Source organism: Pseudaminobacter soli (ex Zhang et al. 2022) (assembly GCF_014595955.1).
Classification (GTDB): domain Bacteria; phylum Pseudomonadota; class Alphaproteobacteria; order Rhizobiales; family Rhizobiaceae; genus Kumtagia; species Kumtagia pseudosoli.
On the sequence record NZ_JABVCF010000003.1, the window covers coordinates 167,078 to 223,105 of the forward strand.

At 63.9% G+C, this 56,028-nt stretch carries 57 protein-coding genes (1 of these 57 running past the window's edge); 15 read left to right on the forward strand and 42 right to left on the reverse strand.

What is annotated here, in order from left to right:
- Together der and HUI96_RS06710 are read right to left on the reverse strand one after the other, a co-directional pair.
- Positions 1–650, reverse strand: the 5' portion of a protein-coding gene (gene der / locus HUI96_RS06705; protein ID WP_188253876.1) for a ribosome biogenesis GTPase Der. It extends 778 nt beyond the left edge of the window; the window shows 650 of its 1,428 coding nt (coding positions 1–650); the start codon lies at positions 648–650; its stop codon lies beyond the left edge, outside the window.
- A 6-nt stretch (positions 651–656) separates the two neighbouring features.
- Complete coding sequence (locus HUI96_RS06710; protein ID WP_188253877.1) at positions 657–1,322, reverse strand: tetratricopeptide repeat protein; 666 nt, start codon at positions 1,320–1,322, stop codon at positions 657–659.
- Between the two features lie 217 nt (positions 1,323–1,539).
- Here HUI96_RS06710 and HUI96_RS06715 point away from each other — a divergent pair, with 217 nt between their 5' ends.
- Positions 1,540–2,535: a polysaccharide deacetylase gene (locus tag HUI96_RS06715; protein WP_188253878.1), complete on the forward strand. Its 996-nt coding sequence runs from the start codon at positions 1,540–1,542 to the stop codon at positions 2,533–2,535.
- 33 nt (positions 2,536–2,568) lie between these two features.
- Here the strand turns inward: HUI96_RS06715 and sbmA are convergent, their stop codons facing one another.
- From sbmA to HUI96_RS06730, 3 genes are all read right to left on the reverse strand, one after another.
- On the reverse strand, positions 2,569–3,831 hold the full coding sequence (gene sbmA, locus HUI96_RS06720) for a peptide antibiotic transporter SbmA (protein ID WP_188253879.1): 1,263 nt from the start codon (positions 3,829–3,831) through the stop codon (positions 2,569–2,571).
- A gap of 145 nt (positions 3,832–3,976) precedes the next feature.
- Positions 3,977–5,146 (reverse strand): YbfB/YjiJ family MFS transporter, encoded by a 1,170-nt coding sequence (locus HUI96_RS06725; protein ID WP_237683997.1) that lies wholly within the window; start codon positions 5,144–5,146, stop codon positions 3,977–3,979.
- A gap of 88 nt (positions 5,147–5,234) precedes the next feature.
- On the reverse strand, positions 5,235–5,435 hold the full coding sequence (locus HUI96_RS06730; protein WP_188253880.1) for a hypothetical protein: 201 nt from the start codon (positions 5,433–5,435) through the stop codon (positions 5,235–5,237).
- 101 nt (positions 5,436–5,536) lie between these two features.
- Here HUI96_RS06730 and HUI96_RS06735 point away from each other — a divergent pair, with 101 nt between their 5' ends.
- The 5 genes from HUI96_RS06735 to HUI96_RS06755 all read left to right on the forward strand — a co-directional run bounded on the left by HUI96_RS06735 (position 5,537) and on the right by HUI96_RS06755 (position 9,970).
- Complete coding sequence (locus HUI96_RS06735; protein WP_188253881.1) at positions 5,537–6,451, forward strand: LysR substrate-binding domain-containing protein; 915 nt, start codon at positions 5,537–5,539, stop codon at positions 6,449–6,451.
- Positions 6,452–6,520: 69 nt separating this feature from the next.
- A complete protein-coding gene (locus HUI96_RS06740; protein WP_188253882.1) occupies positions 6,521–7,783 on the forward strand; it encodes an aminopeptidase in 1,263 nt (420 codons plus the stop codon).
- A 69-nt stretch (positions 7,784–7,852) separates the two neighbouring features.
- Positions 7,853–8,203: an arsenate reductase gene (locus HUI96_RS06745; RefSeq protein ID WP_188253883.1), complete on the forward strand. Its 351-nt coding sequence runs from the start codon at positions 7,853–7,855 to the stop codon at positions 8,201–8,203.
- Between the two features lie 32 nt (positions 8,204–8,235).
- Positions 8,236–9,033, forward strand: a complete 798-nt coding sequence (pcaD, locus tag HUI96_RS06750; RefSeq protein WP_188253884.1) for a 3-oxoadipate enol-lactonase — start codon at positions 8,236–8,238, stop codon at positions 9,031–9,033.
- Between the two features lie 187 nt (positions 9,034–9,220).
- Complete coding sequence (locus HUI96_RS06755; RefSeq protein WP_188253885.1) at positions 9,221–9,970, forward strand: helix-turn-helix domain-containing protein; 750 nt, start codon at positions 9,221–9,223, stop codon at positions 9,968–9,970.
- 111 nt (positions 9,971–10,081) lie between these two features.
- Here HUI96_RS06755 and HUI96_RS06760 read toward each other — a convergent pair whose 3' ends face one another.
- From HUI96_RS06760 to HUI96_RS06810, 11 genes are all read right to left on the reverse strand, one after another.
- The gene (locus HUI96_RS06760) at positions 10,082–10,798 is read right to left on the reverse strand and encodes a glutamine amidotransferase-related protein (RefSeq protein ID WP_188253886.1); all 717 of its coding nucleotides are present in this window, start codon (positions 10,796–10,798) and stop codon (positions 10,082–10,084) included.
- Between the two features lie 79 nt (positions 10,799–10,877).
- Positions 10,878–11,504, reverse strand: coding sequence for a sarcosine oxidase subunit gamma family protein (locus HUI96_RS06765; protein ID WP_188253887.1), 627 nt, complete (start codon positions 11,502–11,504; stop codon positions 10,878–10,880).
- Complete coding sequence (locus tag HUI96_RS06770) at positions 11,497–14,541, reverse strand: sarcosine oxidase subunit alpha family protein (protein ID WP_188253888.1); 3,045 nt, start codon at positions 14,539–14,541, stop codon at positions 11,497–11,499. The genes HUI96_RS06765 and HUI96_RS06770 overlap by 8 nt, the downstream gene beginning before the upstream one ends.
- Positions 14,534–14,854, reverse strand: coding sequence for a sarcosine oxidase subunit delta (locus HUI96_RS06775; protein ID WP_188253889.1), 321 nt, complete (start codon positions 14,852–14,854; stop codon positions 14,534–14,536). Before HUI96_RS06775 ends, HUI96_RS06770 begins: the two co-directional genes overlap by 8 nt.
- Positions 14,855–14,864: 10 nt before the next feature.
- On the reverse strand, positions 14,865–16,118 hold the full coding sequence (locus tag HUI96_RS06780; RefSeq protein WP_188253890.1) for a sarcosine oxidase subunit beta family protein: 1,254 nt from the start codon (positions 16,116–16,118) through the stop codon (positions 14,865–14,867).
- Between the two features lie 106 nt (positions 16,119–16,224).
- The gene (gene glnT, locus HUI96_RS06785) at positions 16,225–17,568 is read right to left on the reverse strand and encodes a type III glutamate--ammonia ligase (protein ID WP_188253891.1); all 1,344 of its coding nucleotides are present in this window, start codon (positions 17,566–17,568) and stop codon (positions 16,225–16,227) included.
- 26 nt (positions 17,569–17,594) lie between these two features.
- Positions 17,595–18,923: an FMN-binding glutamate synthase family protein gene (locus HUI96_RS06790; RefSeq protein ID WP_188253892.1), complete on the reverse strand. Its 1,329-nt coding sequence runs from the start codon at positions 18,921–18,923 to the stop codon at positions 17,595–17,597.
- Between the two features lie 14 nt (positions 18,924–18,937).
- Complete coding sequence (locus HUI96_RS06795; protein ID WP_188253893.1) at positions 18,938–19,675, reverse strand: GXGXG domain-containing protein; 738 nt, start codon at positions 19,673–19,675, stop codon at positions 18,938–18,940.
- 4 nt (positions 19,676–19,679) lie between these two features.
- Entirely contained in the window at positions 19,680–20,576 is an 897-nt protein-coding gene (locus HUI96_RS06800) for a class II glutamine amidotransferase (protein ID WP_188253894.1), read from the reverse strand.
- A gap of 177 nt (positions 20,577–20,753) precedes the next feature.
- Positions 20,754–21,248 (reverse strand): universal stress protein, encoded by a 495-nt coding sequence (locus tag HUI96_RS06805; RefSeq protein WP_188253895.1) that lies wholly within the window; start codon positions 21,246–21,248, stop codon positions 20,754–20,756.
- A 15-nt stretch (positions 21,249–21,263) separates the two neighbouring features.
- Complete coding sequence (locus tag HUI96_RS06810; protein WP_188253896.1) at positions 21,264–22,775, reverse strand: APC family permease; 1,512 nt, start codon at positions 22,773–22,775, stop codon at positions 21,264–21,266.
- A gap of 761 nt (positions 22,776–23,536) precedes the next feature.
- Between HUI96_RS06810 and folP the strand changes: the two genes are divergently transcribed.
- On the forward strand, positions 23,537–24,379 hold the full coding sequence (gene folP / locus HUI96_RS06815; RefSeq protein ID WP_188253897.1) for a dihydropteroate synthase: 843 nt from the start codon (positions 23,537–23,539) through the stop codon (positions 24,377–24,379).
- A gap of 217 nt (positions 24,380–24,596) precedes the next feature.
- On the opposite strand, the gene HUI96_RS06820 is transcribed toward folP, so the two are convergent.
- The 8 genes from HUI96_RS06820 to HUI96_RS06855 all read right to left on the reverse strand — a co-directional run bounded on the left by HUI96_RS06820 (position 24,597) and on the right by HUI96_RS06855 (position 32,324).
- Positions 24,597–25,049, reverse strand: a complete 453-nt coding sequence (locus HUI96_RS06820) for a GNAT family N-acetyltransferase (RefSeq protein WP_188253898.1) — start codon at positions 25,047–25,049, stop codon at positions 24,597–24,599.
- A gap of 233 nt (positions 25,050–25,282) precedes the next feature.
- Positions 25,283–26,449 carry a pyrroloquinoline quinone biosynthesis protein PqqE gene (gene pqqE / locus HUI96_RS06825; RefSeq protein WP_188253899.1) on the reverse strand — a complete coding sequence of 389 codons (1,167 nt, stop codon included), beginning with the start codon at positions 26,447–26,449 and terminating at the stop codon, positions 25,283–25,285.
- Complete coding sequence (gene pqqD / locus HUI96_RS06830) at positions 26,446–26,742, reverse strand: pyrroloquinoline quinone biosynthesis peptide chaperone PqqD (RefSeq protein WP_188253900.1); 297 nt, start codon at positions 26,740–26,742, stop codon at positions 26,446–26,448. Before pqqD ends, pqqE begins: the two co-directional genes overlap by 4 nt.
- A complete protein-coding gene (gene pqqC, locus HUI96_RS06835; RefSeq protein WP_211892343.1) occupies positions 26,739–27,497 on the reverse strand; it encodes a pyrroloquinoline-quinone synthase PqqC in 759 nt (252 codons plus the stop codon). The genes pqqD and pqqC overlap by 4 nt, the downstream gene beginning before the upstream one ends.
- Positions 27,494–28,435 (reverse strand): pyrroloquinoline quinone biosynthesis protein PqqB, encoded by a 942-nt coding sequence (gene pqqB, locus HUI96_RS06840; RefSeq protein WP_188254166.1) that lies wholly within the window; start codon positions 28,433–28,435, stop codon positions 27,494–27,496. Before pqqB ends, pqqC begins: the two co-directional genes overlap by 4 nt.
- Positions 28,436–28,883: 448 nt before the next feature.
- Positions 28,884–29,747, reverse strand: coding sequence for a substrate-binding domain-containing protein (locus HUI96_RS06845; protein ID WP_237683998.1), 864 nt, complete (start codon positions 29,745–29,747; stop codon positions 28,884–28,886).
- A gap of 3 nt (positions 29,748–29,750) precedes the next feature.
- Positions 29,751–30,278 (reverse strand): c-type cytochrome, methanol metabolism-related, encoded by a 528-nt coding sequence (locus HUI96_RS06850; protein ID WP_188253902.1) that lies wholly within the window; start codon positions 30,276–30,278, stop codon positions 29,751–29,753.
- Between the two features lie 192 nt (positions 30,279–30,470).
- Entirely contained in the window at positions 30,471–32,324 is a 1,854-nt protein-coding gene (locus HUI96_RS06855; protein WP_210320084.1) for a methanol/ethanol family PQQ-dependent dehydrogenase, read from the reverse strand.
- A gap of 696 nt (positions 32,325–33,020) precedes the next feature.
- Here HUI96_RS06855 and HUI96_RS06860 point away from each other — a divergent pair.
- Positions 33,021–33,374 carry a hypothetical protein gene (locus tag HUI96_RS06860; protein ID WP_188253904.1) on the forward strand — a complete coding sequence of 118 codons (354 nt, stop codon included), beginning with the start codon at positions 33,021–33,023 and terminating at the stop codon, positions 33,372–33,374.
- 51 nt (positions 33,375–33,425) lie between these two features.
- Here HUI96_RS06860 and HUI96_RS06865 read toward each other — a convergent pair whose 3' ends face one another.
- The 5 genes from HUI96_RS06865 to HUI96_RS06885 all read right to left on the reverse strand — a co-directional run bounded on the left by HUI96_RS06865 (position 33,426) and on the right by HUI96_RS06885 (position 37,382).
- The gene (locus tag HUI96_RS06865) at positions 33,426–34,529 is read right to left on the reverse strand and encodes a hypothetical protein (protein WP_188253905.1); all 1,104 of its coding nucleotides are present in this window, start codon (positions 34,527–34,529) and stop codon (positions 33,426–33,428) included.
- A gap of 88 nt (positions 34,530–34,617) precedes the next feature.
- Positions 34,618–35,358 carry an ABC transporter ATP-binding protein gene (locus HUI96_RS06870; RefSeq protein ID WP_188253906.1) on the reverse strand — a complete coding sequence of 247 codons (741 nt, stop codon included), beginning with the start codon at positions 35,356–35,358 and terminating at the stop codon, positions 34,618–34,620.
- A complete protein-coding gene (locus HUI96_RS06875; protein ID WP_188253907.1) occupies positions 35,327–36,160 on the reverse strand; it encodes an ABC transporter permease in 834 nt (277 codons plus the stop codon). Before HUI96_RS06875 ends, HUI96_RS06870 begins: the two co-directional genes overlap by 32 nt.
- Positions 36,157–37,146: an ABC transporter substrate-binding protein gene (locus HUI96_RS06880; RefSeq protein WP_188253908.1), complete on the reverse strand. Its 990-nt coding sequence runs from the start codon at positions 37,144–37,146 to the stop codon at positions 36,157–36,159. The genes HUI96_RS06875 and HUI96_RS06880 overlap by 4 nt, the downstream gene beginning before the upstream one ends.
- Before the next feature lie 29 nt (positions 37,147–37,175).
- The gene (locus tag HUI96_RS06885; protein WP_188253909.1) at positions 37,176–37,382 is read right to left on the reverse strand and encodes a hypothetical protein; all 207 of its coding nucleotides are present in this window, start codon (positions 37,380–37,382) and stop codon (positions 37,176–37,178) included.
- A gap of 346 nt (positions 37,383–37,728) precedes the next feature.
- On the opposite strand from HUI96_RS06885, the gene HUI96_RS06890 reads away from it, so the two are divergent.
- Positions 37,729–38,106 carry a c-type cytochrome gene (locus HUI96_RS06890; RefSeq protein ID WP_188253910.1) on the forward strand — a complete coding sequence of 126 codons (378 nt, stop codon included), beginning with the start codon at positions 37,729–37,731 and terminating at the stop codon, positions 38,104–38,106.
- A gap of 37 nt (positions 38,107–38,143) precedes the next feature.
- Here HUI96_RS06890 and gph read toward each other — a convergent pair whose 3' ends face one another.
- From gph to HUI96_RS06920, 6 genes are all read right to left on the reverse strand, one after another.
- The gene (gene gph, locus HUI96_RS06895) at positions 38,144–38,833 is read right to left on the reverse strand and encodes a phosphoglycolate phosphatase (protein ID WP_188253911.1); all 690 of its coding nucleotides are present in this window, start codon (positions 38,831–38,833) and stop codon (positions 38,144–38,146) included.
- A gap of 9 nt (positions 38,834–38,842) precedes the next feature.
- Complete coding sequence (gene cbbX / locus HUI96_RS06900; RefSeq protein ID WP_188253912.1) at positions 38,843–39,778, reverse strand: CbbX protein; 936 nt, start codon at positions 39,776–39,778, stop codon at positions 38,843–38,845.
- Positions 39,779–39,876: 98 nt separating this feature from the next.
- Positions 39,877–40,296 carry a ribulose bisphosphate carboxylase small subunit gene (locus tag HUI96_RS06905; RefSeq protein ID WP_188253913.1) on the reverse strand — a complete coding sequence of 140 codons (420 nt, stop codon included), beginning with the start codon at positions 40,294–40,296 and terminating at the stop codon, positions 39,877–39,879.
- Positions 40,297–40,487: 191 nt separating this feature from the next.
- Positions 40,488–41,948: a form I ribulose bisphosphate carboxylase large subunit gene (locus tag HUI96_RS06910; protein WP_188253914.1), complete on the reverse strand. Its 1,461-nt coding sequence runs from the start codon at positions 41,946–41,948 to the stop codon at positions 40,488–40,490.
- Positions 41,949–41,999: 51 nt separating this feature from the next.
- On the reverse strand, positions 42,000–42,872 hold the full coding sequence (locus HUI96_RS06915) for a phosphoribulokinase (RefSeq protein WP_188253915.1): 873 nt from the start codon (positions 42,870–42,872) through the stop codon (positions 42,000–42,002).
- 13 nt (positions 42,873–42,885) lie between these two features.
- Complete coding sequence (locus HUI96_RS06920; RefSeq protein ID WP_188253916.1) at positions 42,886–43,932, reverse strand: class 1 fructose-bisphosphatase; 1,047 nt, start codon at positions 43,930–43,932, stop codon at positions 42,886–42,888.
- A 115-nt stretch (positions 43,933–44,047) separates the two neighbouring features.
- Between HUI96_RS06920 and HUI96_RS06925 the strand changes: the two genes are divergently transcribed.
- Positions 44,048–45,037, forward strand: coding sequence for a LysR family transcriptional regulator (locus HUI96_RS06925; protein ID WP_188253917.1), 990 nt, complete (start codon positions 44,048–44,050; stop codon positions 45,035–45,037).
- A 13-nt stretch (positions 45,038–45,050) separates the two neighbouring features.
- On the opposite strand, the gene HUI96_RS06930 is transcribed toward HUI96_RS06925, so the two are convergent.
- From HUI96_RS06930 to HUI96_RS06955, 6 genes are all read right to left on the reverse strand, one after another.
- Positions 45,051–45,581, reverse strand: coding sequence for a hypothetical protein (locus HUI96_RS06930; RefSeq protein WP_337918017.1), 531 nt, complete (start codon positions 45,579–45,581; stop codon positions 45,051–45,053).
- Between the two features lie 188 nt (positions 45,582–45,769).
- Complete coding sequence (locus tag HUI96_RS06935; protein ID WP_188253918.1) at positions 45,770–46,645, reverse strand: ABC transporter permease; 876 nt, start codon at positions 46,643–46,645, stop codon at positions 45,770–45,772.
- Positions 46,642–47,418: an ATP-binding cassette domain-containing protein gene (locus HUI96_RS06940; RefSeq protein ID WP_188253919.1), complete on the reverse strand. Its 777-nt coding sequence runs from the start codon at positions 47,416–47,418 to the stop codon at positions 46,642–46,644. Before HUI96_RS06940 ends, HUI96_RS06935 begins: the two co-directional genes overlap by 4 nt.
- Positions 47,419–47,466: 48 nt before the next feature.
- Positions 47,467–47,943 (reverse strand): hypothetical protein, encoded by a 477-nt coding sequence (locus HUI96_RS06945; RefSeq protein WP_188253920.1) that lies wholly within the window; start codon positions 47,941–47,943, stop codon positions 47,467–47,469.
- 35 nt (positions 47,944–47,978) lie between these two features.
- On the reverse strand, positions 47,979–48,953 hold the full coding sequence (locus HUI96_RS06950) for a YVTN family beta-propeller repeat protein (protein WP_188253921.1): 975 nt from the start codon (positions 48,951–48,953) through the stop codon (positions 47,979–47,981).
- 14 nt (positions 48,954–48,967) lie between these two features.
- Complete coding sequence (locus tag HUI96_RS06955; protein ID WP_188253922.1) at positions 48,968–50,224, reverse strand: ABC transporter substrate-binding protein; 1,257 nt, start codon at positions 50,222–50,224, stop codon at positions 48,968–48,970.
- 140 nt (positions 50,225–50,364) lie between these two features.
- Between HUI96_RS06955 and HUI96_RS06960 the strand changes: the two genes are divergently transcribed.
- The 5 genes from HUI96_RS06960 to HUI96_RS06980 all read left to right on the forward strand — a co-directional run bounded on the left by HUI96_RS06960 (position 50,365) and on the right by HUI96_RS06980 (position 54,747).
- Positions 50,365–50,829 carry a DUF3280 domain-containing protein gene (locus HUI96_RS06960; protein ID WP_188253923.1) on the forward strand — a complete coding sequence of 155 codons (465 nt, stop codon included), beginning with the start codon at positions 50,365–50,367 and terminating at the stop codon, positions 50,827–50,829.
- Complete coding sequence (locus tag HUI96_RS06965; protein WP_188253924.1) at positions 50,826–52,016, forward strand: (5-formylfuran-3-yl)methyl phosphate synthase; 1,191 nt, start codon at positions 50,826–50,828, stop codon at positions 52,014–52,016. Before HUI96_RS06960 ends, HUI96_RS06965 begins: the two co-directional genes overlap by 4 nt.
- Positions 52,013–52,651 (forward strand): dihydroneopterin aldolase, encoded by a 639-nt coding sequence (locus tag HUI96_RS06970; RefSeq protein ID WP_188253925.1) that lies wholly within the window; start codon positions 52,013–52,015, stop codon positions 52,649–52,651. Before HUI96_RS06965 ends, HUI96_RS06970 begins: the two co-directional genes overlap by 4 nt.
- Positions 52,652–52,770: 119 nt before the next feature.
- Entirely contained in the window at positions 52,771–54,165 is a 1,395-nt protein-coding gene (locus tag HUI96_RS06975) for a DUF6513 domain-containing protein (RefSeq protein WP_188253926.1), read from the forward strand.
- A 3-nt stretch (positions 54,166–54,168) separates the two neighbouring features.
- Positions 54,169–54,747, forward strand: a complete 579-nt coding sequence (locus HUI96_RS06980; protein WP_188253927.1) for a DUF447 domain-containing protein — start codon at positions 54,169–54,171, stop codon at positions 54,745–54,747.
- Between the two features lie 194 nt (positions 54,748–54,941).
- Here the strand turns inward: HUI96_RS06980 and HUI96_RS06985 are convergent, their stop codons facing one another.
- Positions 54,942–56,006: a hydantoinase/oxoprolinase family protein gene (locus HUI96_RS06985; RefSeq protein WP_188253928.1), complete on the reverse strand. Its 1,065-nt coding sequence runs from the start codon at positions 56,004–56,006 to the stop codon at positions 54,942–54,944.
- Positions 56,007–56,028 lie beyond the last annotated feature (22 nt).

Genomic DNA, 56,028 nt, shown 5'->3' on the forward strand with positions numbered 1-56,028 from the left:
GATTTCCCGGCATTCGGCCGCCCGACCACGGCGATCCTGAGCGGTTTTGCCTCGTCATAGGCAGGCTCGGCATCGACGTCGCCAATATCCTCGCCGATCAGCACGCCGCTCTCGGCCGCGAATTCCTCGTCCTCTTCTTCCGGAAAGCAGCGCTCCTCGCCTAGCGCTTCCACGATCGCGTCGCGCAGGTCCGGAATTCCCTGGCCGTGCTCGGCCGAGATCGGCACCGGCTCGCCCAAGCCGGCCTCCCAGGCCTCGAGCAGTCCAGCTTCCGAACCGCGCGATTCGGCCTTGTTGGCGGCGAGCACCACCGGCTTGCCCGATTTGCGTACGATGTCCGCGAATGCCTTGTCGTCGGGCAGCAGGCCGGCACGAGCGTCGACCAGGAAGATCACGAGGTCCGCCTCGTCGATCGCCTTCTCGGTCTGCTCACGCATGCGGCCCTGCAGGGTCTCCGGCGCGGCGGTCTCGAAGCCGGCCGTGTCGATGACCTCGAAGGCGAGATCGTAAAGCTTTGCGGGATGGATGCGGCGGTCGCGCGTCACGCCCGGCGTGTCGTCGACCAGCGCAAGCTTCTTGCCGGCCAGACGATTGAAAAGCGTCGACTTGCCGACGTTCGGCCGGCCGATGATGGCAACCTTGAAGCTCATCGCACCTTACGTCGCGTCGCCCGAGCCGCGGATGAGCTCCGCGACCATCACGGCGCGCTCGCGCAGGTCTCCCGGCGCGGTATCGTCCGAGGCGATCTGATCGAAGAGAGCCAGCGCATCGGTCGCCTTGCCTTCCTTCCAGGCAGACAGGCCCAGCGCCTCGCGCGCCGAATGCCGCAGCGGATTGGTCTCATCAGTGAGGGCCTCGACACGCTTGGCGACATCGTCATAGGAGCCGTGGTCGACCAGGAGATAGCCGGCGCGCAGTTGCGCCATGTCGCGGATCGCCTGCGGGATCGAGTTGTCGGCGGCGACCTTGTCGAATTCGGCGACCGCGCCGGAAAAATCGCCCTTGTCGGCGAGCACGGTCGCTGCACGCATCCTCGCCAACAGCGGGTAGGCGCCGTGGCCGTTCGTCTCAAGCGCCTTCAGGGCGGCGAGCGCCTCGTCGGACTTGCCCTCGTTCGCAAGCGTCAGCGCCTGGGAAAAGTCGTCACCGGAATTGTTGGCCTTCGACGAGATCCAGTAGTCGTAGCCGACCCAGGCGGCCGTACCGAGAACCACCGCCACGGCAACGGCTATCCCCACCGGGCCGTATCGATCCCAGATCTGCCGCGCCTGCTCGTGGCGCAGTTCCTGATTGACCTCGCGAATAAAGCTGTCGTCGGACATGATCCCAAACCATTTGAGCCCGCTTGTAGCGCAAAATCGTGCTCATGGAAGGGGTAGCGGAGCGAATCGGGGGCATCAGGGGAGAAATCCATGGTCAGTTGCCCTGAACCGAATCGTTGCAAGTCGGGCTTATGACTCAATCCGCGAAGGCACTTCCCACACCCGCCACATTCCGGCCATATCGATAGCCCGCCCCGTTGATTGCCCGTGAGTCTTGATGTCCGCGTATTTGCGTCGCGCGCTTGCCGCTCTCGCCTGCTCCGCTTTCCTTGCCCCCGCATCTGCCGAAGAGCCGCCGGCCCGCCCCAAACAGGCGGTGATCATCTCCTTCGACAGCGCCAACGACATCGCGCAATGGCAGCGCAGCCGCAGGCTTGCGGCGCTGACCGGCGCCCGCTTCACTTATTTTCTCTCCTGCGTGTTCCTCCTGTCGCCCGAGACGCGCGCCACCTACCAGGCGCCCGGAATAAGGCCCGGACGCTCGAACATCGGCTTCGCGCCCTCGAAGGAGGACATCGCGGCACGGCTGAATCAGATCTGGCTGGCGCGTTCGGAAGGGCACGAGATCGCCAGTCACGCATGCGGACACTACGACGGCGGTAAATGGTCCAAGGAGGACTGGCTGAAGGAGTTTTCGTCCTTCTCGACCGTGCTCGCGGATGCTTGGCGCACAAGCGGCTTGGCCGGAGAGCCTCGCGACTGGCGGCGCTTCGTGGAGGAGGAGATCTTCGGTTTCCGAGCACCCTATCTGTCGACCGGCAAAGGTCTCAGCGCCGCGCTTTCATCAGCGGGCTATCGCTACGATGCCAGCGGCGTGTCGCGGGGGCCGGTCACGCCGCAGGCGCGCAATGGCGTGACCGAGTTCGCGCTGCCGCAGATCGCGGAGGGCCCGAAGGGGCGCCGGGTCATCGCCATGGACTACAACCTGTTCGTCCGCCATTCCGGCGGTTTCGAGCAGGCTGACGCGAACGGCCAGTTCGAGGAGCGCACCCTGGTGGCCTTCCGCCGAGCCTTTGACGAGCAGTACAACGGCGAGCGCATCCCGCTGCAGCTCGGCTTCCACTTCACGCAGATGAACGGCGGGGCATATTGGCGGGCGCTGGAGCGCTTCGCCCATGAGGTCTGCGTGCGGGCTGATGTCGAATGCATCAGCTATGCCGACTACCTGTCGCGGAGCGAGCCGAGAAAGAGCGCGGACAAGGTCGGCGGCTAGGCGCCGCCGACCTTTTTTCGTCGCGCGAGGCGATCACACCTCGTCTACGACCAATCCCTTGCCGTCGAGGTAGGGCTTCTCGAGCTCGGAGAGCGGCTCGCCCTCGAGCGTCGCCTCGAATGCACGCAGACGCTTGTAGACGGACAGCAGTTCGACGATCGTCGACCACGAGTTCACCAGGAACTGGAACGAGCTCGTCACCTGGCTGAAAGCGTAGGAGATCTGGTTCAGCAGGCCCAGAGTAATGGTGCCCGCGATGATCGAGGGAACCAGCAGCACCAGCGAGAAGATGTTGTTGAGCTGCAGGTAGAGGTAGCGGAACACGTTGAAGTAGACGTAGTGGAAGTAGAGCCGGAAATAGTTACGGCGCACGTTGTCGAAAAGCTCGGCCACCGTAGGCGGCTGCGCGCGATCATCGTGGTCCTCGCCGTAGACGAGTTCCTTGCGGTAGGCCGCTTCGACCCGCTGGTTGCGGAACTGGAGGCCCGGCAGCTTGACGCCGACCAGCGCGAGCAGCGTCGTTCCAAAAGCCGCCCACAGCATCGCTGCAATGACCAGAGGATGCGCGACCGGACCAACCACCGGCAGTTCGGTAACATGGGTGGATAGGCGCAGCAGCACCGGGAAGAAGGCGATCAGGGTCATGATCGAGTCGATGAAGCTGACGCCCAGCCCCTCCATGATGGTGGAGAAGCGCATCGTGTCTTCCTGCACGCGTTGCGAGGCGCCTTCGATGTGCCGGAGACGTTGCCAATGTTCCATGTAGAATTCGTTCATGGCCGTCCGCCACCGGAAGATGTAGTGGCTGACAAAGAATGCGGTGAGCGCGCTCACCGTCACTGCGACCAGCGCAAGCCCTAGGAAGCTGCCGATCTGGGCATAGACCTCCCCGGTCGAGGACTGCACCTGCTTGGAGAGGATGTTCTGGATCAGGTCCCAGAAGGGTCCATACCAGTTGTTGACCGCGACGCTCACCTGCACCTGGAAATAGGTGACGAAGAGGATCACGCCCGAGCCGAGGATCGACCAGACCTGCCAGCGATGTGGGCTGTACCAGGACCAGAACGCATAGAAGAGGAACACGACGGCCCAGAAATAGATGTAGAACCACAGGAAGGGCGGCGACCAGAACACCGAGATGCCGATGATCGGCGGCGCGTCGGCGGGTGCGGGCGGCAGGCCGAAATAGGCGCCGAGGCCTTCTCCGACCGTGAACCAGAAGATGACGGCGACGATGCTCCACAGCAGAGCTGAAAGAAAAAAGAGCTTCGGTCGCGGAAAGAACGAGACGAACACGAGGCGATGTCCTTGCGGGGAGCGCGAGGCTGCGCGGGTTAGTGGGTAGCGTTCCCCTGCATATACGGGAACGGAGCGGCGCATAAATTCACAATCCCGTCGCAAATGGAATGCGGCGGGCAGCCATCTGGCAGGAAATGGACAATTATGGCGATTTTGCCGCGGCCCCGGCCCTTAGGGCAACAAGGGCCGCTGACAGCAGCACCAGCGCGGCGATTGTGGACGCGAGGATATAGTTTCCCGCCCAATCGGCGATGTATCCGGCCGCTATGGGACCAAGGATCTGGCCGAGCCCGAACGCCGCCGTCATAATGGCGAGCGCCCGCCTTGGCGACTGCGGCGCCATCTCACGCCCGGCCTGAAGCCCGAGCAGGGTGATCCCGACAAAGGTGCCGCCGAGCAGAACTCCGCCGAGAAGCGGGCCGACATAACCTCCGAGCGACACGCTGGCAGCGACGCCGACTGCCTCGACCAGACAGCCCACGGCATAGGCGCCCAGCAGGCCGATCCGCCGTGCCAACCAGCTCAAGACGAAGGGCGACGCGATGGCAGCCACGCCCGTGATGAGCCAGACCAGCGCCTCGAACAGCCTGCCCGCCTCGCCGGCCCTGACGATGGCGATCAGGAAGGTTGCGGTGATGACGTAACCGAAACCGAAGAGTCCATAGGAAAGCGTGGTGAGGAGCAGCCCGCGCGATTGCGGCAGTTCGGGCTCGCGTCGATCGCCGGAGCCGGCCGCGGTACCGTCGCGAACCACCACGGCTGCAACGATGAGACCGATCACGGAGAGCGCGGCCGAGCCCAGCCACCCCGCGCGCCAGTCGGCCTGGAACGCGATGAGCGCGGCCATCATCGCCGAGGACGCGGCGATGCCGAGCCCTACGCCGCCGAAATGGATCGCCTGGAGATCGTTGCGCGAGGCCGCGGCGAGATGGCTGAAGACGATGCTGGTGAGAAAGATCATGACGAAGGCGCTGGTCACGCCCGCCAGGAACCGGATGATCATGAATACCGTCAGGCTGGTGGTCACACCCATGGCGGCTGAGAGGACGACATTCGCCACCAGCCCCCAGAGCATGATCGACCGCTCGCGCCCATGCGCCCAGCCGCCTGCCGCTGCAATGGCGCCGACGAGATAGCCGAGGTAGTTGGCCGAGGCGATAAGGCCGGCATCCGCCGGCGAAAGGCCGAGCCCCTCCATCATGCCGGGCAGGATCAGCGTATAGACGAAGCGGCCGATGCCCATCACCGCCGCCATCGCGATCATGCCTGCGATCGCGAGGTAGAGGGGGCGAGTTGGGTTAAGCGCGAGCATTGCCCGCACCTAAGCGTCCTCGCTGCGCTGCACAATACACATGCCTTGGTCCAGCACCTGCGAGCGGATGACTCGGTGATGTGGGGGATCAGGCCGAGGCGGAGCAGACCTGTTCCAGGGTGTTCCGCCAGCGGCGCTCGAAGGGCAAGTCGCCAAGCTCACGCGCCGTCATCTCGGACAGAACGGGGTGGGCGAGAGGGTCCTGACACCAGATCTCACGATTGGCGGCTTCGGCCACCGGTTCGAAAAGCCTGGCCGCGATCGACGAGAGCGTTGAGGAAATCTTCATTTCCTTTTCCCCTGGAGCTATGTTCCTGCTTTCACATCGCGCTTCCTGCAGCCATTCTCAATCAAGAATGCCTGCGAGTTACCTTTAGGAAACCTAAAGCCATGAAGCTCAATGCGGTGCATCTGAACGGCCTACGCGCGGTTGAAGCCACGGCTCGACTCGGCTCGCTGCAGAAGGCGGCCGAAGAGCTCGGCGTCTCGGCCAGCGCCGTCAGCCAGCAGGTCGGCCGGACCGAAGCGCAGATCGGCCAGGCCGTGTTCGAGCGGACGACGTCGGGCTTGCGTCCGACGGTCTTCGGCAGCGAGTTCGTGGCGCGGCTCTCCGCAGGATTCCGCGATCTCGAGGCGGCAGTGGCGCTTGCGGAGCGGGCGAAGGCCTGCGTGCTCGCCGTGTCGGTGGCTCCGGCCTTCGCCTCGAAATGGCTGCTGCCGAGGCTTTCCAGGCATTTCTCGCGGTACCCGGACGTGATCCTGCGCATAGACGCGTCGACGAGGCTGGTCGATCTCGACCGCTCCGAGACCGACGTGGCGATCCGCATGGGCGACGGCAGATGGCCGGGCGTGCGCTCGGATCTGCTGATCGCCCAGGAGATCTTTCCGGTCTGCTCGCCTGAAGTTGCGGCGACGGTTCAGAAACCCGCCGACCTCGCCAGTGCGTCGGTGATCGTCGACGAATACTCGATGTTTTCCTGGGAGCAGTGGTTCCGCGCGGCCGGCGCGGAGCCAGTCGAGATGCGGCCCGGCGCCCGCTTCAGCGACCCGATGCTCTGTCTCGACTCCGCTATCGCGGGGCACGGCGTGACGCTCGCCTGGCAGTTGTTGGCCGCCGATGCGCTTGCCGACGGCCGGCTGGTCGCGCCATTCGGGGTGCGGGCGGTGAGCGGTCTCGGCTATTACATGGTCACGCGCGCCAACGGGCCGGAGCACCGCAAGGTGACGCAGTTCCGCAACTGGATCCACGAGGAGATCGCCGCCACCATCGAGCAGTTCGGACCGGCGATTTGTGCGGGTGGGTGATGTCCTTCCCGGTGGCGCGTTGCGCCGCTAGACCCTATCTTCCAGGCAAATCCATTTCCGGAGCTTCCCATGACCTCTCACCCCGGCACGCTTTCCGCCTCGATCGACCCCGTCAAACTCGACCGCCTGGCTGAGGTCGCCGTCAAAGTCGGCCTGCAGTTGCAGCCCGGGCAGGATCTCGTCCTGACGGCGCCGGTCGCCGCGCTGCCGCTGGTGCGCAGGATCGCCGAACACGCCTACCGGGCTGGCGCGGGGCTGGTGACGCCGTTCTTCGCCGACGAGGAGATCACGCTGTCGCGCTTCCGCGATGCGCGCGACGAGTCCTTCGACCGGGCGCCCGGATGGCTCTATGAGGGCATGGCGAAGGCCTATGAGAATAACGCCGCGCGGCTCGCCATCGTCGGCGAGGACCCGATGCTTCTGTCCGCCCAGGATCCGAACAAGGTGGCGCGCGCCAACAAGGCGAATTCCATTGCCTATCAGCCGGCACTGAAGAAGATCGCCGGCTTCGACATCAACTGGAACATCGTCTCCTATCCCACCTCCTCCTGGGCCAGGCTGGTCTTCCCGGGGGACAGCGAGGACGTGGCGGTCGCAAAGCTCGCGGAAGCGATCTTCGCCGCCTCGCACGCCGACGTAGACGATCCGATCGCCGCCTGGGGCGACCACAACGCGGCACTGCAGCGCCGTACCAGATGGCTGAACCAGCAGCGCTTCCCTGCGCTCCACTTCTCCGGCCCGGGCACCGACCTCACCGTTGGCCTCGCCGACGGGCACGAGTGGGAGGGCGGCGCCTCCATTGCGAAGAACGGCGTCACCTGCAACGCCAACATCCCCTCCGAGGAAGTCTTCACCACGCCCCATGCGATGCGCACCTCTGGTACGGTGGTCAGCACAAAACCGCTCTCCCACCAGGGTACCCTGATCGAGAACATCGCGGTCCGCTTCGAGGAAGGGCGGATCGTGGAAGCGAAGGCCACGCGCGGTGAGGAAGTGCTGAAGAAGGTGCTCGACACCGACGAAGGCGCTCGCAGGCTGGGCGAAGTGGCGCTGGTGCCGAACTCCTCGCCGATCTCGCAGAGCGGGCTGCTCTTCTACAACACCCTCTTCGACGAGAACGCCGCCAGCCACATCGCGCTCGGCCAATGCTATTCGAAATGCTTCATCGACGGAGACAAGCTCACGCCCGAGCAGATCGCGGCGCAGGGCGGCAACAAGAGTTTTATCCACATCGACTGGATGATCGGCTCGGACCAGATCGACGTCGACGGCATCGGTGCGGATGGCTCGAGGGTGCCGGTCATGCGCAAGGGCGAGTGGGTATCGGAGTGACCCTTTCCATGGCCGCCGGCCGGCGGCCTATCACCCTGCCCTTCAGCGATTGACATCGAGAGGAATGCAATGGCCGTTACGATCTACGGCATCAAGACGTGTGACACGATGAAGAAGGCGTTCGCCTGGCTCGATGGTGAGGGCCGGGGCTACCGCTTCCACGACTACCGGGCGGAAGGCATGGACGAGCCGACGCTGCGCGGCTGGGTCAGCCAGGTCGGCTGGGAGAATCTGCTCAACAAGGCGAGCACGACCTTCCGGGAATTGCCTACCTCAGAGAAGTCCGCCCTCGACGGCGAAACAGCCGTCCGGCTGATGCTCGCCAACCCGACCATGATCAAGCGCCCGGTGCTCGACGTCGCCGGACGGCTGACGGTGGGGTTCAAGCCGGAGAGTTACGCGCAGGCGCTGTCCGGATAAGAACCGGCGCGAACGGGCAGGAGGAAGAAGCCATGCAATTCAGACGCATCGGAAGCATTGCCCTGCACTTTCGCCACATACCGGCTCGGGGCGGCAAGCCGCTGATCGCCTTCATCAACTCGCTCGGAACAGATTTCCGCATCTGGGAGGCGGTGAGCGGCCAGTTCGCCGACCATCCCGTGCTGCTCTATGACAAGCGCGGGCATGGCCTGTCGGACATCGGGCACCCGCCGTACTTGATCGAGGACCATGTGGACGATCTCTGCGGGCTGGTTGACCATATCGGCGCGAGCGAGGTCGTGCTCTGCGGCGTTTCGGTCGGCGGCTTGATCGCGCAAGGTTTTGCCGCGAGGCGGCCGGAAGCGGTTCGCGCGCTCATCCTCTGCGACACGGCGCACAAGATCGGGACGGCGGAATTCTGGGACACCCGAATATCTGCGGTGCACGACCACGGCATCGAGGCGATTGCGGACAGCGTGCTGGAGCGCTGGTTCACGCCGCCGCTGCGGGCCGATGCGGCACGGCTCTCGGGCTACCGCAACATGCTGATCCGCCAGCCCGTCGAGGGCTACGCCGGAACCTGTGCGGCGGTCCGTGATGCGGACTACACGGAGGCTGCCCGCCGAATCACGGCGCCTGCGCTCTGCCTAGTCGGCGACCAGGACGGCTCGACCCCGCCCGACCTCGTCCGCTCACTCGCGGCACTGATCCCGAATTCCCGCTTCGAGATCATCGCCGGGGCCGGCCATATCCCGAGCATCGAACAGCCCGCGGCCTTGACCGAACTAATCCGGGAGTTCCTTGCCGGCATCGGGAAGGCAGGAGCGTGACGGAGGTGTGACGCCGGGAATTGTTGCCGAAACAGTGTCGCCCAGTCCGAAATCGATGACATCAAACCGAGAATGGTCACAGCGCGAAGCGAGGAGGCGCTCCTAGAACTGCAATTTCATTTCGCGTGCCTAAGCCTTGAGCAACGTCACGAAAAATGTTTACCTTTAGGAAACTGGAAAGCGCGACATGGCTGCAGAGGCTGCAGGGAAGGACGATCGCAGCGAGGCCGAGGCGCCGATAAAGGCCTCAGGTCCGGGAAGCAAGGCTGCCGTCGCGCTCCAATCCGCCGCCCCATTGGCGCGCGTGGCGCCGCTCAAGCAGGACCCGCACGCGACCCGGGACACCCGCGAAAAAGTGCTGGAGGTGGCCATCGGCCACGAGGTGCGGTTTTTCCGCAAGAAGCTCGGCATCACTGTCGCGGACCTGGCTGCGGCCACCAACCTGTCGGTCGGCATGCTGTCGAAGATCGAGAACGGCGTAACCTCCCCCTCGCTTACGACGCTACAGGCGCTTTCCCGAGCGCTTGGGGTGCCGCTCAGTGCCTTCTTCCGGCGCTTTGAGGAGGAGCGGAAGGCGGTCTTCGTGAAGGCCGGCGAGGGCGTCGACGTCGAACGGCGCGGCACGCGTGCCGGCCACCAGTACAATCTGCTCGGCTATATCGGTTCGAACACGGCCGGCGTGGTCGTGGAGCCTTACCTCATCTCGCTCAGCGGCGATTCCGACGTGTTTCCGACCTTCCAGCATGATGGCATGGAGTTCCTCTACATGCTGGAGGGCGAGGTTGTTTACCGCCACAGCGGCAATCACTACCGAATGCTGCCGGGCGACAGCCTGTTCTTCGACGCGGATGCCCCGCACGGCCCGGTCGAACTGACCAAGCTGCCAATCCGATATCTCTCGATCATCTCCTACCGCCAGGGCAACGGGAACGAGTAGCAGAGCTCGTGTCGTCGAAGCGCCGCGTGGCCGGAACGGCTTTGGCGAGGGGCGATTGACTATGAGGCGGCAAGTCCGTGTCGAACACTCGTTCCGGCCTTCAGGCCTTAGTCACAGCCGCCCGCCATCCTTTCCGAATAGCTTCGCGAGAAAGGCGTAGAACCACTCGGCCTGCGTGGCGTCGTGCACTATCATCAGTCGGTCCTGCTCTTCCCGGCTCTGGGCGCCTGGCTTGCCGTAGTAGCCCGACGACGCGCTCTGCCAGCGGCGAAACCCCTCGATCGTCACTTCGGCATGGAATTGGAGGCCATAGACTTTCTCGCCATATCGAAAGGCCTGATTGGGGAACAAATCGCTGGACGCAAGCCTCTGCGCGCCTTCGGGTATCCCAAACATGTGGAAGTGCGATTGCGTGACCACCAATGGGCTGAGCAGGAAGTCAGTCGCCCGCTCGTCTGGATAAATCGTGTAGTAGCCGAACTCGTGAGGTGTCCCCGGACCGGGACCAACCTTGGCACCGAGATGATAGGCGATCTGCTGGGCGCCTTGGCAGATGCCGAGTAGCGGCACGTCCGCTTTGAGACAGGCTTCGATCCAACGGTATTCCTCCAGCAGAAATGGATGGAGGTCGATGTCGAAGACGTTGTATTTCCCGCCATAGACGACGGTTCCGGCGAGGCTCTCGTCCGGCTCGCCGAGCAGGTCCCCCGCAAAAGGCTTGCGAATTACAGGCTCGAAGCCGCTCGACACGAGGAAGCTGTGGACACGGTCATCCGGCGGATCGTCGCCATGGCGAACCAAGACGACACGCCTGCTCTTCTTGTCCAATGGGATACCTCCTCCTGCCCCCCGTCCGAAAGCTCGCGGGGCACGACAAGAAATCAGCAAACTGGGAGAGAGTACAGACCTATGCCGCGTATCCGAGCTCGGCACCGTATTCGGCTGCCGATTCGGTAATCAGATGCCAGATGCTGTCCGCGAAGCTGGTGAAGACCAGCAGGTTGTAGAGCGGGCTTCCGCCGTCGGCGTTCGGGGCGCGCCACAGGGTTACGGCGCTGTGATCGACAGAGGTCGCGGCCGCCGCGCCAACCGGAAATACCGAATCGTGCAGGTCGAGCGAACAGAACTTCGCCAAGGTATCGCGCACGCGCGGCCCTGAGAGGCTGATCATGCAGCGGCCATCCGACTGATCGGTCATGGAGGCGATCCCAGCAAATGCCTGCTTCAGCGGCTCAACGGGATCTTGGACGCTACTTCCCTTCGAGAGCACGAAGAACTGATCGGGGCCGGAGCCAACCAGCGTGACATCCTGGCCGAACACGGCCTTGGGCCCACCCGGCGCATCGATGCCCCAGAGTTGCTGCGCAACCCGTGCGGTCTCCGCCCAGGTCCCTCGCCGCGCCATCACCTGGACGAGAGCAAAATCGCGGATCTCGGTAAGCGTCACACCAGCCGCTCCCGCCCGCGCACCGGCACGGCCGGGCTCGACGGCATGGGCCAGCGGCGAACGGCTTTTCCAGGCAAACTCAGCCACGCTGACGTACTCCCTCGGGATCGTAGAAGACCGGGCTGGTGATTTCGGCAAGGATGTCGCCGGCCCGCAGCGGGTCGTGAATGGTCACGATCTCGCCGTGCCGCTCGCGCCCACGCTCGACCAGGGCCAGACCGATCCACTGCTTCAGCATCGGTGAGTAGCAGACCGAGGTGACGTAGCCCTGGTCTGTCGTTGGACCCGGCACCGCGCCCTTCGGGATGATGTGAGCGCCGCCGCGCAGGCGCGCGGCAGTATCGACGGGCTTGAGGCCGACGACCACCTGCCGGTTCAGCGCGGTAAGCGCCTCGCGGCCGGCCATGACGCGGCCGATATAGTCCTTCTTCTTCGACATCATCTTGCCGAGGCCGAGGTCGGCCGCCGTCGTGGTGCCGTTGAGCTCGGGGCCTGCGACATGGCCCTTCTCGATGCGCATTACGCCTAGCGCCTCGGTGCCGTAGGGCGTCACGCCGAAGGGCTCGCCGGCAACCATCAGGTTCCGCGCAAGCGCGTCGCCGTAGCGCGCCGGCACGCCGATCTCGAAGGCGATCTCGCCGGAGAAGGAGATGCGGTAGAGCCGCGCCCGCATGCCGCCGCGCAGAGTGACATCACGCACCCCCATGAAGGGGAAGCCCTCGTTCGATAGGTCCTCAGAAGGATCCACGATGGCCTTGAGCAGATCGCGGGTCTTCGGCCCGGCGATCGAGAATTGCGACCACTGATCGGTGACCGAGGTGAGTTGCACATCGAGCTCCGGCCACAGCACCTGCCGGCAGAACTCGAGATGCTGCATCACCGGGCCGGCCTTGGCCGTCGTGGTGGTGAGGAGATAATGATCCTCCGCCAGCCGCGAGGTGGTGCCGTCGTCCATGACGATGCCGTCCTCGCGCAGCATCAGCCCGTAGCGGGCCTTGCCAATGCCGAGGTTGGAGAACGTGTTGATGTAGACGCGGTCGAGGAAGGTACCGGCGTCCTTGCCCTGCACATCGATTTTGCCGAGCGTGGAGACATCGCAGAAGCCGACGCCGTTGCGCACGGCCAGCACTTCGCGGGTGACCGACTGCAGCCAGTCCGTCTCGCCCGCGATCGGGTACCATTGAGCGCGCTTCCACAGCCCGGTGTCGACGAACACGGCGCCGCGCTCGGCCGCCCAATGATGCGACGGGGTCAGGCGAGCGGCATGGAAGTGCTCGTCGCGGTTCGGCCCGGCAAATGCGCCGATGGCGACCGGCGACGCCGGCGGACGATAAATGGTCGTTCCGGTGTCGGAGATGCTGCGGCCGGTTGCCTCCGCCATGATGGCAAGGCCGTTGACGTTGGAAAGCTTACCCTGGTCGGTCGCCATGCCGAGCGTGGTGTAGCGCTTCAGGTGCTCGACGGACTCAAAACCCTCACGCTGCGCGAGCAGCACGTCAGATGCCGAAACGTCGTGCTGGAAGTCGACGAAGGACTTCCCCTTGCCCTTCACATGCCAGAGCGGATGGATCGAGAATTTCTCGTCTGTCGCCGTGGCCGCCCGGCCGGCGCTGGCCGAAGCACCACAATCGGCAGCGGCACGGGTTCCCGCTTCATGGCCCGCCTCCAGGCATATCCCGAGCGAGAAGTCGCCATTGGCGGAGCCCACCAGCACCATGCCCGGCGGGCATTGTCCCGGCACGAAGGCGGCGATGTCGTCGCGCCAGACCGGGCGGCCGCGATGGTATGACGAAAGCCCGACCGAGGGGTTCCACCCGCCGGACATCGCGAGGCAATCGGCGGCGATCTCGCGCGTGCCGTCGCCCGCCACGGAGACCTGCACCCCGGACACGCCGTCGACGCCGCCCTTCACACCGGTGACGACGCCGCGCAGGACATTGGCTCCAGCGCCGCCGGCACGACCGCGGATGGCCGTCGGTTCGCGCGGATCGATCACGGCGACGACTTCGCCACCAGCGCGGCGGATGGCTTCCACGGTGCGCCAGCCATCGTCGTTGTTGGTGAAGACAGCGACGCGCCGCCCGGGAAGCGCGGCGAAGCGGTTGACATAGGTCCTGACCGCCGAGGCCATCATCACGCCCGGCCTGTCATTGCCCGGGAACACGAGCGGGCGCTCGTGCGCTCCGGCCGCAACGATGGCGCGCTTGGCGATGATGCGCCAAAGGCGCTGCCGCGGCTGGTGCTCGGGCGGAACTGGGACGTTGTCGTTGACCCGCTCCAGCGCGCCAAAGGTACCGCCGTCATAGACACCGAACGTCACCGTGCGCCGCATGATGCGGACGTCCGGCAGGCTCTCCAGTTCGGCGACCGCGCGGGCCAGCCAGTCGGACGCCGGGGCGCCATCGATCTCGCCGCCGTCGGCCAGCAGGCGGCCGCCAAGCGCACTGTCTTCCTCGCAGAGGATGACGCGCGCGCCGGCGCGACCGGCGGCCAGCGCCGCGGAGAGGCCCGCCGGGCCGCTGCCCACGACCAGCACGTCGCAATGCGTCCAAGCCCTTTCGTAGTGATCCGGATCCGGTGCGCCGCTCGCCTTTCCAAGCCCTGCAGCACGCCGGATCGCCGGCTCGTAGAGCTTCTCCCAAAGCTTCGCCGGCCACATGAAAGTCTTGTAGTAGAAGCCGGCGACGAAGATCGGCGAGGCCAGCGAGTTCACCGCCATGAAATCATGGCGCAATGACGGCCAGCGGTTCTGGCTGACCGCCTCCAGGCCGTCATAGAGTTCGGCCATTGTGGCGCGCGTGTTCGGCTCCCGCCGCGCGCCGCCGCGCAGTTCGACCAGCGCGTTCGGCTCCTCCGCGCCGGCGGTAAGAATGCCGCGCGGACGATGGTACTTGAACGAGCGGCCGACCAGCTTGACGCCGTTGGCGACCAGCGCCGAGGCCAGCGTGTCGCCGGCGAAGCCGGTCATCGCCTTGCCGTCGAAGGTGAAGGAAAGCGGCTTCGTGCGATCGATCAAGCCGCCGGAGGAAATGCGATGCGTCTGCGAAGCCGCGGCGCTCGCGGATGCGCCCGAAGCCGAAGCGTCGACGCGCTCGAGCCTGCCGGAATGGACGGCGTCAGCCATTGGCGCGCTCCTGATTTGGGTGTCCCGTCCGGGCCCCTGCCCCCGCAGCGATCTCCACCGATTTGATCTCGTGGCTCACTGTGTTGCGCCGCACCACCAGCCAGGAGCGGCAGCCGCCGCCATGGTACCAGTGCTCCGACATCTCGCCGGCCACGTTGTCGCGCAGATAGACGTAGTCATAGAAGACGTCCTCGGCGTCCGGGGCCACGCCGCCGTCCGCCGCGATCACCGCCGGCCGCTTCGGGGAGGCGTCGCCAAGGTAGGAAAATTCGCCAAGCTCGCGCTCGCCGCAATACGGGCAGGATATGCGCATCGCCGTACTCTCAGTGCAGGTTCGGTTGGGCGCCCTGGCCCTTTTCGTCGATCATGTAGCCGCGGCGGAACCGGTCGAGGCGGAACAGTTTTGCTTCCTCGTGCGGTTCGTCGCGGGCCAGTAGGTGGGCGAAGACGAGGCCGGATCCCGGGGTCGCCTTGAAGCCGCCGTAGCACCAGCCGGCATTGATGTAGAGGCCATCCACGGGCGTGCGGTCGATGATCGGCGTGCCGTCCATCGACATGTCCATGATGCCGCCCCACTGGCGCAGCAGGCGGACGCGGCCGATCATCGGCATGATCGCCATGCCGCCCTCGCAGACATCCTCCATGACCGGCATGTTGCCGCGCTGGGCATAGGAATTGTAGCCGTCAAGGTCGCCGCCGAAGACCAAGCCGCCCTTGTCGGACTGGCTGACGTAGAAGTGGCCGGCGCCGAAGGTGATCACGCCAGGGATAAGCGGCTTGATCGCCTCGGAGACGAAGGCCTGCAGCACATGGCTCTCGAGCGGTAGCCGCAAGCCGGCCATCGCGGCGACCCGGGAGCTGTTGCCGGCGACCGCCATGCCGACCTTGCCGGCGCCGATGGTGCCGCGCGAAGTCTCGACGCCAGTAACCCGGCCGTTCTCGTCGCGCGTGAAGCCGGTCACTTCGCAGTTCTGGATGATGTCGACGCCCATCGAATCGGCGGCGCGGGCGTAGCCCCAGACCACCGCGTCGTGGCGCGCCGTGCCGGCCCGCCGCTGCAGCAGCCCTCCCTGGATCGGGAAGCGTGCGTTGTCATAGTTGAGGAACGGCAGCACCTTGCGGATCTGCACGCTGTCCAGAAGCTCCGCGTCGATGCCGTTGATGCGCATCGTATTGCCGCGGCGGGCAAAGGCGTCGCGCTGCGCGTCGGAGTGGTAGAGGTTGATGATGCCGCGCTGGCTCACCATCGCGTTGTAGTTGAGATCCTGCTCCATGCGCTCCCACAGCTTCATGGAGAGCTCGTAGAAGCCGGTATTGCCGGGTAGGCCGTAATTGGAGCGGATGATGGTGGTGTTGCGGCCGGCATTGCCGGAGCCGATCCACCCCTTCTCGAGCACCGCGACGTTGCGGACGCGGTACTCCTTGGCGAGGAAGTAGGCAGTGGCGAGCCCGTGGCCGCCGCCGCCGATCACCACCACGTCGTAGTGCTTCTTGGGAGCCGGGTCCCGCCAGGCGCGGGTCCAGCCCCTGTGGCCAGAGAGTGCTTCTCTGGCGAGCGAGAAAATCGAGTAGTGCATCACATTTATGTTCCGCTGCGCGGCTCGCTATACCGATTTTCAAAGCGAGCGCAAACCAAACGCGGCGGGTTATTTCATTCGCCCTGCCGCGCCTTTCTGCCCGCTGTCAGCAATCCAGGGTGTGGTCCAGTTCCCACTGCGTCAGATGCGAGACATAGGAATTCCATTCCGCCGTCTTCATCTTGACGAAGCCGTTGACCAACTCCTCACCCAGGGCAGCCTTGAACTCCTTGTCCTCGTCGAGAAGCCGCAAGGCATCGAGCAGGTTCAACGGCAGCCGCGGGGCATCCTTGATGGTATGTCCTTCGGTATACATGTTGATGTCGCTGCGCGGACCGGGATCGAGCTTCTCCTTCAGACCTTTCAACCCCGCTGCCAGGATGACCGCCTGCATCAGGTAGGGATTGGCCGCGCCATCGGGCAGCCGCAACTCGAACCGGCCGGGACCGGGCACCCGCACCATGTGCGTGCGGTTGTTGCCGGTCCAGGTCACCGCATTCGGCGCCCAGGTGGCACCCGACAGCGTGCGCGGCGCATTGATGCGCTTGTAGGAATTGACCGTGGGGCAGATGATCGCCGTCATCGTGGCCGCGTACTTCATGATGCCGCCAAGGAAGTGCATGCCCTTCTGCGACAGGCCATCCGGCGAGTTGTCATCGGCGAAGACGTTCGTCTTGCCCGCAAGATCCCATGCGGAGATATGCGCATGGCAGCCGTTGCCGGTCAGGTTGGGGAACGGCTTGGGCATGAACGTCGCGCGGAAGCCGTACTTCTCGGCCAGCGACTTGATCATGAACTTGAAGAACGAGTACTTGTCCGCGGACACGAGCACGTCGTCATATTTCCAGTTCATCTCGAACTGGCCATTGGCGTCCTCGTGATCGTTTTGATACGGCTCCCAGCCGAGATTGAGCATGGCGTCGCTGGCCTCGCGAATGAGGTCGAAGCGGCGCATCAGCGCCTGCTGGTCGTAGCAGGGCTTCTTGGAGTTATCGTGCTCGTCCGACAGCGACTTGCCGTCGAAGGAGACGAAGGAGAACTCCGGCTCCACACCGGTCTTCACCCGGATGCCCAAGGCGGCGGCTTCGTCCACCAGCCGCTTGAGGGTATTGCGCGGTGCCTGGTCGACGCTCTTGCCGTCCATCACGCAGTAGGACGCTACCCACGCGACCTCCGGTTTCCACGGCAACTGGATGGCCGAAGACGGATCCGGCACGGCCAGCATGTCGGAATGCGCCGGGGTCATGTCCATGCCCCCGGCAAATCCGGCAAAACCAGCGCCGTCCTTTTGCATGTCCGCTATCGCCTGGGCGGGAACCAGCTTCGCGCGCTGGCTTCCGAGCAGGTCGGTGTAGGAGATCATGAAGTACTTGACGTTCCTCTCCCTGGCGAATTCGGCGAGGTCAGTCGGTTTTGAATGATCGAGTTTTGTATCGAAAGCCGTTCCCATTTAATTCTCCTCCCGGCAATTCTCGTTCAGAAAGTTTTCTTCCCTGGCACCCAATCGGTTCCCGCAAGCGGTACCCCTGCCATGGCAGCGGCCTCGATCGTCAGCGCGCAGAGATCCTCCGGCTCGAGATTGTGAACGTGATTCTTCCCGCAGGCCCGCGCGATGGTCTGCGCCTCCAGCGTCATGACTTTTAGATAATTGGCCAGGCGACGGCCGGCCGCGATGGGATCCACGCGCTTCATCAGTTCGGGGTCTTGCGTGGTGATGCCCGCCGGGTCCTTGCCCTCGTGCCAATCGTCGTACGCGCCGGCGATGGTGCCGAGCTTCTGATACTCGGCTTCCCAGCGCGGATCGTTGTCGCCGATGGCCACCAGCGCAGCGGTTCCAATCGCCACGGCGTCGGCTCCGAGCGCCAGAGCCTTGGCGACGTCGGCGCCATTGCGGATGCCGCCCGATACGATGAGCTGGACCTTGCGGTGCATGCCGAGGTCCTGCAGCGCCCTGACGGCAGGACGGATGCAGGCGAGCGTCGGCTGGCCGACGTTCTCGATGAAGACCTCCTGCGTCGCGGCGGTGCCGCCCTGCATGCCGTCGAGCACGACCACGTCTGCGCCGGCCTTCACCGCAAGCGCGGTGTCGTAGTAAGGGCGCGCCCCGCCGATCTTCACATAGATCGGCTTTTCCCAGTCGGTGATCTCGCGGATCTCGAGGATCTTGACCTCGAGATCGTCCGGACCGGTCCAGTCGGGATGACGGCAGGCCGAGCGCTGATCGATGCCCTTTGGCAGCGTCCGCATCTGGGCGACGCGGTCGGAAATCTTCTGACCGAGCAGCATACCGCCGCCGCCTGGCTTGGCGCCCTGGCCGACGACCATCTCGATCGCGTCGGCGCGGCGCAGGTCGCGCGGGTTCATGCCGTAGCGGGAGGGCAGAACCTGGTAGACCAGCGTCTGGGAGTGGCCGCGCTCCTCTTCGGTCATGCCGCCGTCGCCGGTCGTCGTCGAGGTGCCGGCGATCGTGGCGCCGCGGCCGAGCGATTCCTTCGCCGGACCTGACAGCGAGCCAAAGCTCATGCCGGCGACGGTGATCGGGATCTTCAGCTCGATCGGCTTCTTGGCGAAGCGCGATCCGAGGACGACGTTGGTGTCGCAACGCTCGCGGTAACCTTCGAGCGCATAGCGCGAGATCGAGGCGCCGAGGAACAGAAGGTCATCAAAGTGCGGGACCTTGCGCTTGGCGCCTGCGCCGCGGATGTCATAGATGCCAGTAGCGGCGGCGCGGCGGATTTCCGACAGCGTGTACTCGTCGAAAGTAGCCGAGCGGCGCGGCGTCGTCGGAGGATTGTGGTAGGTCATGCCGGGCCTTCCCCTCAGTATGCGTCGGCGTTGTCGATATTGAAGTTGTAGAGCGTGCGGGCGGAGCCGTAGCGGGTAAACTCCTCCGGCTTCACGTCGGTGATGCCGGCCCGCTCGAGAAGCCTGCGCAGCCGCTCGATGTGCTTGGGATGCATCTTCTTCTTGATGCAGTCTGCACCAAGACTTTTCACTGAGCCGCGCACGTAGAGCTTCGCTTCGTAGAGCGAGTCGCCGAGCGCGTCGCCAGCGTCACCAAGCACTACCAGCGAACCAGACTGGCCCATGAAGGCAGACATGTGTCCGACATTGCCGCGCACCACGATGTCGATGCCCTTCATCGAGATGCCGCAACGCGAGGAGGCGTCGCCCTCGATCACCAGCAGGCCGCCGCGGCCGGTCGCGCCGGCATACTGGCTGGCATTGCCCTTCACCACGACCGTGCCGGACATCATGTTCTCGGCCACACCCGGTCCGGCTGAGCCATGCACCGTGATCGTCGCGCCATCGTTCATGCCGGCGCAGTAATAGCCGACGCTGCCGCGCACATTGACGGCGACCGCCTTGTCCACGCCCACGGCAACCGCGTGGCTGCCTTTTGGATTGAGGACTTCCCAGGCCGGCTCGTCGCCGGCCTCGCCGACATTATGGAGCGCCTGGTTGAGTTCGCGCAGCGGTGTCTCGGAAAGGTCGAACACGCGCGGTGCATAGTTCACTTCGCGCGACTGTACAGCGACAGGCGTGGATAAGTTCATGATTTCAATGCTCCCAGACGTAAACGGTGGAGGGCTCCGGCTCCCAGACCTTCGCGTTCTCGATGCCAGGGAGATTGGCGAGCGCGCTGTATTCCGAACCGAAGGCCACGTACTGATCGGTCTCGGCCATCACCGCCGGCTTGCAGGCGATCGGATCGCGGACGACGGCAAAACCATCCTTGGTACCGACGACGAAGGTGTAGAAGCCGTCGAGATCCCGTAGCCCACTCTCCAGCGCCTCGCCCAGGCCCTGGCCCTGCGCGATCTTGGAGGAGAGATAGGCAGCCGCCACCTCGGTGTCGTTCTCTGTCTCGAACTTCATGCCCTCGCGCTTCAGTTCGCGGCGCAGATTGTTGTGGTTCGACAAAGAGCCGTTGTGGACGAGGCACTGATCCGGACCCGTCGAGAACGGGTGCGCCCCCAGCGTGGTGACGGCGGATTCGGTCGCCATGCGCGTATGGCCGATGCCATGCCTGCCGGACATCTTTTCGATGCCGAAGCGCTGCACGACATCCTTCGGCAGTCCGACTTCCTTGTAGATCTCGACCGACTCGCCCGCCCCCATGACGCGAGCGTCGGGACGCAGTTCAGGGATGGCCTCGCGCGCCTCCTGAGCCTTTGCTTCCGGAACGTCGATGACAGCGTGCGTCGACTTCACCGTGACAGTTACCAGCGCGCCGATCTTCTCACCCAGTTCGGACCCGAGCTTCGGGAAATCACGCGACGGCGATGGCGACTGGACGGTGATCTTCGCACGGCCCGGTTCGGCAGAGCCATAGATCGCTATGCCCGCGCTGTCGGGCCCACGCTCAGTCAGTTTCACCAACATCTGGGAGAGCAGGGCCCCCAGCTGAGGCTCCAGCGCTTTGTCCTTCAAAAACAGTCCCACAATGCCACACATGGCGGACCACCTCGCTCTGTCTTACCTGCTTCGAAGGCTAGCAGGTCCAATGATCGAATTCAACTGACATGAATGTTTTTTTCCTACGAGAAAACTTTGGTCCATGTCACTCGATTTTGCTGGCCAGTGCCGCGGCCAGTCGGCTGCCGCCCGAACAGTAGGCGGCAGCCGGTGTGTTCAATGAGGTCTGCCAGGGCAGACGAGATGAACCGGAACCGACGTCCGGCCACTTACCCGGTAAGGCTCCTGGCTCCACATCATGCTGCGAACGAGCCAGTTGCGGCGCGGGTCGGCACCCATGACGATGGCATCGCACTTCTTGCGCTTCGCCTCGTTCAATATGCTTCGGCAGGGATTGCGGGTGGTGACGATGTGGCCATCGGCCTGCACCCCTGCGTTTTCCAACTGAGTGATAGCCCAGAGGATGTTTTCTTCCTGCTCGGCCATCTCACGCCGACTAGGGCGCAAGCCCGGATTGGGGAGGCCGAAGCTTGTTCCCCAAAGCCGGGCCACGGTCAGGACCTGGGCGCGACCTCCCTGGCCGCGCACAAGGCGCACGGCCAGATCGATCACCTCCTGGCTGAACCGCCGCCCTTCGGACGCGACCAGAACATTGCTGACCTCGGGCGGATTGTCGGTCGGACGCGACCGCCCGAACAAAGACCAGATCATTTTCGGCCTGGCTCCTCAGGTCCCCGGAGCCGCTATCGCCGGTGCGAAACCGGCACGCCGGTCTTCCCACATGCGATACCAGTAAAGCGGCAGGTACATGAAGATTGTCGCAACGCCGAGGAAGTAGTATATCGCCTGACCTCCGATATATGAGTAGATCAATCCGCCGACCAGCCACACGAAGAAATACAGTGCAGCCAGGAAAAGCGCGACATACTTGAAATATTCCGGCAGCCGGAACGGACGATGCACGTTCGGCCGATCCTTACGCAACAGATAATAGGCGATCAGCACCGGCACGAACGAACCGAGATAGCCGACATTCGAGAAGGAATAGATCTCGATCGCACCACCCATGAATGCGATGAGCAGGCTCGCTCCCACATTGGTCATCATGGCGCGGTCCGGCACATGGTGCTTGTTGAGATGCTGGTAGAAGCGCGGAAACTGCCCGTCGAGCGACATCTGGTACAGCGAGCGCGAGCAGCCCATGAGCGAGTTCAACGCCGAAAGCACCAGCGCGATGATGAGCATGATGGCCATCAGCCATTCCATCACCGTTCCCGCGACACCTGGGAAGATGTTGCTGGCAAAGGTGACGAACATGGTCTTGGGATCGACCAGCGCCGGATCCGAAATCGCACTGGCGCCCAGCACCACGACGAACGAAATTGGCAGCATGGTGTAGACGAACACGCCGTAGCCGCCTTCGAGCGTCATCGCGATCTTGGCGTCGCGCCCGGGATGCTTGCACTCGCCGATGTAGCAGGCTGCCGCCTCGTAGGCGATCACCGTCCAAAGCAGCGGGAACGCATAAGCCACATACATCATCCACGCGGGATAACCGCCGACCGGATCGAAGAAGCTCGAGCCGTCGAGATGCCGGAAGCCGGCAAGTTCGCTCCAGTTCGCCGCGTCGAGATTGAAGATGAAACCGATCGACAGGAAAGTGAGCGGAATCATCGACAGCACGGCAAGCACGGTGGCCATGGACGTGCCGAAGCGGATGCCGAGATAGGCGGGAATGGAGAGAACGATCAGGCCGACCGCCGTGATCGCAAGCGTCCAGTACGGGATGAAGGTGCTGACCGGCGTGATGCCGTGCGTGGCATCAAGACCGAACAGGTGGGTGATGTAGAATGATGCCAGGATCATGTTGAGCGGCGCCACCGGCATCCAGCCCACCCAGTACATCCAGGCGGTGATGCCATTGACATGTGGCGCGAGGCGCGGCCAGCGCTCCTTGTAGGCGGGATAGGCGTAGGAGGGCGAACCGCCCGTGCGCCCCGGCATCATCGCCGAAAGTTCTGCCAGAAGCAGGCAGAGAGCAACGCCGGTGAGCGTGAAGAAGGTTATAAAGGGAATGTAGGAAGCGCCGAAAACCGTAAGGAAGGCGGGAGCGGCTCCGGTAACGAGAATGGTGCCCGCAAGACCGATTACAAAGGCTCCCCACCAATTGGTTCCGGTCTGAAGATTGCCGTGTTCATAGTCAAGAACGTCTAATGGCTTTGATCCAGTCTGGCTCATTCGATGGCCTCCGTCATGAGCGCCTGGCTTCCCGAGATGATCCCGGTGAAGCGGTCTATTCCTTCGGTCACGGAAGTGTGTGTTCGTTCAGCCATCGAATCTCCTCCATTCGAATGGATGCGCCATTAGTGGCCGCGATTGATGCACGACAGCAAGCAAGGCGGCCCCAATCTGTAGATTGAGGTTCGGCATTTCTCCTCCTTTCGAAGCGCCCTTAAAGCCTGGCGGGACGCCGTATTCCCCCGGTTATGATTATACTGCCAGGCAGATTAGTTACCTAAAGAGAAACACTCGCTTTTGACTGTGTCAAGCAGCCAAAGACGCTGCATCACCAAAAGTGAGGTTAGGAGCAGTTGCCAGTTCGACGTGCGCACTGGCGCTGGAAAGGCTCGGGTTGTGCTTTGCTCAAAAGGGCCGGGCACCGCGCAAACGGTCCGGATGGGGATTCCTGAACCGGCATCGAGGATCTTGCCGCCCTCGGGCAGGTGATTGGCCAGCGATCGGCCCACAGCACGCCGAAGCCCCTTCTCCTTCGCCACCTTCCCTAAAGAAATGGAACTGCAATCCCTTCTGATGTAAAGGCGAATTCCGCTTCGCTGCCGGCGCTGACATGCTCTCGGCGATTCCTAAGCGACGATGATCGGAGCAGGTCGCGAGCGAAGCGATCCGCGACCAAGCACCTATTTTGCCGGCCATCCACTGGCGTTATAGCAGGGCGACGGGCAGACGCCCGGAGCATGAAGCCGTCGATCGGGAGCAACATGACACGCTGGCAACTCGCGCATGGCCGTCACCTCGAACTGGGAGGCAAAGCCGTGCTCATGGGCATCCTCAACGTCACGCCGGACAGTTTCTCCGATGGCGGTGAGTTCGCCATGCTGGACGCCGCCATCGCACAGGCACGACGCATGCGCGAGGAGGGCGCGGCGATTATCGACGTCGGCGGGGAGTCGACGCGGCCCGGGGCCGAGCCAGTTACCCCGGAGGAGGAGCAGAGGCGGATCCTGCCGGTGATCGAGGCGCTCGCGAAGGAGGGCGACTTCGTCATCTCGGTCGATACCTATCGCGCGGAGACGGCGCGGCTGGCCGTCGCTGCAGGCGCACACATCGTCAACGACGTGCACGGGCTGCAGCGCGAGCCGGACATAGCGCAGGTGGCCGCCGAAACCGGCGCGGGCCTGGTCATCATGCATACCGGCCGCGACCGGGAAAAGCTGCCAGACGTGATCGCCGACCAGTTGCTCTTCCTCAACCGATCGCTGGAGATCGCCCGCGAGGCCGGCATCCCCGACGAGCGCATCGTGCTCGATCCCGGCTTCGGCTTTGCCAAGGACTGGGAGGAGAACCTGCAACTGATGGCGCGGTTCTCGGAACTGCGCCCGCTCGGTTTCCCGCTGCTGGTCGGGACCTCGCGCAAACGCATGATCCGCCATCTCGCGGGCGGCGACCGCAACGCGGCCGATGTCGCGACGGCCGCCAGCAGCGTCATCCTGCGCCTGAAGGGCGCGGCGATCTTCCGGGTGCACAATGTGGAGATGAACCGCACCTCGCTCGCCTTCGCCGATGCGATGGTGGAGCGGGAGCCGGGAGCGGCGGGGGGTTGAGTACGTGGGAGGTGCACTTCGACTTGCGGCGGTGGCCGGGGGGCAAGATTCGGAAAAGCATTCCGTTGGTGATTCCGGATATTCACATATTCACCGGCGGCTTTCGTCGAACCTATCCTTTGCGGTTTTGTAGCGAACGACTGGTTCCGATCCTTCTACGACGCTTGTCATCGGAACCACCGCTGGAAAGCAGTCGTCGCCTGAATCCGACGTGGCACTATGGACGCCATTCGTAGACAGCGTCGGGCTCGTTCTCCTCATTCTCCGAACCTTGGCGAAGCTCTACCAGCCGAAAGCCGTTCTTTTGGTAGAATTCCCGCGCTCTGGTATTTCGCTGGAAAACATACAGTCGCAATCCCTCCGGACTGTTCTTCATGGCATCGGCAAGAAGCGACGTGCCTACCCCACAACCTTGCGAACAAGGTTGGACGTAGAGATGGTCTAATTGGCCAGACCGGACTGCGGAGAACCCCATTGGGCCAGCGTCCGCCATGTGAGCGACGATCAGCCGACTGCCGGGAAGAACGATGTGCGTTAGCCAGTAGGTTACTTCCGCAGCGGTATAGAGCGACGGCAGGTAAGGCATTGCCATTCGCCGCGCTCGCAGGAAGACATCCGTTAGCGTGTCCACATCGTCAGCAGTTGCGAGTCGCAACTCAATCTTCTGCATCGGGGTCCGTACAAGTTCGGATATCCTTCGACACAATACTCTGTCGTGCCGACAGCTGGGAACGTCTTGTCTTTTTGAGGAACCGCTTCAAAGCGGATCGGCGGCAATCGACCCTCGTCGGGTACCTCTCTGCAGGCGTGGGATAGTTTCCGAAGCAACCAGTTAAGTGGTTCTGGAGTTGCTTGTCTGGCCGCAATCTCCCTTTCAAACGAGCTGGATCATAGATCTCTGACTCACTCCGCCAGCACGGCTGCACCCTGCCTGGTTTCATGCCCTTCCGCAGTGGGCGCGCCGCCGATGCGGCGCCAGATCAATGCTTCGGGGCTGCGCGCGTCGGAAGGCCCGGCGGTCGCGATTGCCTCCTCGACCAGCGCCGCCATGCGACCGTGCAGCGGGGATAGCACGCAGGCGGGATCGGTCGCGGAGGCGTTTCCGGCGATCGCCATGGCCTGGCAGCGACAGCCACCCCAATCGATCTCACGTCGGTCGCACGTCCGGCAGGGCTCCAGCATCCAGTCGGTGCCACGGAAGGCGTTGAAGGCCGGCGAGTCCACCCAGATCTCGGCGAGGCCCCTTTCGGGGAAGCGCTCGAAGGTGAGCGAGGGGATCGTCTGCGCGGCGTGGCACGGCAGCACCGTTCCGTCCGGCGTGACCATGAAGGCGTCACGCGCCCAGCCGCCCATGCAGGGCTTCGGGTAGGTAGCGAAGTAGTCGGGCGGCACGAAGTCAATGTTCATGATGCCGACAAGGCGCTCGCGCGCGGCCTCGACGATGTCCATCTGCCGCAAGACGGCGTCGCGGTCCGGCATCAGCGCGTTGCGGTTGGCAATCGCCCAGCCGGCATACTGCACATTGGCGATCTCCAGCCGCTCGGCACCAAGCCCCAGAGCCATGTCAATGAACTCCGGAACCTGCTCGATGTTGAGCCGGTGCACCGGGGCGTTGATGGTCAGCGGCAGGCCGGCCGCGCGAGCCCGGCGCGCCGTGTCCAGCTTCTTCTCGTGCGAGCCGCGCATGTTGCCGATCAGGTCGGTTGTCTCCGCCCGAGCCCCCTGGAAGCTCAGTTGCAGATGATCGAGCCCCGCGTCGGCCAGCGCCTCGATACGGCCTTCGGCGATGCCGATGCCGGCCGTGATCAGGTTGGTGTAGACGCCCCGCCCGGCGAGCGCCGCGATAAGCTGCTCGAGATCGCGCCTTAGCGTCGGCTCGCCGCCGGAGAGGTGAACTTGAAGGACACCGAGGTCAGCGGCCTCGTTGAACAGTTCGATCCACGTCGAGGTGTCGAGTTCGCGGTTCGCCTTGAGGAGCTCGAGCGGGTTGGAGCAATAGGGGCACTGCAGCGGGCAGCGATGCGTCAGTTCCGCCAGCATCCCGATCGGAGGAAGAAGCTGAACGCTCATGCCCTCACCAGCAGCTTGTCGGACCATTCCTGCAGGAACTCGATGACGTCGGCCGCGACATCATCCTCACCAGCATCGTATTCAACGGCGAGTTCCGCGACGATCGCGCTGACCGGGCGGGCGCCGTCGCATTTTCGCAGGATGTCGAGGCTGATCTCGTTCGGCCAAAACACCTTTTCGGGGGCAAGCACCGCGTGCGCCTGACGCAAAGGGTCGTACTGAATGCGCACGTGCGTCGGCAGCGACGGCACGGAGGCCATCGTCACCAGCGTTCGATGTGATAGCGCGGTCATCCGGCTTCCTCCGGACAGAATGCTCCGGGAGGCACATTGCCTGGCTCACCATAGGCATGCTGCAGCGCGTCGAGCATCGCCCAGAGCAGGTCGCACTTAAACACCAGCGCATCGATGACCGACTGCTGAAGTTCGGGCGTGACCGCGTGCTTCTTCGCATAGGCCAGCGCGAAATCGGAATCGCGCGAGGCCTGCTCCGGCCGCTTGCGGAAATAGGCGAGCGTGTCCTCCGTGATGTATGGGTATCTGGCCAGCATAGCGGGCACGCGCTCGCTGATGATGACCGGCGAAAAGAGCTCCGTCAGCGAGGACGCGACCGCCTGCAGCAGCGGGCGCTCCGCGCAGAAGGAATAATAGGCGCCGACAGCGAAGCGTGTCGCCGGAAGCGCCCAGCGCTCGCTCTTTACCGCATCGGCGTCGAGTCCGAGCGAGGTGGCGAGATGGAGCCATTTGGCGATGCCGCCGCTCCAACCGTCCTCGCCGTCATGGTCTTCGATGCGCAGTCGCCAGGCGGCGCGTAAGGCAGGATCCTCCGAGCGCGCCAGGATTATGGCGTCCTTGCGCGGAATCATGGCCTGGTAGCAGTAGCGGTTGAGCGCCCAGGCCTGCAGTTCGCCCCTCGTCAGGTCGCCATTGACCATCCGTTGGTGATAGGGGTGCCGGTTGTGGTAGCGCTCGGCGCCGACCTGGCGCAGCACCACCTCAAGTCCGGAAGGCGAAAGGCCGATTTTGGCAGCTTCCGAAAACTCGGTCACAGCTCGATCTCCATTCCGTCCTGGGCAATCTCCCATCCGGCCGCTCTCACCGCGGCGTGCTCGGCAGACTCCTCATCCAGGACCGGATTGGTGTTGTTGATGTGAACGAAGATCGCCCGCTCGATGTCCAGGCCAGAGAGCCGCGCGATCGAGCCATCGTCGCCCGACATGGCGATGTGTCCCATCCGCTGACCGGTCTTCTGTCCGACGCCGGCCGCGATCATCTCGTCGTCCGTGTAGAGCGTGCCGTCGAACAGCACGCTGGCCGCACCCAGCAGTCGTCGGCGCAAGACGTCGTCCACGCGTGCACAACCGGGAATGTAGAGCGCGGCGCGATCCTCGTCCGCACCAGACCATATGCGCACCCCCATGGTATCGCCACTGTCGGAACTGAAATCCGCGTCAGGACGGCTACGGTCCTCCAGGTAGAGCGGCACTTTGCCGGGGACGGCGAAGCTCTCGACCATCAAGCCGGTCGGCCGGCCCGTCGGGTCACGAATTTCAAGCTCGCCTTCGATCGGAAGGGCGCGGCGAGGCACGATCGTCGGGTCCAGCACATCGAAGATCGGGTTCGCCGCAAGGATCGCCAGGATCTGCGGTGCGGCATAGATCGCGAACGGCTCACGCTCACGCAGGCTGAGCAGTCCCGCGACATGATCCACGTCGCCGTTGGTCAATACGACAGCCTTGATGGGCGTCGAGCGCAGAGGCCCCTCAGCGCGCGGCTGCAGTTCAGGCGTTTGGGCGATCTGCTGGCGAATGTCCGGGGAGGCGTTGAAGAGGATCCAGTCGCGACCATCCGCCGACGCGGCCAGACTGGATTGCAGCCTTGGCCTGACGCTTGTGGATCCCGCGCGCGCTGCCCTGCTCAGCCGATAGTTACAATTCCACTGCGGGAACCCCCCACCTGCGGCCGAGCCGATTATCTTCAGACGCATCGTCATGGCCGCACTCAGCGGGCTTTCGCTCGAGGGCCGCACTCCACCCGCCACTCTTCGAGGAGCGCATCGAGGCTCATGCTGCCCCAAGAGGTCGGTGCGCGCCCCTCAGGGCACGCACCTCCATGTCTCACTTCTTCACTTCGGCAGGAAGATAGCGGGAAATCTCGAAACCCGCCGCAACCTGGCACATACTCGGCTTCTTCCAGCTCTTCTTCATAGATTCCTCCATCCTGGCACTGGCCTTTTGACCAGTTCTTCATCAGCAGCCGCCGCAAGGCACCTAATTCGCGGAGACCGGTCCATCAGTACTCAAAAATGGACAAACAAATTCATCAAAACTTGAAAAAACTACTCATCTAATAATTTAGGTCCTCATCGCCGCCGGTCAACCCCTGGCCGGGCCATGCGGCCCTCTGCTGTTCAAAAGTGAGTTAGCGTTCGCTCCCTAATGAGTGATCGGACGATCCTGCTCGTCGAGCAGCGGGACGCCGTAGTCGATCAGCAGCTTGTTGATCTCATTTTGGTTTTCCCTGATCACCCGGTTGAGCTCGCGCTTCCATTCCTGGTCCGAAGGGCGCACCCCCATGGTGATGCGATACGCCAGGCGGGGGCTGCTCTGCTCATGGATCAGCGGAACCATGACGAAGTCGGCCCCTGCCTTCTTGACGTAGTAGCCCGCCATCGGTCCCCACAGGACACCGGCGTCGATCGTGCCGGCATCCATGTCCTTCAGCATTGTCTCGGCCGCCGAGGGAGTAATGCGCGTGTCGATCATCAGCGGGTAGATCTTGGCTGTCTTCATCAGGCCTGACTTGACCAAATGCGTGCTGGGCGGCGTGTTCTGAACGACACCAAGCCGCTTCCCCGCAAGCCTCGGATCGGTAAGCGTCTCGACGCCGTCCAGTCCCCTGCCCTTCTTATAAACCAGCACATAAGCAGAGCGGTAATAGGCATTGGTATTCTGAACCAGAGGATCGCCCTGGGCAAAGCCCATGATGATGTCGCAGCGGTTCTCCCGAATGGTCCTACGCACAAAGCCGACGACCATGGGATACCACGTATAGGCAACCGACTTGCGTCCGGTCTTTTCCGCGACAAGATCTGCCAGCTTGTTCTCGAAGCCTTGTCCGTTCTGGTCGCTGAATGGCATGTTGGATGGGTCTGCGCACACCCGCAGGACGTCCCGGTCGACCAGTTCGCCCGCTGCGCCCAGGCCGGCTCCCTGAGACCACGCTTCCGAGGCGCCGAACGCCGCCAGCGTGGCTATCAGCAGAGATCGGACCGAGCGGGACATGCTCAACGTGCCCATGTCTCATCCTCCCATGCAGGACGCCTCGTGATCCTTAGCAGCCTGCGGCTTTTCGGCCTTCTTCGGAGGTCGGCCCCGCGGCGCCGCGCCGACGGCGCGGGCCCGAAGATAGATGTAGAGATCGTCCATGTAGCAGTAGACGTTCTTGTTATCGCCGAAGGCCGGCATCACGCTCTCCTTGCCGGCCTGGATGTTCTTGCGACCCTCCGCGACGATCGACAGGAACGTTCCGTAATCGATGTGCTTGAGGGACTCAGCCAGAGCCGGCGCATAGCTGGAGCCGACGCCGTCCGGCCCATGGCAGACGTGGCAGTCGGAATGGTAGCGGCGGTATCCGCTGAAGGTGAACCAGTCGACGGTGCCGTCAGGCTGGATGTTGAACGTCGGGTTGCCATCGGCGTCGAACCATTTGCCGTCCTCTTCCTTGACGGCCTTTGCCTTCTCCGCCGTGTCCTCGGCGATTGCAATCCCCGAGGCCGACATGGAAGCCAAGACAAGCACAACGACCGAGCCTAATTTTCTGAACTGCATTCCCATCTCTCTGCAGGTGTAGCCGGGGAAAAATGAGCTGCCGAAAAAACCCGCGCCGTCACTACGCGCCGGTAGCAATGCTCGGGATTTGCGGCGCGAAGTGAGAGCCCGGCCGGGTTGGCCCCGGGTCCCGGGCTCTCGTCTGTTCATGCCGAACGTCCGTTGCGGACGCTGCTCGGCCACGGTTCCGGATCAGTCCGGAAGACCGAAGACGGTGAGTTGGCCGCCAAGCGTGGTGTACTGGGCCAAGCCGGCATAGCCGCCGACAGCACCCAGTCCGGCAGTGCCGACCACTTGCTCTGCGGTACCCTGCGCGCGCCCTTGATCGACCGCGCCGTGCCAGGCAGCCGCATTCTCGGGCGAAAGCAATCCGCCCGCGAGACCGATGCCGGCCCAGCCGCCGACGCCCGAGAGCACGGCGATGTACTGCTTGCCGTTGTGCTCGTAGGTGTTGACGTTGCCGATGATGCCGGACGGCGTCTTGAACTTGTAGAGTTCCTTGCCGTCCTTATCGATCGCCTTCAGGTAACCCTCGAGCGTGCCGTAGAACACCACGTCGCCGTCGGTCGCAAGCGCCCCGGACCAGACCGAGAACAGTTCGGGCTTCGACCAGACGATCTCACCCTTCGCTGCGTCCCAGGCAATGAAGTTGCCCATGCCGCCATGGCTGTTCGGAGCCGGATACATCGACACCGTCGCGCCCACATAGGGTTGTCCGGCGGTGTAGCTCACGCGGTATGGCTCGTAGTCCATGCAGACGTGGTTGGTCGGCACGTAGAACAGCCCAGTCTTCGGCGAATAGGTCGCCGGCTGCTGGTCCTTGGTGCCGAGAGCGGCAGGGCAAACGCCGGTGGTGTTGGTGTCCTCGCCGTTGTGCTGCGTGGAGTACTTGGCCACCACCTGTGGGCGTCCAAACTGGTCGCTGCTCTTGTCCATGACGACCTCGGTCGCCCAGTTCACGGCCGGATCGAACTTCTTGGCGACCAGCAATTCGCCGGTGCCTCGATCCAACGTGTAGGCGAAGCCGTTGCGGTCGAAGTGGACGAGAACGTCATGCTTGGCGCCGCCCACGTCCATGCCGTCGACGAGGATCATTTCGTTGACGCCGTCGAAGTCCCATTCGTCGTGCGGGGTCATCTGGTAGACCCACTTCGCCATGCCGGTATCGGCATCGCGTGCGAAGATGGTCATCGAGTACTTGTTGTCGCCGGGACGCTGGACCGGGTTCCAGGTCGAGGGATTGCCCGTGCCGTAGTAGACGAGGTTCAGCGTCGGATCATAGGCATACCAGCCCCAGGTGGAGCCGCCGCCCTCCTTCCATTGTTCGCCTTCCCAGCTCTTCAGGCTGGAGTCCTTGCCGACCGGCTTGCCGAGGTTGGTCGTCTTCTCCGGATCGACCAGCATTTCGTTATCTGGGCCGGTCGAATAGCCCTTCCAGGCCAGCGAACCGTCCTTCAGGTTGTATGCCGCGACCCAGCCGCGCACGCCGAACTCGCCGCCGGAGATGCCGACGAGCACCTTGTCCTTGACGACGATCGGAGCATGCGTGCCGGACTGGCCCGTGCTGCCGTCGGTCGCATCGCCGTTCTTCACCGACCAGACGACCTTGCCGGTCTTGGCGTCGAGCGCCGTCACTGTGGTGTCGGCCTGGTTCAGGATGATCTTGCCATCGCCATAGGCAACGCCGCGGTTGACGGTGTCGCAGCACATGATCGGAATGACGTTCGGATCCTGCTTCGGCTCGTACTTCCAGATGATCTTGCCCTCGTTATTGAGGTCTAGCGCGTAGACGATGTTTGGGAACGGCGTCGTGATATACATCACATCGCCGATCACCAGCGGTCCGCCCTCATGGCCGCGCAGCACGCCAGTGGAGAAGGTCCACTTGACCTGCAGGTTCTTCACATTGTCCTTGTTGATCTGGTTGAGCTTCGAATAGCGGGTGTTGGCATAATCGCCCGTCGGCATCGCCCAGTTCTTCGGATTCTGTGAGAGCTGAATGAGCTCGTCATTCGCAAACGCCCCCACTGCCGAGGCGCTGGTCATCAATGCCGCGGCGAATGAAAGGCAGATCGTTTTGGTAACTACACTCATCAATATCCTCCCGCGTTTACATCCTATCAATTGGGTGCTCGGCCCCGACAAGGGCTTGCCCAAGCGATTAGCGGTGGGAAAAATTTCCGGCAGCGTGTCACGACCTGAGCCAGGTGAGCAGGGGCACCATTCTGCCCACCTCACTTGGCCTACGAAGACGACGCCGCTCCCGATGACGGCGGGTCCTTGAAGCCGGAAACTTAAAAAAGGCTATGTCATTTGTAGTAAGCAGGCAAGCCGAATGCCCCAAGTCATATTGCGCCGCAATATTCTACTTGTGCACCGCAAAATATCAATTATTCAATAATGTCACCTGTTCCACCTAGACGATATCCTGTCAATAATTGTGTATTTAGTATGTATATTTCCGGTGTGACTTTCGATTATGATTTGGGCTATCCGTATATTAACTTATAAACTCTTAAGGTATCAGAAGATGTTTATCGTATTTTCTTTCGCAAATAGGTTTTCCTCCGCCTAAATGCGCCGTATCTCGCGAAACACGGGCAGCGAGCCTGATCCAGGTGGCGCTCGCTCAAGGCTCGCATACTTCCTCCTTTGGTCTATATGCCGCTTGACGATCACATTTGCAGGTTGCCAAATTCCTGGGCGCTCGGCGGGCGAAGCCCGGGCATCCGGAGCATCGGCATGAAGACCTCCTTTCGATTCGCCACCTTATTCCTTGTGCTCGGCGTCACCCTCGCTGCGGCCGGCGCGGCGCGCGCCGCCGGCGATTACCCCACGGTCGCTGTAACCGATTACGTGTTCGGCTGCATGAAGGCGAACGGCGAGACGCAGGACATGCTCCAGCGATGCTCGTGCTCGATCGACGTGATCGCCTCGATCATCCCCTACGAGCGCTACGAGGCCGCAGAAACGTTCAGGCGGATGTCGCTGACGACCGGCGAGGCAAGCGGGCTCTTCCGCGAGAGCGCGCCGGCCAAGAGCGCCGCCGCGGATCTGAGAAGAGCGCAGGCCGAGGCCGACATCCGATGCTTCTGAATGGCGGGAGCGGATTGCTCCACGCCTCAGTCCCTGACTCCCGCCAAAGCCTCAGGGGCCAGTGAAGTAGTACAGCAGCCCCGACGTCGCTGCGCCACCCACAACGCAGGGCACGCCCAGATAGACCTGGCCGGTCGCCGCGGCAGTGACACATCCCAGCGAGATCACGCCCTGCCCGATCTTGCCCCACATGCTCATGTCGCGCTTGGAGCCGGGGCCTAGGCGCTTGAGTTCCTCTAGCCGGTCATACGCCGTTTTCCGCAAGGTCGAGATCTCGACGGTCTCGGCGGCTTCGATCGCCTCCGCAAGCTGTTTCGACGTCTTCTTGTCCGTCTGCTGCTTCTGCAGATCCTTCAAGAGCGCGAGCAGCTTGGGATCGCGCGACGCCTTCATCGCAATCGTGAATTTCGCCATGCTGCCCATTGTCAGCTTCTCGACGCTGTCGCGCTCCTCCGCCCACGGCAGCATCGTGACCATGCGCGCGACCGGCCTGGGGCTGCGCGACGCGAAATAATAGCCCCAGTACACGTCCAGCATTTCCGGACGCTCGTCGAGCGGTATCTCCTCCTCGTCCTTGTCCTTCTTGGCGAACCACTTGGTCGGATTGGCGCGGTCTTTCCACGACTTCCTCTTTTCAGGTGGGGGCGGGCTGTTGAGGGTCGGCAGCTTGCCCTCGAGATAGCGCTGCGCCATGACTGCGCGGCTTTTCGGTGCGGACCGCGTCATCAACCCGCGCCAGTCCGGGTGGCCGGAATAGGCGATGGCCCGTACGATCGCCCAATGATCGGTCTCGCGCATGACGGTAAGCTTCTTCACGATGCTGCCCGCGCTTTTCGGATTCGAGCCGATGACCCCGGCCATGAACCCGACATACATGCCCGCAGAATCCGGATCGCTCATCAGGCCGATATCGCTCGCGGCCTTCATAACCACCGGCACGTGGCGAAGATCGCGCTTGGGCTGATAATTGTTGATCCAGTTGAGCACGCCTTCCTTGGTGGGCTGGGCCGGTGCGGCCACGGCAATGCCCACGGTCAGAATGGTGATCAGCACAACAAAGAGAGTTCGCATGTCCCAGATCGCGCAATCGCTCGCGCGCCCCGCATTGTTCTTATTGTGAGGGTCGATGACCGCGCCCGAACTCAACAGGCGCATGGGGACGGTTTCGGGACGCGCTCGCGACCTTTTTGGGGCGGAAAGAGCCAGAAAAGGGGCAGTTTCCGGTCGCCCTTACGGGAGGCCGTCAATTCACGTCGGGGAAGCGAACATGGAAGGAGCGCAGCAAGTCGCTCATGATCTGCGGATTGCGGTACTGGCGCGGCAGCTTGATGTCGAAGATGCCGCGCACATGCGCGGGCCTCGGCGAGAGCACCACGATCCGGTCGGAGAGCATGATCGCCTCGCGCAGATTGTGCGTGACCATCAGCACGGTCGTCGGCCGGGATGACCAGACCGAAAGCAGCATGTATCTCAGCCGCTCGGCCGTGGCCTCGTCGAGCGAGACGAACGGCTCGTCGAGGAACAACATCGCCGGCTCGGTGGCGAAGGCGCGGGCGATCGCGACGCGACGGGCAAGCCCGACAGACAGTTCGCCAGGAAACAGGGTCCGCATCGATCCCAGGCCGAGGCTGGAGAACAGCCATTCCAGGTCGGCGTTCCTGCGCTCCTTCGGAAGGGCAAGGCGGATGTTCTGCTCGACGGTGCGCCAGGGCAGCAAAGTCGGCTCCTGGAACACTGCGGCGACGCGATCGGCGCCGCCCTCCGGCAGGCTGAAGGAGCCGGCGAAGTCGCGGTCGAGCCCGAGCAGGATGCGCAACGTCGTCGTCTTGCCGCAACCGGAGGGGCCGAGCAGGCAGGCGAATTCGCCTGGCCGGACCTCGAATGAGAGATTGCTTAAAGCGGCGATCGTGACGCCTTCGGCCGAGTTGAAGGTCTTTTCCTCGATGTCGACGCTAAGCGGCGCGCCGACGCCAACGGGTCGCATGTCGTTCAAAGGGCTGCACCAGGAAAAGTTCGATGAGGAGCATCAGCGCCACGAAGGAGAGCGCATAGGCGAGGATGGCGGCTACGTCGAAAAGTTGGAAATAGAGGTGGATCTGGAACCCGACGCCGTTCGAGCGGCCGAGAAACTCGACGATCAGCACGATCTTCCAGATGAGCGCTATGCCCGAGCGGGAGGCTGCCGCGAGATAGGGCTGCAGTTGCGGCAGGATGATGTGGCGCAGTCGGTCGAGCGGGCTCAGCCGATAGACGAAGGCCATCTCGGCATAGCGCGGATCGAGCGCGCGTGCCCCTTCCCGGATGGTGACGATTACGTTGGGGATCTTGTTGAGGGCTACAGCGCCGATCGCGGCGGTCTCGTTCAGGCCGAACCAGATGTAGGCCAGCACGATGATGACGAGCGCCGGGATGTTCAGGAAGAGCACCACCCAGGGATTGAAGAACTGGTCGGCGCGGCGGTTCACCCCAAGCAGGAAGCCGATCACGGAACCGATGACCATCGATAGCACGAAGGCCGCGGCAACCCGGCCGAGCGTCGCCGCAAGATGGAACGGAAGGTCGCCGCTGGCGGTCTCCCGGACCAGCATGTGCCATACCTCGACAGGCGGCGGCAGCGCCCTGCTCGGCCAGAGCGTCGCCGCAAGAGCCCATAGAGCCAGAAGAACAAGCAGCGACCCGGCCGACGCAAGGAAGGGAGCGGACTTGGCGGTTGCGCCTGGCCAGCGGAAGGTCCTCACCTTTGCAGACCTGTCCAATCCGAGCAGGCCGGTGTCGCGAGCCGTCATCGTTCGAGGCCCGACCAGTATGTGCCGGGCGCCATCTCGGCCGCGCTGCCGACCAGTTTCTCGCCGCCGATGTCAGCCAGCACGCTGTAAAGCTTGGCGGCATCGGCCTCTTCTTCGGCAACGGGGCGGCGAGGGATGCCCTCGCGGTAGCGGTCGCGCAGGATCTCCAGTTCCCGCCCTTCGGCCCGCACCAGCGGCGCCAGCCGCAGCCATTCCTCGTCGGATTTCGCCAGCAGGCCCTTGGCCTCTGCCGAGGCCTTCACCAGCCCGGTCGCCGCGTCGCGGTTCTCGTTCGCCCACTTCTCATGAAAGACGTAGCCGAGGGCGCTGACCGGCCCTGATGCGCCCAGCGCCATAGCGGCTTCGTTGGCGCCGATCACGCGGCGAAAACCGTTCGCCTCGAGCCGCGCGCAGTAGTGCCAGAAGTTCAGGACCGCATCGAGTTCGCCCTGCATGGCCTTTTCGGCGAGCAGCGGCGGCGCGCCGTAAACCACCTCGTTCTCCGCTGCCAGATCGAGATCATGCTCCCGCCTGGCCAGCGCCTGCAGGAGCAGCCAGCTCTTGTCCAGCGGTCCGCCGGCCACGCCGAGGCGTCTGCCCTTGATGTCGGCCAGCGTGGCGATGGGCGCGTCCTGGCGGACCATTATGCCCCCCACCGCTGCGGAATAGGGCGTAAGCGTCAGGTCGCCGCCCTCGGAGCGTTGCCGCGACACCCACAGCCAATCCGACACTATCACGTCGATGGCGCCAGCCAGCAGGGCGACGTTGGTGGCGTCCTCGCCTGCGAAATCGGTGATCTCCAGTTCGATGCCGTTGGCTGAATCCAAAGCGTGGTGCTTAACGGTGTCGAGTTCCCAACTGGCGGTACCGAACTTCAGCACCCCAACGCGCACCTTTGCGGCGGCCCGTGCGGGACGTGTCGCGAGAACGGCTGCTCCGATCGCGGCCATGTGGAGCGCTCTGCGCCGCGTGATCACCAAGGTCATTTCCTACACTCAGGCCCCGCCTTCACGCCTCAGATATGCCGGCCCCTTTGGGGCACCACGCATTTCCACCGCGTGACCCGGTACTTCGGATGGTCCAATGTCCATCTCGCGATCTCCGGCGGCCCCTGCAATGCGCATTGCACGAGGCCCGCGCGCTGGAAATAGAGATGCTCGTCGTGACAAGTGCTCGGATTGGAGAGCAGACAGACCGTAAGCACAAGGTCGATAAGACCCATGGACGCCTCCCGCGCGGCACGCGCTCGCCGCCATCCGGCATCGAGGCCGGGCGGCCGTTCTCCCGCTTCCTGGAGGCGCCCACGACAGAAAGCAGGGAAAGGCTACGCGCTCACCGCGTGAGCGTCAACAATGCCCACTTTCGCGGGATGCACCGGGGCCCGAAGACTGAACCTATGTACGGTTGACTTTGTAGATGCTCGGCCTAGCATTTTGCTGGCAAGCCCCGCAATTGAGCAGGGGCAGAGCGGGTCACACCGCTGCCCCGAAGGGAACGGTCCGACACCGGCGGTTCAGCCTCCTGTCGGCCTAGTCGTCGAGGGCACGTCGAGGTCTGGAGGAAATATCATGCGTTTCGCCGTAGCGTTCGTAGCCACGTCCACCCTTCTGCTTGTGACGGCGCATGCCCAGGCGCAGGACGCCGCGGCAGGTGAAAAGATCTTCGCTCGCTGCAAGGCGTGTCACGAGGCCGATGTCGACAAGAACAAGGTGGGCCCATCGCTGAAGGGCGTCGTGGGCCGGAAGGCCGGAACTCACGAAGGCTTCAAATATTCGACCGCGATGCAGGAAGCCGGCCAAAAGGGGATCGTCTGGGACGAAGCCAACATCACCTCCTACCTCAAGGATCCGAAAGCCTTTATACCCGGCAACAAGATGGCCTTCCCCGGTCTGAAGAAGGACGACGAGATCGCCAACGTGATCGCCTACCTGAAGCAGCACATGTAAGCCCCGCAAGGGTGGGATAGTCCCGGGGGGACGGCACTCAAGCGAGGTTGAGCGCGTTCAGGGCATGCGGCAGATCGTGAAGACTGTCGCAAACCAGGTCGGCGCCCAACTCCTCCAACGGAACGCGCGTGTAGCCGCCCCGCACCAGGACGACCGGCATCCCTGCGGCCCGGGCCGCGGTGACGTCGGTGCCGCTGTCGCCCACCATCACTGTGTCGATCGCTCGGTGGCCCAGCCGCTCGAGCGCCATGAACAAGCCGTCCGGCGCCGGCTTCTTGCGTGAGACGGCATCGCCCCCGACCACCGCGCCCATCCGCTCCACCAAGCCGAAGTGCGACAGGACTTCGCGCGCGGCGCGTTCCGGCTTGTTGGTCACGACCGCCATCGCGATGCCCTCCGCATGAAGTTCGGCGATCGCTTCGGAGGCGCCCGGCATCAGCCGGGTCCGCCCGGTGAGATGCCGGAGATAGATGGGCGCCATGACGCGCTCGGCCTTGTCCAGCGCAGCGCCGTCGAGGGCCATTCCGGATGCGGCAAAGGCCTCGTCGATCAGAACACGCACGCCCCGGCCGATCATCGCCGTCACTTGCGGCAGCGAAAGGGGCGGGAGCCCATAGATCGCCAGCAATTCGTTCACGGCCGCGGTTATGTCGGGGGCTGAATCGATCAGGGTCCCGTCGAGATCGAAAAGGATGGCTTTTGGCGGGCGGATTCCAGAGACGGTCACGAACGGTTCCTACTGCTCGGCGCGCGCCGCCTTTGCCGCAATCGAGAACACCCGGCTCGCCATGATGTCCTCGGCGCTGATGGTGGAAAGTGCGGTCGCGTCCAGCGGGCCTTTGGAGGTCTCGAACAGCCGGTTCGCCTGCCGCAGCCGCGCGCGGTCCAGCGCGTTGCGGATGGAGCGCGCATTGGCAAAATGCGGCTGCCCCCGACGCTTTGCGATGTAGTCGCGCATGACGGTCAGCGCCTCCTCGTCCAGAACATAGTGCTGGTGGGCGAGCATCGTCTCGGCGATCTTCAGCAGTTCCTCGTCCGTATAGTCCGGGAAGTCGATGTGGTGGGCGATGCGCGAGCGAAAACCCGGATTGCTCTGAAAGAAGCGGTCCATGCGCTCCGAATAGCCGGCCAGGATGACGACGAGGTCGTCGCGCTGGTTCTCCATCACCTGCAGCAGGATTTCGATCGCCTCCTGGCCGTAGTCGCGCTCGTTCTCCGGCCGGTAGAGATAGTAGGCCTCGTCGATGAAGAGCACGCCGCCCATCGCCCGCTTCAGCACCTCCTTGGTTTTTGGGGCGGTGTGGCCGATGTATTGGCCGACGAGGTCGTCGCGGGTGACGGAAACCAGATGGCCTTTTCGGATGTAGCCGAGGCGGTGCAGCAGGTCGGCCATCCTCAGCGCCACGGTGGTTTTTCCGGTGCCGGGATTGCCCGTAAAACTCATGTGCAGCGTCGGCGTCTCCTGGGCGAGTCCCATGCTTTTGCGGGCCCGCTCCACCAGAAGCAGGGCAGCCGTCTCGCGGATGCGCTTCTTCACTGGAGCCAGCCCGATCAGGTCGCGGTCGAGCTCGGCCAATACCTCCCTGACGCCGGAGGTTTCGAACTCTTCGCGCAGGTCGACGGCGGGGGGTGTACCGGCAGGTTTGACAATAGCCTCGGCGGTTGAAGACATGTTGAATTCTCCGATTCGGTTCCCCTCACCGGCTCGCTACGCTCGCCACCTCCCCAGCGGGGAGAGGTGGCCCGAAGGGTCGGTGAGGGGTTTCTCTGCTACCCGTATCTCTCCCCCGCCGGCCTGTCGGCGGCGTAAGACTTTGTCGTGTAGCGGATGCTGCGGCCGGCGATCTCCTGGCGCTCCAGGCGGAAGCCGGGCTCCTCCGCCGGACGGTTGACGATGAAGGATAGTTTCACCGACTCCCAGCCGTGCGATGAATCAAAGGCGACGACCCGGATGTGGCGGTCGCCGTAGATCTTGCGGCATTCCGCAAGATCCATCATCAGCGCCGCCGCGTCCGGATTGTCGAACATCGGATGGCCCCACATGTCCCAATAGGTGTTTCGCGGGTGCGGGTCGTCGGTGAACTCCAGGCTCACCGCCCAGCCATTGTCGATGCAGTATTGGACCTGGGCGCGAATCTGGTCGTCGGTGAGGTCGGGGAGGAAGGAAAAAGCTCCCTGGGTGATGCGCATGTTGTGCTCCTATCTGTTCCCTCCCCTTGAGGGGAGGGTCGGCGAACGAACGGAGCGAAGCGGAGTTCGAGAGCCGGTGAGGGGTCGGTTCGGCCGGCCGCAGCTCGTTATGATCGCAGAGCTCTGCCGCAAGGACCCCTCCCCGATCCGCTTCGCGGATCGACCCTCCCTCAAGGGGGAGGGTAAGCGCGCTACTCCGCCGCCGTCGGCAGCGGGACGAAGTCGGGCGAGTCGGTCGAGGCGTAGTTGAAGGTCACGTCCTTCCAGACCTCCAGAGCCTGTTTGAGCGGCAGGCAGTGCCTAGCCGCAGCCTCGAGTATCTCCGGCCCTTCGCGCACGTAATCGCGGCCCTCGTTGCGGGCGAGGATCATGGCCTCCAGCGCCACCCGGTTCGCCGTCGCGCCGGCTGCGATGCCCATCGGATGGCCGATGGTGCCGCCGCCGAACTGCAGCACGACGTCCTCGCCGAGCAGGTCGAGCAACTGGTGCATCTGGCCGGCGTGGATGCCGCCCGACGCCACCGGCATCAGCTTGTTGAGCGAGGCCCAGTGCTGGTCGAAGAAGATGCCGTTCTCCAGCCGCATCGGATTGAACTCCTCGCGGCACACGTCGTAGTAGCCCTTGGTCGTCGCCGGATCGCCCTCCAGCTTGCCGACTACCGTCCCGGCATGGATGTGATCGACGCCGGCGAGCCGCATCCATTTGGCGATAACCCGGAACGAGACGCCGTGGCTCTTTTGGCGCGTGTAGGTGGAATGGCCGGCGCGGTGCAGGTGCAGGATCATGTCGTTCCGGCGCGCCCACTTCGCCATCGACTGGATCGCCGTGTAGCCGATGACGAGGTCGATCATGACGATCACCGAGCCCAGATCCCGGGCGAACTCGGCGCGCTCGTACATGTCCTCCATGGTCGCGGCGGTGACGTTGAGATAGGTGCCCTTGATCTCGCCGGTCTCAGCCTGCGCCTTGTTGACTGCCTCCATGCAGTAGAGGAAGCGATCGCGCCAATGCATGAAGGGCTGCGAGTTGATGTTCTCGTCGTCCTTGGTGAAGTCGAGCCCGCCCTTCAGCGCCTCGTAGACGACGCGGCCGTAGTTGCGGCCGGAGAGGCCGAGCTTCGGCTTGACGGTCGCGCCGAGTAGCGGCCGGCCGAACTTGTCGAGCCGCTCGCGCTCGACGACGATGCCGGTGGCCGGCCCCTGGAATGTCTTCACATAGGCGACGGGGAAGCGCATGTCCTCGAGCCGAAGCGCCTTCAGCGGCTTGAAGCCGAACACGTTGCCGATGATCGAGGCCGAGAGGTTGGCGATCGAGCCCGGCTCGAACAGGTCGAGATCGTAAGCGATGTAAGCGAAGTGCTGGCCAGGCGCGTTCGGCACAGGGTCGACGCGGTAGGCCTTCGCGCGATATTTCTCGCAGGCGGTCAGCCGGTCGGTCCAGACCACGGTCCACGTCGCGGTGGAGGATTCGCCCGCCACCGCCGCCGCCGCTTCGACCGGGTCGACGCCATCCTGCGGCGTGATGCGGAACACGGCGATGACGTCCGTGTCCTTCGGCTCGTAGTCGGGCTCCCAGTAGCCCATCTTCTTGTACTGCATCACGCCCGCCCTGTAGCGCTCGGCTCCGGTGACGGTTTCGGACTTGGTTTCCATCGCTGGTCCTTTCGTCAGGTCAGTACAAATTCATGAACAGAATTCGCCCCCTCACATCGCCCGGTTCCGGCGCTCGATGAGTTGCAGGATCAGCGGCGTCAGGATGAGTTGCATGGCGAGGTCGAGCTTGTTGCCGGGCACGACGATCGAGTTCGCCCGCGACATGAAGGAGTCGTGGATCATCGACAGCAGGTAAGGGAAATCGATGCCGCGCGGATTGGCGAAGCGGATGACCAGCATCGACTCGTCCGGCGTGGGGATCCAGCGCGCGATGAAGGGGTTTGAGGTATCGACGATGGGCACCCGCTGAAAATTGATGTTGGTCAGCGAGAATTGCGGGACGATGTAGCGGACATAGTCCGGCATGCGCCGCAGGATCACGTCGACGACCGCCTCCGTCGAATAGCCTCGCGTTGCCCGATCGCGATGGATCTTCTGGATCCACTCCAGATTGATGACTGGCACGACGCCGATCTTCAGGTCTGCATGCTTGGCGAGGTTCACGTCGCCATGTACGGCGCAACCGTGCAGGCCCTCGTAGAAGAGCAGGTCGCTCGGGGCGAACTCGCGCCACGGCGTGAAGCTGCCGGCCGGCGTGCCATAGAGCTTCGCCTCCTCCTCGTCATGGACATAGGTGCGAGTCCTTCCCGTTCCGCGGCGGCCATACTCCTCGAACACGGATTCGAGGATGGGGAGTTCGTTGGCCTCCGCGTGGAAGTGGGTGAAGTTCGGATTGCCCCGCTGCTCCTCCTCCGCGACCTTCGCCTTCATGGCCAGGCGGTCGTAGCGGTGGAAGGCATCACCCTCTATGAACGCAGCCTCGATCTTCTCGCGCCGAAAGATCTGCTCGAAGATTTGCTTCACCGAGGTCGTGCCTGCGCCGGAGGAGCCGGTGATCGATATGATCGGATGCCTCACAGACATCGCGTCCTCCCTCTCACGCCCGGAACAGGCCGCGGGTGCCAAACAGCGGCGCGCGTTCGCCGATCGCGCTCGGCGCGGTATGGTAACGCGCGATGCGCGCCACCTCGCGGGCGGAGCCGAACACCACCGGCGTGCGCTGGTGCAGATGCTCGGGCTCGATCTCCAGGATCCGGTCGACGGCGTCGGTGGCCGAGCCGCCGGCCTGCTCCACCAGATAGGCGATCGGGTTCGCCTCGTAGACGAGCCGCAGCCGGCCCTGGTGATAGCCGCGGCGCGCATCGCCTGGATAGAGGAACACGCCACCGCGGATCAGGATGCGGTAGCAGTCGGCCGCAAGCGAAGCGATCCAGCGCATGTTGAAGTCTCTCTCGCGCGGACCTTCGCTACCCTTCAGGCAGTCGTCGATATAGAGCCTGACAGCCTCGTCCCAGTGCCGGTAGTTGGCGGCGTTGATCGCGAATTCCTGGGTGCGCGGCGGGATGATGCGGCTCTCATAAGCTTGGACGAAGGTTCCCAAGCGTGTCGAAAGCACGAAAATGTGCGTGCCGCTGCCGAGCGAGAGCACCAGCGCCAGCTGTGGGCCGTAGATGAAGAAGCCGGCGCCGAGTTGGTTGGCTCCCGGCTGGAAAAAGGAGGCGGCCGGATCTGCATCCGGCGCGCCAGTCAGCGGGAGGAAAGAGAAGATGGTGCCGAGCGAGACGTTGGTATCGATATTGGACGAGCCGTCCAGGGGGTCGATGGCGACGGCTATTCTGGCGGTCGGATCGAGCAGCACCGGCTGGTCGAGTTCTTCCGAGGCGTACAGCGCAACCGGCGCATGGCGCATCGCGTCGAGAAAAATGTCGTCGGCAAAGACGTCGAGATCCTTCTGGACGTCGCCATCGGCGTTGGTGCCGCGGGCGCGTGCGAAGGCGGTGCCGAGCGCGCCCTGGTTGATCGCGTGGCGGACCTTCACCGCCGCCTGAGCCAGTTGCCGGACAGCGGCAGCGATGTTCGTGCGCTGCTGGTCGTCGCCGACCGCGTATGAATTCAGAAACGCGTCCAGGGTGGCCGCAGGCATGTGCTCCTCCCTCGCCCCTTGAATGGCGCTGTTCGGCAGAAGGAGGCCATGGCTGGATCGATTAGTAAACTTGAATAGCTTTACGCCCCCGATAAAAATCTCTTATCGTTATATCATGCTCAATCTCACCCTGCGCCAGCTCCGAGCCGTCGAGACGATCGCCACCAGCGGCAAGATCGTGAATGCCGCCAAGCAGTTGAACCTCACCGGCCCGGCCGTCACCATCCAGCTCAAGCAGGCCGAGGAGACGCTCGGGTTGACGCTGTTCGACCGCACCGCAGACGGCATGCGTCCGACTGCCGCAGGTCTTGCCGTCCTAGACGCCGCGCAGGCGATCGAGCAGCGGCTGCGCATGCTTCGAGACCAGATCGACGCCATCAAAGGGGTGCGCAGCGGCAGCCTGCGGCTGGGCGTCGTGTCGACGGCGAAATACTTCGCGCCGCGCCTGATGGCGGCCTTCATCAAGGAATACCCGGACATCGAGATGCGCCTGCTGGTCGGCAACAGGGCCGAGACGATCGCCAGCCTCCGCAACCACGACCTCGACATTGCGCTGATGGGGCGGCCGCCGCGTGACGTTCCGGTGCGCGCCTCGGCCTTCGGCGATCATCCGCTCGTCATCGTCGCCGCACCCGACCACCCGCTGGCGAAACGGCGCGACATCTCAAAGGAAGAGATCGCGGCGGAGCACTTCCTGATCCGCGAGCCGGGCTCCGGAACCCGGATCTCGCTGGAGATCTTCCTCTCCGATGTGCCAGGGCGCCTGGACGACCTCGGGGTCGAGATGGGATCGAACGAGACGATCAAGCAGGCGGTGATGGCAGGGCTCGGCATCGCCTTCATATCGGCGCACACCATCGCCTCGGAGGTGGAGTCGGGCCGGCTGGCAGTGCTGGACGTGGTCGGCATGCCGATCCGCCGGCAATGGTTCGGGGTCATGCGCACCGACCGGGCGATCTCGCCGGCGATGGCGACGTTCCATGATTTCCTGATGCGTAAGGGCGCGAGCCATCTGCCGCATTTCGGCAGGCTTTATCCGGAGAATGGATCGGCAGTCGGCAATAGGCAGTCGGGGGACAGTAACCTGATCTCAAGTGATGAGTAGTTTTCCCGACTGCCTATTGCCGACTGCCGACTGCCGTTTTCATCACCTCCGCCACCGTCTTGACCAAGGCATAAAGCCGCTGCTCGATGATCGTCGGCACCTCACAGACATAGGTGAGTGACTGCGCGCGCTCCTCGAAGATGCGCGTTTCCCAGGTGAGTTGGTCGGTCTTGGCTGCGAGTTGGTTCTGGTCGGCTTCCGGCTTCCCACGCAGTAGATCGAGTTGATGCTGTTCGTCGCGCAGGCTCGAGGCGAGTTCGAGCTGCTTCCTCGCATATCGGCCGATGCCCGTGATCACCTGGGAGCGCTCGGCGTTCATGCGTTCGAACAGCCCCTCCACCAGCATCGGCAGCCGTGTTTTCGCTTCTTCTCGCGGCAGGCCGGCCGCGAAGTCGCGGATGCGCTTCCCGGCCTCCTCGATCGGCATGCGCCGCGCCGAGACTTCCGTGACCAGCGCTTCTATCTGTTTGTCCTTGGACCAGTCCTTGGCGGATTCCGGCAGCTCAGGGCCGGTCCATATCTGCGGGAAGGAAAGCTCGGGCACCTTCCTCTGGACGCAAGGCCAGTCCGGATCGTGGCTCTGGGCGGCGAATGCGGGGGCGGGCAAAGCTAAAGCAATCGGGATGGCGAGGAGCGCCCATCTCGTGTCACAAGGTTCGGCGCCAGAGCCCGCTTTGGGGTTTCTGCGGCGAGGAGTTGGGCCATTAGCCGAAAATATGCTCAACAACCCCATCACCCGTTCCCTCCCGTGTCCTGCTTCCGGGTCATCAGCCCTCGCGATGGATCGTAGGCGAGGATGGCACCGGCAAGGAAAATGGCCGTGAAGGCAACTACGACGGCCAGCGATGTCCATTCGATCTTTCCGTAGAAGGCAAAGCGAATGAGCTCCACCGCATAGGTGAAGGGGTTCGCCAGGCAGATCTTGTAGAGCAAGGGGCTGGCCTCCTGGACGCGCCATAGCGGATAGAGCGCCGAGGATGCGAAATACATCGGGAAGATCACGAAGTTCATCACCCCCGCGAAATTCTCCAGTTGCTTGATGACGGAGGAGAGCAGCAGCCCCAGCGCGCCGAGCATCAGCCCGGCCAGGAAGAGTGCAGGCAGAACCATGAGGTAGCCGTAAGGCGGCGCCTTGACGTTCCAAAACCAGGCCACGGCGAGAAAGACGTAGACCTGTGCCAGAGATACGGCGACGCCGGCGAGCAGCTTCGATACCAGCAGGAACCAGCGCGGGAACGGGCTGACCAGCAGCGTGCGCATGTTGCCCATCTCGCGGTCGTAGACCATCGAGAGCGAGGACTGCATGCCGCTGAAGAGCAGGATCATGCCGCACAGCCCGGGTGTGATGTAGACCTCGTAGAGAACGTAGGTCTTGTAGGGCGGGATGATGGAAACGCCGAGCACCTGACGGAACCCGGCGGCGAAGATGAAGAGCCAGAGCAGCGGCCGGACCAGGGACGAGATGAAGCGCTCGCGCTGATTGACGAAGCGCAGCCCCTCGCGGATCAGTATGCCCTTGAGGCAGACCAGATAGTTGCCGATGCCGAAGCGAGGGGCCGGTTTTGCGGCCGTCGCCGCGGTAATCGTGTCACTCGGCCGGATGTTCATGGCACGGACTCCGCCGCTGCCGCGCTCAGTCTGGAGAAGGCCTCGCCTATGCTCATGGTTCCGGTGAGGCGGATCACCTCGGCGACCCTGGCGTCCGCCACCAGATTGCCATCAGCAAGCACGACGACGTGATCGCTCGGGTCTACCTCGTCAATCAGATGCGTCGCCCAGAAGGCGCTGATGCCTTCGGTGGCGACCAGCCGGCGGATGTCGGCAAGGATGCCCGCCCGAGATTTCACATCCAGCCCGACCGTCGCCTCGTCTAGGAGCAGCAGCGGCGGGCGGTGCAGCAGCGCGCGGGCGATCTCGATGCGCCGCATCTGGCCGCCGGACAGGCTGCGCGCCTTGTCGTGCAGGCGGCCCGACATGTCGACGGCAGCAAGCACCTCGTCGATGCGCCGCCGCGCCTCGGTCGAGCCGATGCCATGCAGCGAGGCGTGGTAGGAAAGGTTCTGGTAGACGCTGAGGTCGAGATCGAGCGTGCGGGCTTGGAAGACGATGCCGAGTCGCCGCAGCGCTTCGCCGGGCGCGCGGCTGATGTCGTAGCCGAAGATGCGGATCGAGCCGTGGCGGGTGTCGTAGAGGTGGCTGATCAGCGAGAACAGCGTGGTCTTTCCCGCGCCGTTGAGGCCAAGGAGCACAGCGAAAGTGCCCGGCGCGATCGAGAAGGAGACATCGTTCAGCGCCCGCTTGCGGCCATAGGAGTGGCTGACGTGCGAGACGTCGAGGGCGGGGATCGCACCTGCATCCTTGCGTGAATCTACGTGCTGCATGTCGCCTTCCCTTGCAAACGCAGCATTCCTTCCAACGTAGGGCATATTCTACTTGATCGTGATCGTTCCCTTCATGCCCTTCTCGGCGAGATCGGGCACCGACCAAGTGTAGATTCCTGGCCGGACCGTGGTGAACTCGACCCGGATGGTCCCGTCGGAATCGAATTCGAGCCAGGCCGGGGCGCCGTTCATGTGCACCTCGAGGCGGTCGATGACGATCTGGTTCATCCAGACGTTGCGGAAGAGATCGGTGGCGAACTTGTATTCCAGCCCGCCTTTCGCCGTGATCTTCCAGCGGTAGCCCTGGCCGGCGATCAGCTCGAAATCCTTCTGGTTGACCGCGAACTGATCCTCTTTCGTGCCAAGGATCAACTCCGGCAGGTTCTTGCTGCTGCGGGTGACCTTCTCGGCCTGGGCGGCGGGCGCGGCCGCAGCTTCATCGTCATCGTCCTGCGCCAGAGCGGGCGTGTGACCCAGCGCAATGCCGGCCAGGATGGCAAAACCGATCGTCCGAAATCTCCTCAATCCTTCCTCCCTTGAGAACAGTCTTCTGAAAGAGCTCAGTTCGGCGACACGACCACGCCCCACGGCAGGGCGCCGACGGTCACAGACTGCACCGGCTCGTCGGTCGCGACATCAATGAACGTGATGTCGTTGGAGACGCCGTTGGTCGAGATGATCGTCTTCTGGTCGGGCGTGAAGGCGAGTTGCCAGACGCGCTGGCCGACCAGAATGTATTTCTGGACCTCGTAGGTCGCGGTATCGATGACGGCGACGTGGTTGGCAGGGCCGAGCGCCACATATGCCTTCTTGCCGTCTGCGGTGATCCGTATGCCAACCGGCTGGATCGCCTCCGAGCGCAGGCCGGGTATCGCGAAGGTGATCTTCTTCTTCACCTGGCGCGTCGCGTTGTCGATGACGGACACCGTCCCGCCGACCTCGGAGCTCACCCAGACCTCCGAGCCGTCCGGTTTGAACTGGGCGAAGCGGGGCCGTGCGTCGACCAGCACGTTGTCGGTGATCTCGTGCGTAGCGGTATCGATGAAATGGGCCATGTTCGTCGTCTCGGACGTGTTGACCAGCGTCTTGCCGTCAGGGCTGACGCCCATCCCCTCCGGCTCCACGCCGACCGGGATCTCGGTGACGACGCTCTTGGTCTCGAGATCGATCACAGTGACCAGATTGTCGTCCTCATTGGCGACGTAGAGCGTCTTGCCGTCCGGCGAGAGCACGAAGAGTTCGGGGTCAGGGCCGGACGGAAGCGAGCCGACGACTTCAAGGGTAGAGGTGTCGATCACCTCGATGGTGTCGGAGTCGCTGGCGCAGAGATAGATGAACTTGCCGTCGTTGGAGATGGTGATGCCACGAGGCCGCTGCCCGACATTGACAGTCTTGACCACCTGCATGGTCGAGGAATCGACTACCGTAATGGTGTTGTCCTTCTCGTTAGAGACGTAAACAGTGTACGCGCGTGCCGGCATGGCGGCGAGCGCCAGGCTGGCTGCGACGCCGGCAGCGAGGATAGACAGACGCATCAAACTCCTCCCATTCATTTCAGCTGGCACTTGGTCTCCGGCTGGTCGATGCCGAGCGTGTCGAGTTCGGACACCTGGTGCAAAAAGCCTTCCTGCGGGGATGTCGAAACCACCGAGCGGCCGTCGCCCAGGAAGATCGGCTGCCTCAACTGCTGATTCCATTTGCGGAAGGTGAGCTTCTGGCCCTTGAAGGCGGCGATCGAGAAATCGTCGGCGCGGATGAAGGCCTCGATCTTCTGAGGGTCTGCCCCGCCGGTGCGCGTTGCCGCCTCGCCGACGATCCGCACCGCCGTCCAAGCCGACATGTCCTTCGATAGCATGCGCCGGCCTGAGGCCTTGGCGAAGCGGTTCTGGATCTGGCTGCCGCCCCATTGCTCGCTGGCCGGGTGCCAGGCCAACGGGACGAGCCCGGCGGTGCCCGCGACGGGCCGCGGAATCCAGGTGTGGAAGGGCACATAGGTCCCGAAAACCTCGCTCTCATCGGCGACCAGCACGACGTCGTGATCGGGAAGATCCTGCATGAAGACGGGCATCTGCCGCTGGATCTGCACCACGCCGGTGTCGGTGCGGCGGGCGGTGCCGGTGTCCTCGAACATCTTCTCCGCCACGATCTCGCCGCCGAAGCGCTCCGCCGCGCGCCGCAGCGCATCGGCGAATAGCTTGTCCCGCTCATGCGAGCCGTAGATCAGCACCCATTTGCGCCATTGCTTCCAGACGAAATACTGCACCAGCCCGTCCGCCAGCATGGAGCGCGTCGGCGCGATGTGGAAGACGTTGATGCGGCACTCCTCCTCGCGCAAGGCATCGTCGGCCGCGCCTACATTGAAGAGCAGCACGCCATTGTCGCGGGCGATGTCGGCGATCGACAGAAGCTGCTTGGCGGACAAGTCTGTCAGCACCTGGCGGTCGCCGCGGGCGACCATCTCCTTGAAGGCCGGAACCACGTCGGCGTCCGGCTTCACCTCCGTGGCCTCGAGCGTGAATTTTTGGCCGAGGAAGCTGCCCGTCGTGTTGTTGTCGGCGATAGCGACATTCGCCCCGGCAACGCCGTCGTCGCGCGGCGGGATATCAAGCACCGACAGCGCGAGTTGCGGCTCGTAGGCGCGCAGATAGCCGATGCGGATCTCGGTGACCTGCTTGGCAGGCTTGGCGGCCTCAACCTTGGGCTGCGGTGCCGGTTCCTGTGCGAGCACGGCGGAGGCGTTGACGCCCACCAAAAAAAGACCGATGAAAGCCGCGAGAGTATTGGGCACCGTGCTCTCCCTCGTCATTGCCAAAACGAACCCTTCCTCCCGAACAGGGGGCGAGTTATTCAACAACGAACGGTGCCGACGTGACCTTACCGAAGCCGTCATCGATGGCAACCCCCATCACCACCCTTCTCACTGCAACTTGTGCGGCGTGCATCTGCATGAGCGCCGCTGCGCAAGCGGGGGGAAAGGCTGCCGTTTTCCAGTTCGAGCTGCGGCATGGCGATCTCGTTCCGGGTGCACCGCAGAAGCTGGAGGCCGAGCAGCAGCGTATTCGCCTCGTGACGGATCGGTTGCGGGACCACTTCGCCCAATCGGGCTATGCCGTCGCGGACATGAAAGCCGTCGCCGCGAAAGCGGCCGCCCTCAACCTGGACTCGTGCACTGCCTGTGCCGCCGACCTGGCCCAAAAGGCCGGTGCAGACTATGCCGTAACCGGCACGGTTTACAGGGTTTCGGAACTCGTGCTGAGCATGAACGTTCGCGTCTATGACGCGGCCACGGGCAATCCGCTCTCCAGCGCTGTTGTCGATATGCGTGGCAACACCGACGAATCCTGGACAAGGGCGGTCGATTACCTCTATCGCCGCATGCTGGCTCCCCGCCTGGAGAAAATTGCCCAATGACCAAAATGCTGGCCAGCGTCGCCGACGCCGCCGAGGCTGAAATCGCCCTTTCGGGCGGCGCCGACATCGTCGACCTCAAGGACCCGAAGGCCGGCGCGCTCGGCGCGGTCGAACCTGCGGTCATAGGCCAGGTGGTGGCCGCGGTGGCGAGTCGCGCTGCGACCAGCGCTGTCTGCGGCGACCTGCCGATGGTGCCGGAGATCATCGCCCGGCAGGCGGAGGAGATCGCCTCGACCAAGGTCGATTACGTGAAGATCGGCTTCTTTCCGTCCGCGGACGCACGTGCGTGCGCCGAGGCCGTGACCTCTCTGGCGAGGCGGTCGAAGCTGATCGCGGTCCTCTTCGCGGACCTCGCGCCCGACCTCGGCCTGCTGCAGGCATTTGCCGCGAGCGGATTTCACGGCGTCATGATGGACACCGCCGACAAGACCGGGGGCAGGCTGCTCCAGCATCTCCCGCCCGAGCGCATCCCGGCCTTCATTGAGGCCGCAAGGGCGCTGGGACTGAAGACCGGCCTGGCGGGGTCGCTCGAAGCCCCCGACATCCCACGGCTCTTGCCGTTCCATCCGGATTATCTGGGCTTCCGGGGGGCTCTTTGCGATCATTCCGACCGTACGGCAGGGGTTAGCGAGGAAGCGGTTCGGCATATCCGCGCGCTGATCCCGGAGGAGCGGCCGGCGGGACGATCGGCAACCGTCGACTACCGGCTGCTTGCCGCCCGCGGCTATTCGCCGGGGGCCGATTCGGGGCTAGGAACCGACAAGATCTTCGTTCGCGACTTCGTTCTTCCCGTGCATATCGGCGCCTACAGCTTCGAGCACGGTCACACGCAGAGGGTCCGCTTCGACGTCACAGCGGATGTGCTACGGGTGACCAACGCGCCCGAGGACATGCGCCATGTCGTTTCCTACGACCTGATCATGGACGGTATCAGGACAATCGTGTCGCACGGGCACGTCGAGCTCAGCGAGACGCTTGCCGAGCAGGTCGCCGCGCATGTCCTGGAAGACCCGCGCGTGATGCGCGTCACGGTGCGGGTGGAGAAGCTGGAACTCGGGCCGGGCGGCGTCGGCGTCGAGATCGAGCGCAAGCGCGCAAAGCAGCAGTCTTCACATGCGCGCCCGCCGGCCGCGGCAAGCGCCGGGCCCGAGTTTCCCGGCTCCGGCAAGAAGGGCGCCTCGACGTGAGGCGAGGCGTCGCAAAACTGGGCGGCAGCACGGCCGATAGCGCCGAACTGGCTCGGTGGTGCGACACGCTCGAGAAATCCGATCCGCCGCTGATCATCGTGCCGGGCGGCGGTCCTTTCGCAGACCACGTGCGCGATGACCAGAAGCGCCTGGGCTTTTCCGAAAAGGCCGCTCACGCGATGGCGATCCTGGCTATGGAGCAGTTCGCGCAGCTCATATTGGAGCGAAGCGCGAACTTTCGTGCCGTGCGCTCGCTCACCGATATCGAAAGAGCGTTCGCTGGCGCAACCATACCGGTCTGGCTGCCGTCGCAACTCGCGCTGCAGGCGCCCAATATCCGCGAATCTTGGGACGTCACATCGGATTCGCTTGCGGCCTGGCTTGCCGGCCGGACCGGAGCCGACACGCTGCTCCTGATCAAGCAGACGGACGATTTCAGCGCGCAGGACAGTCTGGAGACCCTCTCGGCCAGGGGCATCATCGACGCGGCCCTTCCCTCGATGCTACCGGGGAATGTCGAACTCTATCTGGCCGGACCGCTGCATGCGGCCAGCGCGGCCAAACTCCTCGCATCAGGCCAACTCCCGGGCATCCGCATCTTCCATCAGGATGCGCCGGCGCTGAAAAGCGGCTAATGCTCAGGCCATGGTGAAACCTTGGGCAACTGAAAGCTGCGATCCGCCTGCGGCAGTCGGAGCTTCCCTGATGCGTCAGTCAAGGCGCCCATATCCGATAGCCCTGCCCCGGCGCCGCCATGGCTGAGCGGCTCGTCTTCCTCACCGGGCACCTGGCCAGGGCGCGGCTGGAAAAAATCCTCGCCGGCCTCACCGATCCGGAATTCAGCTTCGAGATCGTCAACATCGGCGTGAAGGTCGCGGCCCTGATGACCGAGGAGATCATCAAGCGACGGCTGAAACTGCCGGAAGGCGCCGACCGCGTGATCCTTCCCGGTCGATACCGCGGCGATCTTGAGCGGCTTGCGAGCCATTTCGGCGTCCCCTTCCAGCGCGGTCCGGACGAGGTCGCGGACCTCCCTGCCTTCCTCGGGCACGGCGGCGTGCCTGTCGACCTCAGTCACCACGACCTGCGCATCTTCGCCGAGATCGTCGAGGCGCCGACGCTCTCCATCGACGCGCTCGTCGCGCGTGCGAAAGACCTCTCGGCGGCGGGGGCTGACGTAATCGACATCGGCTGTCTGCCGGAAACCCCGTTTCCACTGCTGGGCGATGCGGTCCGCGCGCTCAAGGCGGAAGGGCTTCGCGTGAGCGTCGATTCTGCGTCGACCGAGGAACTGCGGACCGGCGCCGAGGCCGGCGCCGATTACCTGCTCAGCCTGACCGAGCACACTCTGAGGCTCGCGCTGGAACATGGCGCCGTCCCGGTGCTGATCCCCTCCTCGCCCGGCGATCTCGATTCGCTCGGGCGCGCCATCGAGGCGGCGCAAAGGGCGGGAATTACCTTCATCGCCGACCCGGTCCTTGACCCGATCCATTTCGGCTTCGCGCAGTCGCTCGGCCGCTACATCGAGGCGCGCCGGCGTTGGCCGGAGGTCGAACTGCTGATGGGCACGGGCAACCTGACCGAACTTACCGACGCCGACAGTTCCGGGGTCACGTCCGTGCTCGCCGGCCTCTGTTCCGAACTCGAGATCCGAAACGTACTGGTCGTAAACGTCAGCCCTCATACGGTTCGCACCGTCGAGGAGCACGATCTGGCACGCCGCATCATGTTCGCCGCGCGCGCCGACAGCGCGCTGCCGCGCAGCTACCATCCCGGGCTCTTGCAGGTTCACGACCGAAAGCCTTATCCCGCCTCGATCGAGGATATCGCGGCGCTTGCGGGCGAGGTGCGCGACGCCAACTTCCGCATCATGACCGCGCCCGACGGCATCCACATCTTCAACGCCAAGGGCCACGCCGTGGCGCAGGATGCCTTCGCTCTCTTTCCCGGCCTCGGAGTGGAGAATGACGGGGCGCACGCCTTCTATCTCGGCGCCGAGCTGATGAAGGCGGAGATCGCCTGGCGGCTGGGCAAGCGCTACTCCCAGGACGAGCCGCTCGCCTGGGGCGTCGCGGCCCCTGCGCCGGAAGAGGACCGGACGCGGCTCGCGGAAGCGGGACACACCTTGCGAGCCAAGCAGGAAAAATAAGCCATGCCTTACATTCGCGAGACGATCATCACCACCGTCGACCGAAACGGCCAGGTCCATATCGCGCCGCTCGGCATCATCGCCGAAGGAGACGGCTGGGTCATCGCGCCGTTCCGCCCGTCTGTGACCCTCGACAATCTGACGGAAGTCCCGTTTGCGGTCGCCAACTACACGGACGATGCGCGCATCTTCGCGGGCTGCCTCACCGGCCGCCGCGATTGGCCGACCGTCGCTGTCCCAAACTGTCCGGTGCCGCGGCTGGAGGCCGCGCTCGCGCATTCCGTGCTCGAGGTGCAGCGGGTCGATGAAGACGTCTTGCGGCCCCGCCATTTCTGTCGAGTGGTGTCCGAGACGACGCACGCTCCCTTCACCGGCATGAACCGGGCCAAGGCGGCGGTACTGGAACTGGCCATCCTCGTCAGCCGGCTCGATATGCTGCCGCGCGAGAAGATCGAGGCCGAGATCGCCTATCTCACCATCGCCATAGAGAAAACCGCGGGGCCGGAAGAGAAGGAAGCGTGGGGCTGGCTGATACAGCGCGTCAGCGAGCATTTTGGCGGGGTGGACGCTGGGCGAGAGTAGGCAACCACGGCGCCGTCATTCCCGACGTCGTGAGTGAGCGCAGCGAGCGGAGACTGTCGGGAATCCAGGTCTCGGACTCGGAGAAACCAAAGCCATCCCAGAACATTCCCAGAAATGGCGGGAAAATCTCGGGCGTCCCGCAAGTTGCACGGGAGAGGCATGGATTCCCGACACTCTCCATTCGCTCCGCTCATTCACGAGGTCGGGAATAACGCATTCCGCTGCTGCCCTCGCCCCGCCAACAGCGCCACGGCACTCGCCGGGCCGGCGCTGCTGGCATCGGTGCGCACTTCGTCCTCCGCTGGGATCAGTTGCGCAAAATCGATGAAGCGCCGGTCCATGCGTTCCGCCAGCCTCCTGATCTGCCATCGGCCGCTTCCGGCACCGACGATGGGCACGTCCTCGGCAAGGCGCCCTCCTACCCGTACCGCGGCATCGTGAACCGTCCTGAGCTGCTGTTCGCTGAACCAGCGGGCGACGTCGCGCCATTCGCGCGGCGATAACTCGGCCGCATCGCGGCCAATCAGCCGCGCCATGCGGGTAATCGAGGCCTTCACCGTCTTCTCGCGGCCGTCGGCCGTCGCGTGCTTGTCGTCGGCTTCGTCAAGTACGCGCAGGATGCGATGCACATCGGCAATCGAGGCAAAATACTCGTTCATCACCGGCGTCAGCCGGCCTCGAACCGGCGCAGAGGATGCGACGCCGAACAGGAAGGTACGCGTAAAACCGGTGTAGACGAGTTCGCCGGTGAGCAGCCGCTCGGCATCGCTGTAGCCCTCGAAGGCGATGCCGCCGTCCTTGACGGCAAGGATGTCGGTGGTCGTCGAGCCCATGTCGACGAACAGGGCGTCGGCTAGTTCCGCTGCCACAAGTGCGGCCGTCGCGTGCCAGTTCGCGGATGCGACCTCCATCGGCAGTTTGAGCGCCTTATCGAGGCCGACGAAGCCCTTTCGGCCGGCATAGATGAGCTTCTCGCTCGTCGAGAAATGCTCCGAAATGCGGGCGAGCAGCGCCGTTACCCCCTCCTCGCGCGAAGGAAAGATGTCGGAGAGCTCCCCGGTCATGGTGAAGGCGCAGAGATCGGCGCCGGTGTAGAGCGGCTCGCACTCCCGAAGCGCCGTGGTGAGCCTGTCCAGCCCCTGCCACAGCGGCATCGCCACGGTCGAGGCCGCAACGATACGGCCGTCTTGTGCCCGGACGACTTTTAGGTGCGCTCCGCCGACGTCGAACCCGGCTACGATCTGCTTTTCTTTCGGCACGCTTTCAGGCTCTCATCATTTC

Coding starts and splice junctions, on each gene's coding strand:
- cbbX (WP_188253912.1), bottom strand. CDS start 39,778: ATGTCTTCAACCGCCGAGGCTATTGTCAAACCTGCCGGTACACCCCCC.
- HUI96_RS06980 (WP_188253927.1), top strand. CDS start 54,169: ATGCCTTACATTCGCGAGACGATCATCACCACCGTCGACCGAAACGGC.
- HUI96_RS06880 (WP_188253908.1), bottom strand. CDS start 37,146: ATGACCTTGGTGATCACGCGGCGCAGAGCGCTCCACATGGCCGCGATC.
- HUI96_RS06845 (WP_237683998.1), bottom strand. CDS start 29,747: ATGGGCACGTTGAGCATGTCCCGCTCGGTCCGATCTCTGCTGATAGCC.
- HUI96_RS06740 (WP_188253882.1), top strand. CDS start 6,521: ATGACCTCTCACCCCGGCACGCTTTCCGCCTCGATCGACCCCGTCAAA.
- HUI96_RS06885 (WP_188253909.1), bottom strand. CDS start 37,382: ATGGGTCTTATCGACCTTGTGCTTACGGTCTGTCTGCTCTCCAATCCG.
- HUI96_RS06790 (WP_188253892.1), bottom strand. CDS start 18,923: ATGACCTACCACAATCCTCCGACGACGCCGCGCCGCTCGGCTACTTTC.
- HUI96_RS06860 (WP_188253904.1), top strand. CDS start 33,021: ATGAAGACCTCCTTTCGATTCGCCACCTTATTCCTTGTGCTCGGCGTC.
- HUI96_RS06735 (WP_188253881.1), top strand. CDS start 5,537: ATGAAGCTCAATGCGGTGCATCTGAACGGCCTACGCGCGGTTGAAGCC.
- HUI96_RS06800 (WP_188253894.1), bottom strand. CDS start 20,576: ATGTGTGGCATTGTGGGACTGTTTTTGAAGGACAAAGCGCTGGAGCCT.
- HUI96_RS06905 (WP_188253913.1), bottom strand. CDS start 40,296: ATGCGCATCACCCAGGGAGCTTTTTCCTTCCTCCCCGACCTCACCGAC.
- HUI96_RS06770 (WP_188253888.1), bottom strand. CDS start 14,541: ATGGCTGACGCCGTCCATTCCGGCAGGCTCGAGCGCGTCGACGCTTCG.
- pcaD (WP_188253884.1), top strand. CDS start 8,236: ATGCAATTCAGACGCATCGGAAGCATTGCCCTGCACTTTCGCCACATA.
- HUI96_RS06925 (WP_188253917.1), top strand. CDS start 44,048: ATGCTCAATCTCACCCTGCGCCAGCTCCGAGCCGTCGAGACGATCGCC.
- HUI96_RS06745 (WP_188253883.1), top strand. CDS start 7,853: ATGGCCGTTACGATCTACGGCATCAAGACGTGTGACACGATGAAGAAG.
- HUI96_RS06775 (WP_188253889.1), bottom strand. CDS start 14,854: ATGCGCATATCCTGCCCGTATTGCGGCGAGCGCGAGCTTGGCGAATTT.
- HUI96_RS06950 (WP_188253921.1), bottom strand. CDS start 48,953: ATGCGTCTGTCTATCCTCGCTGCCGGCGTCGCAGCCAGCCTGGCGCTC.
- pqqE (WP_188253899.1), bottom strand. CDS start 26,449: ATGAGCGTTCAGCTTCTTCCTCCGATCGGGATGCTGGCGGAACTGACG.
- HUI96_RS06975 (WP_188253926.1), top strand. CDS start 52,771: ATGGCTGAGCGGCTCGTCTTCCTCACCGGGCACCTGGCCAGGGCGCGG.
- pqqD (WP_188253900.1), bottom strand. CDS start 26,742: ATGACCGCGCTATCACATCGAACGCTGGTGACGATGGCCTCCGTGCCG.
- HUI96_RS06855 (WP_210320084.1), bottom strand. CDS start 32,324: ATGACCAGCGCCTCGGCAGTGGGGGCGTTTGCGAATGACGAGCTCATT.
- HUI96_RS06725 (WP_237683997.1), bottom strand. CDS start 5,146: ATGCTCGCGCTTAACCCAACTCGCCCCCTCTACCTCGCGATCGCAGGC.
- HUI96_RS06890 (WP_188253910.1), top strand. CDS start 37,729: ATGCGTTTCGCCGTAGCGTTCGTAGCCACGTCCACCCTTCTGCTTGTG.
- HUI96_RS06715 (WP_188253878.1), top strand. CDS start 1,540: ATGTCCGCGTATTTGCGTCGCGCGCTTGCCGCTCTCGCCTGCTCCGCT.
- HUI96_RS06935 (WP_188253918.1), bottom strand. CDS start 46,645: ATGAACATCCGGCCGAGTGACACGATTACCGCGGCGACGGCCGCAAAA.
- HUI96_RS06805 (WP_188253895.1), bottom strand. CDS start 21,248: ATGATCTGGTCTTTGTTCGGGCGGTCGCGTCCGACCGACAATCCGCCC.
- HUI96_RS06870 (WP_188253906.1), bottom strand. CDS start 35,358: ATGCGACCCGTTGGCGTCGGCGCGCCGCTTAGCGTCGACATCGAGGAA.
- pqqB (WP_188254166.1), bottom strand. CDS start 28,435: ATGCGTCTGAAGATAATCGGCTCGGCCGCAGGTGGGGGGTTCCCGCAG.
- HUI96_RS06875 (WP_188253907.1), bottom strand. CDS start 36,160: ATGACGGCTCGCGACACCGGCCTGCTCGGATTGGACAGGTCTGCAAAG.
- glnT (WP_188253891.1), bottom strand. CDS start 17,568: ATGGGAACGGCTTTCGATACAAAACTCGATCATTCAAAACCGACTGAC.
- HUI96_RS06910 (WP_188253914.1), bottom strand. CDS start 41,948: ATGGAAACCAAGTCCGAAACCGTCACCGGAGCCGAGCGCTACAGGGCG.
- folP (WP_188253897.1), top strand. CDS start 23,537: ATGACACGCTGGCAACTCGCGCATGGCCGTCACCTCGAACTGGGAGGC.
- HUI96_RS06965 (WP_188253924.1), top strand. CDS start 50,826: ATGACCAAAATGCTGGCCAGCGTCGCCGACGCCGCCGAGGCTGAAATC.
- HUI96_RS06865 (WP_188253905.1), bottom strand. CDS start 34,529: ATGCGCCTGTTGAGTTCGGGCGCGGTCATCGACCCTCACAATAAGAAC.
- HUI96_RS06960 (WP_188253923.1), top strand. CDS start 50,365: ATGAGCGCCGCTGCGCAAGCGGGGGGAAAGGCTGCCGTTTTCCAGTTC.
- HUI96_RS06820 (WP_188253898.1), bottom strand. CDS start 25,049: ATGCAGAAGATTGAGTTGCGACTCGCAACTGCTGACGATGTGGACACG.
- HUI96_RS06755 (WP_188253885.1), top strand. CDS start 9,221: ATGGCTGCAGAGGCTGCAGGGAAGGACGATCGCAGCGAGGCCGAGGCG.
- HUI96_RS06795 (WP_188253893.1), bottom strand. CDS start 19,675: ATGAACTTATCCACGCCTGTCGCTGTACAGTCGCGCGAAGTGAACTAT.
- HUI96_RS06780 (WP_188253890.1), bottom strand. CDS start 16,118: ATGCACTACTCGATTTTCTCGCTCGCCAGAGAAGCACTCTCTGGCCAC.
- HUI96_RS06730 (WP_188253880.1), bottom strand. CDS start 5,435: ATGAAGATTTCCTCAACGCTCTCGTCGATCGCGGCCAGGCTTTTCGAA.
- HUI96_RS06955 (WP_188253922.1), bottom strand. CDS start 50,224: ATGACGAGGGAGAGCACGGTGCCCAATACTCTCGCGGCTTTCATCGGT.
- HUI96_RS06915 (WP_188253915.1), bottom strand. CDS start 42,872: ATGTCTGTGAGGCATCCGATCATATCGATCACCGGCTCCTCCGGCGCA.
- HUI96_RS06920 (WP_188253916.1), bottom strand. CDS start 43,932: ATGCCTGCGGCCACCCTGGACGCGTTTCTGAATTCATACGCGGTCGGC.
- HUI96_RS06810 (WP_188253896.1), bottom strand. CDS start 22,775: ATGAGCCAGACTGGATCAAAGCCATTAGACGTTCTTGACTATGAACAC.
- HUI96_RS06850 (WP_188253902.1), bottom strand. CDS start 30,278: ATGCAGTTCAGAAAATTAGGCTCGGTCGTTGTGCTTGTCTTGGCTTCC.
- HUI96_RS06940 (WP_188253919.1), bottom strand. CDS start 47,418: ATGCAGCACGTAGATTCACGCAAGGATGCAGGTGCGATCCCCGCCCTC.
- HUI96_RS06710 (WP_188253877.1), bottom strand. CDS start 1,322: ATGTCCGACGACAGCTTTATTCGCGAGGTCAATCAGGAACTGCGCCAC.